General features: G+C 41.2%; 51 protein-coding genes and 2 tRNA genes (1 of these 53 only partly in view). 39 read left to right on the top strand and 14 right to left on the bottom strand.

What is annotated here, in order from left to right; all coding sequences use genetic code 11:
• The first annotated feature begins 334 nt into the window (after window positions 1-334).
• A complete protein-coding gene (locus QLG00_RS08330; protein ID WP_004938414.1) occupies window positions 335-1,681 on the top strand; it encodes a dicarboxylate/amino acid:cation symporter in 1,347 nt (448 codons plus the stop codon).
• A gap of 166 nt (window positions 1,682-1,847) precedes the next feature.
• Window positions 1,848-2,993, top strand: a complete 1,146-nt coding sequence (locus QLG00_RS08325; RefSeq protein WP_151791321.1) for an acyl-CoA dehydrogenase family protein — start codon at window positions 1,848-1,850, stop codon at window positions 2,991-2,993.
• Window positions 2,994-3,037: 44 nt separating this feature from the next.
• On the opposite strand, the gene QLG00_RS08320 is transcribed toward QLG00_RS08325, so the two are convergent.
• Window positions 3,038-3,556: a DJ-1/PfpI family protein gene (locus tag QLG00_RS08320; protein ID WP_151815604.1), complete on the bottom strand. Its 519-nt coding sequence runs from the start codon at window positions 3,554-3,556 to the stop codon at window positions 3,038-3,040.
• A gap of 149 nt (window positions 3,557-3,705) precedes the next feature.
• On the bottom strand, window positions 3,706-4,557 hold the full coding sequence (locus QLG00_RS08315; RefSeq protein ID WP_282470790.1) for an alpha/beta hydrolase-fold protein: 852 nt from the start codon (window positions 4,555-4,557) through the stop codon (window positions 3,706-3,708).
• A gap of 290 nt (window positions 4,558-4,847) precedes the next feature.
• On the opposite strand from QLG00_RS08315, the gene pheA reads away from it, so the two are divergent.
• From pheA to pepD, 4 genes are all read left to right on the top strand, one after another.
• Window positions 4,848-5,957 (top strand): prephenate dehydratase, encoded by a 1,110-nt coding sequence (gene pheA, locus QLG00_RS08310; protein ID WP_025094753.1) that lies wholly within the window; start codon window positions 4,848-4,850, stop codon window positions 5,955-5,957.
• 96 nt (window positions 5,958-6,053) lie between these two features.
• A complete protein-coding gene (locus QLG00_RS08305; protein ID WP_282470789.1) occupies window positions 6,054-8,300 on the top strand; it encodes a bifunctional prephenate dehydrogenase/3-phosphoshikimate 1-carboxyvinyltransferase in 2,247 nt (748 codons plus the stop codon).
• Window positions 8,301-8,439: 139 nt separating this feature from the next.
• Entirely contained in the window at window positions 8,440-8,817 is a 378-nt protein-coding gene (locus tag QLG00_RS08300) for a hypothetical protein (protein ID WP_004947848.1), read from the top strand.
• Between the two features lie 79 nt (window positions 8,818-8,896).
• Entirely contained in the window at window positions 8,897-10,372 is a 1,476-nt protein-coding gene (gene pepD, locus QLG00_RS08295) for a beta-Ala-His dipeptidase (RefSeq protein WP_282470788.1), read from the top strand.
• A 73-nt stretch (window positions 10,373-10,445) separates the two neighbouring features.
• Here the strand turns inward: pepD and QLG00_RS08290 are convergent, their stop codons facing one another.
• Complete coding sequence (locus QLG00_RS08290) at window positions 10,446-11,078, bottom strand: alpha/beta hydrolase (protein WP_004938386.1); 633 nt, start codon at window positions 11,076-11,078, stop codon at window positions 10,446-10,448.
• Between the two features lie 134 nt (window positions 11,079-11,212).
• Here QLG00_RS08290 and yaaA point away from each other — a divergent pair, with 134 nt between their 5' ends.
• Complete coding sequence (gene yaaA / locus QLG00_RS08285; protein ID WP_151796840.1) at window positions 11,213-11,992, top strand: peroxide stress protein YaaA; 780 nt, start codon at window positions 11,213-11,215, stop codon at window positions 11,990-11,992.
• Window positions 11,993-12,063: 71 nt separating this feature from the next.
• On the opposite strand, the gene QLG00_RS08280 is transcribed toward yaaA, so the two are convergent.
• Window positions 12,064-14,712 (bottom strand): ATP-binding protein, encoded by a 2,649-nt coding sequence (locus QLG00_RS08280; protein ID WP_048763937.1) that lies wholly within the window; start codon window positions 14,710-14,712, stop codon window positions 12,064-12,066.
• 156 nt (window positions 14,713-14,868) lie between these two features.
• Between QLG00_RS08280 and QLG00_RS08275 the strand changes: the two genes are divergently transcribed.
• The 4 genes from QLG00_RS08275 to rpmE all read left to right on the top strand — a co-directional run bounded on the left by QLG00_RS08275 (window position 14,869) and on the right by rpmE (window position 19,034).
• Entirely contained in the window at window positions 14,869-17,067 is a 2,199-nt protein-coding gene (locus tag QLG00_RS08275) for an MFS transporter (protein WP_151808982.1), read from the top strand.
• A 2-nt stretch (window positions 17,068-17,069) separates the two neighbouring features.
• Complete coding sequence (gene gloA, locus QLG00_RS08270; RefSeq protein WP_004947839.1) at window positions 17,070-17,471, top strand: lactoylglutathione lyase; 402 nt, start codon at window positions 17,070-17,072, stop codon at window positions 17,469-17,471.
• A gap of 142 nt (window positions 17,472-17,613) precedes the next feature.
• Window positions 17,614-18,606, top strand: coding sequence for a bile acid:sodium symporter family protein (locus QLG00_RS08265; RefSeq protein ID WP_004947837.1), 993 nt, complete (start codon window positions 17,614-17,616; stop codon window positions 18,604-18,606).
• Window positions 18,607-18,809: 203 nt separating this feature from the next.
• On the top strand, window positions 18,810-19,034 hold the full coding sequence (gene rpmE / locus QLG00_RS08260) for a 50S ribosomal protein L31 (protein WP_004938371.1): 225 nt from the start codon (window positions 18,810-18,812) through the stop codon (window positions 19,032-19,034).
• 56 nt (window positions 19,035-19,090) lie between these two features.
• Here rpmE and QLG00_RS08255 read toward each other — a convergent pair whose 3' ends face one another.
• From QLG00_RS08255 to epmB, 3 genes are read right to left on the bottom strand one after another with little or no spacing between them, the layout of a single operon-like run.
• Entirely contained in the window at window positions 19,091-21,223 is a 2,133-nt protein-coding gene (locus QLG00_RS08255; protein ID WP_282470787.1) for an EAL domain-containing protein, read from the bottom strand.
• A gap of 24 nt (window positions 21,224-21,247) precedes the next feature.
• On the bottom strand, window positions 21,248-22,951 hold the full coding sequence (locus QLG00_RS08250; protein ID WP_151753073.1) for a GTPase: 1,704 nt from the start codon (window positions 22,949-22,951) through the stop codon (window positions 21,248-21,250).
• A 21-nt stretch (window positions 22,952-22,972) separates the two neighbouring features.
• Window positions 22,973-23,989: an EF-P beta-lysylation protein EpmB gene (epmB, locus tag QLG00_RS08245; RefSeq protein WP_282470786.1), complete on the bottom strand. Its 1,017-nt coding sequence runs from the start codon at window positions 23,987-23,989 to the stop codon at window positions 22,973-22,975.
• 70 nt (window positions 23,990-24,059) lie between these two features.
• On the opposite strand from epmB, the gene efp reads away from it, so the two are divergent.
• The 8 genes from efp (at window position 24,060) to QLG00_RS08205 (ending at window position 31,916) form a co-directional block, all read left to right on the top strand.
• A complete protein-coding gene (gene efp / locus QLG00_RS08240) occupies window positions 24,060-24,629 on the top strand; it encodes an elongation factor P (RefSeq protein WP_004938364.1) in 570 nt (189 codons plus the stop codon).
• Between the two features lie 162 nt (window positions 24,630-24,791).
• Entirely contained in the window at window positions 24,792-26,891 is a 2,100-nt protein-coding gene (locus tag QLG00_RS08235) for a carbon starvation CstA family protein (RefSeq protein WP_004938363.1), read from the top strand.
• A gap of 2 nt (window positions 26,892-26,893) precedes the next feature.
• On the top strand, window positions 26,894-27,196 hold the full coding sequence (locus QLG00_RS08230; RefSeq protein WP_004938361.1) for a YbdD/YjiX family protein: 303 nt from the start codon (window positions 26,894-26,896) through the stop codon (window positions 27,194-27,196).
• Between the two features lie 77 nt (window positions 27,197-27,273).
• Window positions 27,274-28,236, top strand: a complete 963-nt coding sequence (locus tag QLG00_RS08225) for an AAA family ATPase (protein WP_282470785.1) — start codon at window positions 27,274-27,276, stop codon at window positions 28,234-28,236.
• An 11-nt stretch (window positions 28,237-28,247) separates the two neighbouring features.
• Window positions 28,248-29,153, top strand: a complete 906-nt coding sequence (locus QLG00_RS08220; protein WP_151965096.1) for a DUF58 domain-containing protein — start codon at window positions 28,248-28,250, stop codon at window positions 29,151-29,153.
• Between the two features lies 1 nt (window position 29,154).
• On the top strand, window positions 29,155-31,155 hold the full coding sequence (locus QLG00_RS08215; protein ID WP_282470784.1) for a DUF3488 and transglutaminase-like domain-containing protein: 2,001 nt from the start codon (window positions 29,155-29,157) through the stop codon (window positions 31,153-31,155).
• Between the two features lie 18 nt (window positions 31,156-31,173).
• Window positions 31,174-31,250: transfer RNA gene (locus QLG00_RS08210), tRNA-Val, on the top strand.
• 222 nt (window positions 31,251-31,472) lie between these two features.
• Window positions 31,473-31,916, top strand: coding sequence for a hypothetical protein (locus QLG00_RS08205; protein WP_151791329.1), 444 nt, complete (start codon window positions 31,473-31,475; stop codon window positions 31,914-31,916).
• A gap of 79 nt (window positions 31,917-31,995) precedes the next feature.
• On the opposite strand, the gene QLG00_RS08200 is transcribed toward QLG00_RS08205, so the two are convergent.
• On the bottom strand, window positions 31,996-32,358 hold the full coding sequence (locus QLG00_RS08200) for a cupin domain-containing protein (protein WP_151753765.1): 363 nt from the start codon (window positions 32,356-32,358) through the stop codon (window positions 31,996-31,998).
• A 356-nt stretch (window positions 32,359-32,714) separates the two neighbouring features.
• On the opposite strand from QLG00_RS08200, the gene QLG00_RS08195 reads away from it, so the two are divergent.
• From QLG00_RS08195 to QLG00_RS08180, 4 genes are read left to right on the top strand one after another with little or no spacing between them, the layout of a single operon-like run.
• On the top strand, window positions 32,715-33,386 hold the full coding sequence (locus QLG00_RS08195; protein WP_282470783.1) for a thermostable hemolysin: 672 nt from the start codon (window positions 32,715-32,717) through the stop codon (window positions 33,384-33,386).
• Window positions 33,376-34,827, top strand: coding sequence for an AMP-binding protein (locus QLG00_RS08190; RefSeq protein WP_282470782.1), 1,452 nt, complete (start codon window positions 33,376-33,378; stop codon window positions 34,825-34,827). Before QLG00_RS08195 ends, QLG00_RS08190 begins: the two co-directional genes overlap by 11 nt.
• 11 nt (window positions 34,828-34,838) lie before the next feature.
• Window positions 34,839-35,507 (top strand): iron-containing redox enzyme family protein, encoded by a 669-nt coding sequence (locus QLG00_RS08185; RefSeq protein ID WP_004938329.1) that lies wholly within the window; start codon window positions 34,839-34,841, stop codon window positions 35,505-35,507.
• Between the two features lie 16 nt (window positions 35,508-35,523).
• Window positions 35,524-36,306 (top strand): SDR family oxidoreductase, encoded by a 783-nt coding sequence (locus QLG00_RS08180; RefSeq protein WP_282470781.1) that lies wholly within the window; start codon window positions 35,524-35,526, stop codon window positions 36,304-36,306.
• 417 nt (window positions 36,307-36,723) lie between these two features.
• Here the strand turns inward: QLG00_RS08180 and ahpC are convergent, their stop codons facing one another.
• Window positions 36,724-37,287, bottom strand: coding sequence for an alkyl hydroperoxide reductase subunit C (gene ahpC / locus QLG00_RS08175; protein ID WP_004938324.1), 564 nt, complete (start codon window positions 37,285-37,287; stop codon window positions 36,724-36,726).
• 352 nt (window positions 37,288-37,639) lie between these two features.
• Between ahpC and hrpA the strand changes: the two genes are divergently transcribed.
• Window positions 37,640-41,494 carry an ATP-dependent RNA helicase HrpA gene (hrpA, locus tag QLG00_RS08170; protein ID WP_282470780.1) on the top strand — a complete coding sequence of 1,285 codons (3,855 nt, stop codon included), beginning with the start codon at window positions 37,640-37,642 and terminating at the stop codon, window positions 41,492-41,494.
• Window positions 41,495-41,521: 27 nt separating this feature from the next.
• Window positions 41,522-42,631, top strand: a complete 1,110-nt coding sequence (locus QLG00_RS08165; protein ID WP_004938320.1) for a beta-ketoacyl-ACP synthase III — start codon at window positions 41,522-41,524, stop codon at window positions 42,629-42,631.
• A gap of 52 nt (window positions 42,632-42,683) precedes the next feature.
• On the opposite strand, the gene QLG00_RS08160 is transcribed toward QLG00_RS08165, so the two are convergent.
• Window positions 42,684-44,354, bottom strand: a complete 1,671-nt coding sequence (locus QLG00_RS08160) for an OFA family MFS transporter (RefSeq protein ID WP_282470779.1) — start codon at window positions 44,352-44,354, stop codon at window positions 42,684-42,686.
• Window positions 44,355-44,894: 540 nt separating this feature from the next.
• Here QLG00_RS08160 and QLG00_RS08155 point away from each other — a divergent pair.
• Together QLG00_RS08155 and QLG00_RS08150 are read left to right on the top strand one after the other, a co-directional pair.
• Complete coding sequence (locus tag QLG00_RS08155) at window positions 44,895-45,395, top strand: hypothetical protein (protein ID WP_151764908.1); 501 nt, start codon at window positions 44,895-44,897, stop codon at window positions 45,393-45,395.
• A gap of 130 nt (window positions 45,396-45,525) precedes the next feature.
• On the top strand, window positions 45,526-45,960 hold the full coding sequence (locus QLG00_RS08150; protein WP_004947790.1) for a hypothetical protein: 435 nt from the start codon (window positions 45,526-45,528) through the stop codon (window positions 45,958-45,960).
• A 61-nt stretch (window positions 45,961-46,021) separates the two neighbouring features.
• On the opposite strand, the gene QLG00_RS08145 is transcribed toward QLG00_RS08150, so the two are convergent.
• Complete coding sequence (locus QLG00_RS08145) at window positions 46,022-46,954, bottom strand: LysR family transcriptional regulator (RefSeq protein ID WP_151764907.1); 933 nt, start codon at window positions 46,952-46,954, stop codon at window positions 46,022-46,024.
• A 100-nt stretch (window positions 46,955-47,054) separates the two neighbouring features.
• On the opposite strand from QLG00_RS08145, the gene QLG00_RS08140 reads away from it, so the two are divergent.
• From QLG00_RS08140 to QLG00_RS08120, 5 genes are all read left to right on the top strand, one after another.
• Window positions 47,055-47,489 (top strand): DMT family transporter, encoded by a 435-nt coding sequence (locus QLG00_RS08140; protein WP_025094718.1) that lies wholly within the window; start codon window positions 47,055-47,057, stop codon window positions 47,487-47,489.
• A gap of 8 nt (window positions 47,490-47,497) precedes the next feature.
• The gene (locus tag QLG00_RS08135; RefSeq protein WP_151764915.1) at window positions 47,498-47,986 is read left to right on the top strand and encodes a DMT family transporter; all 489 of its coding nucleotides are present in this window, start codon (window positions 47,498-47,500) and stop codon (window positions 47,984-47,986) included.
• Window positions 47,987-48,365: 379 nt separating this feature from the next.
• Window positions 48,366-48,611, top strand: a complete 246-nt coding sequence (locus QLG00_RS08130; protein WP_004947783.1) for a hypothetical protein — start codon at window positions 48,366-48,368, stop codon at window positions 48,609-48,611.
• A gap of 526 nt (window positions 48,612-49,137) precedes the next feature.
• Window positions 49,138-49,371: a transposase gene (locus QLG00_RS08125; protein WP_228198379.1), complete on the top strand. Its 234-nt coding sequence runs from the start codon at window positions 49,138-49,140 to the stop codon at window positions 49,369-49,371.
• A gap of 23 nt (window positions 49,372-49,394) precedes the next feature.
• On the top strand, window positions 49,395-49,589 hold the full coding sequence (locus QLG00_RS08120) for a hypothetical protein (protein WP_004947782.1): 195 nt from the start codon (window positions 49,395-49,397) through the stop codon (window positions 49,587-49,589).
• A gap of 52 nt (window positions 49,590-49,641) precedes the next feature.
• On the opposite strand, the gene QLG00_RS08115 is transcribed toward QLG00_RS08120, so the two are convergent.
• A complete protein-coding gene (locus tag QLG00_RS08115; RefSeq protein ID WP_004938290.1) occupies window positions 49,642-49,917 on the bottom strand; it encodes a hypothetical protein in 276 nt (91 codons plus the stop codon).
• Between the two features lie 510 nt (window positions 49,918-50,427).
• On the opposite strand from QLG00_RS08115, the gene QLG00_RS08110 reads away from it, so the two are divergent.
• Window positions 50,428-50,637 (top strand): cold-shock protein, encoded by a 210-nt coding sequence (locus QLG00_RS08110; RefSeq protein ID WP_004938289.1) that lies wholly within the window; start codon window positions 50,428-50,430, stop codon window positions 50,635-50,637.
• A 368-nt stretch (window positions 50,638-51,005) separates the two neighbouring features.
• Here QLG00_RS08110 and QLG00_RS08105 read toward each other — a convergent pair.
• Both QLG00_RS08105 and cysS read right to left on the bottom strand, forming a co-directional pair.
• Window positions 51,006-51,081, bottom strand: a tRNA-Gly gene (locus QLG00_RS08105).
• A gap of 64 nt (window positions 51,082-51,145) precedes the next feature.
• Entirely contained in the window at window positions 51,146-52,567 is a 1,422-nt protein-coding gene (gene cysS, locus QLG00_RS08100; RefSeq protein ID WP_004938120.1) for a cysteine--tRNA ligase, read from the bottom strand.
• Window positions 52,568-52,777: 210 nt separating this feature from the next.
• On the opposite strand from cysS, the gene QLG00_RS08095 reads away from it, so the two are divergent.
• The 6 genes from QLG00_RS08095 to QLG00_RS08070 form a co-directional block, all read left to right on the top strand.
• Complete coding sequence (locus QLG00_RS08095; RefSeq protein ID WP_151815904.1) at window positions 52,778-53,755, top strand: KpsF/GutQ family sugar-phosphate isomerase; 978 nt, start codon at window positions 52,778-52,780, stop codon at window positions 53,753-53,755.
• Window positions 53,756-53,757: 2 nt separating this feature from the next.
• Window positions 53,758-54,297, top strand: a complete 540-nt coding sequence (locus QLG00_RS08090; RefSeq protein WP_004938117.1) for an HAD hydrolase family protein — start codon at window positions 53,758-53,760, stop codon at window positions 54,295-54,297.
• 37 nt (window positions 54,298-54,334) lie between these two features.
• Window positions 54,335-54,883 carry an LPS export ABC transporter periplasmic protein LptC gene (gene lptC / locus QLG00_RS08085; RefSeq protein WP_055415015.1) on the top strand — a complete coding sequence of 183 codons (549 nt, stop codon included), beginning with the start codon at window positions 54,335-54,337 and terminating at the stop codon, window positions 54,881-54,883.
• On the top strand, window positions 54,867-55,415 hold the full coding sequence (lptA, locus tag QLG00_RS08080) for a lipopolysaccharide transport periplasmic protein LptA (protein WP_004938107.1): 549 nt from the start codon (window positions 54,867-54,869) through the stop codon (window positions 55,413-55,415). Before lptC ends, lptA begins: the two co-directional genes overlap by 17 nt.
• Complete coding sequence (gene lptB, locus QLG00_RS08075) at window positions 55,415-56,161, top strand: LPS export ABC transporter ATP-binding protein (protein WP_004938103.1); 747 nt, start codon at window positions 55,415-55,417, stop codon at window positions 56,159-56,161. The genes lptA and lptB overlap by 1 nt, the downstream gene beginning before the upstream one ends.
• Window positions 56,162-56,452: 291 nt before the next feature.
• Window positions 56,453-57,671 carry the 5' portion of a TolC family outer membrane protein gene (locus QLG00_RS08070; RefSeq protein WP_282470799.1) on the top strand. 245 nt of this gene lie beyond the right edge of the window, so the window shows 1,219 of its 1,464 coding nt (coding positions 1-1,219); it begins with the start codon at window positions 56,453-56,455; the stop codon falls past the right edge of the window.

Here is a 57,671-nt window from a genome sequence, read left to right as displayed (position 1 = left end):
CATTAAATTGATTGTTTCATCGACTATTTGACTAATTGCAGTAAACTTTTCACGCTTAAAAAATTATTTATTTTTTTTTAATGATCTCCTTGTTTATGTTTCGTAAATCTTGATAATAGGTTGAGATTTTGATACTGAACATTTTTTGAAAACATATTGTTTTCACATCGAGGAAAAGTATTTTTTGTCTGACAAAATTTACTTTGCTTTTGCAGCATGACATCAGGAACCGTTGTTTGTGCTGTAAGGGACTAAAGGGCTGTCTATATCGACGATATAGATTTTTTCATTTGCATATTTCTAAGGATTTAGAAATACAGATTGAAGTAAAGTTATGGCTAAAAAACCAATTTATAAGTCTCTATATTTCCAAGTGATTGTTGCTATTATCGCAGGTATCTTGGTTGGACACTTTTACCCTAGTTCAAATGTAGTCGTTGATGGAGTCAAGGAACATATTCCAGGTTTAGGTGAGCAACTTAAACCACTTGGTGACGCATTCATTAAGCTGATCAAAATGATCATCGCACCTGTCATCTTCTGTACTGTGGTCAGTGGTATCGCGGGTATGGAAAGCATGAAATCTGTAGGTAAAACAGGTGGTGTGGCTTTACTGTACTTTGAAGTGGTATCGACCATTGCATTGTTGATCGGTTTGCTGGTGATTAACGTCGTCAAACCTGGTGTTGGCATGAACGTTGATCCAGCATCTCTGGATACATCTGGTATTGCAAAATATGTATCTTCAGGTGAGTCGCAGTCGACCATCGAATTTTTGATGCATATTATTCCAGATACTGTCGTCGGTGCATTTGCAAATGGCGAGATTCTTCAAGTTTTGATGTTTGCCATTTTATTTGGTTTTGCGCTACATAAACTTGGTGATGCTGGACGTCCTGTACTTAAATTCATCGACCAAGTGTCGCATGTATTCTTCAACATCGTAAATATGATAATGAAGCTTGCGCCAATCGGTGCATTTGGTGCGATGGCATTTACCATTGGTAAGTACGGTGTGGGTACACTGGTACAGCTTGGCCAGTTGATTATCTGCTTCTATATCACTTGTTTACTGTTTATCTTCATTATTTTGGGAACGATTAGCCGTATCTGTGGTTTTAGTATCTTGAAAATGATTCGCTTAATCCGCGAAGAGTTGCTGATTGTACTGGGTACATCTTCTTCTGAATCTGTACTGCCACGTATGTTGCGTAAACTGGAAATCGCAGGCTGTGAAAAATCAGTCGTGGGTCTGGTGATTCCAACAGGTTATTCGTTTAACCTTGATGGTACATCGATTTACCTGACCATGGCGGCAATCTTTATTGCTCAGGCGACCAATACACCACTCGATGTTCAACATCAGATTACCTTGCTTCTTGTGCTTTTGATTTCATCAAAAGGCGCAGCAGGTGTAACAGGTTCTGGCTTTATTGTGATGGCAGCAACTTTGTCGGCAGTCGGACATATTCCGGTTGCGGGCTTGGCACTTATTTTGGGTATCGACCGCTTCATGTCAGAGGCTCGTGCATTGACTAACCTTACGGGTAACACGCTTGCGACCATTGCGGTAGCGAAGTGGGTGGGTGCATTAGACAAAGACAAACTCAATGAAGCATTGAATAACCCAGCAGAAGTTGATCGTAAAATGCTTGAAACAGACAATCCTGCGCACGCATGATAGATGTATAAAGTTAAAAAAGGAGGCATGAGCCTCCTTTTTTTTATTCGATTTTTATCCGACTGAAGCGTTCAGTGCTTTTGTGGGCACAAGGCATGACAGTGTCAGCAAAACTGTTTAGCATGCAATAGATGGATATTTGAAAACAAAAAATTGAGGATAAGTGATGTTGCCATATGATGCCGAATTAGAATTATTCCGTGACAATTTCAAACGCTATATGAAAGAACATATCGCGCCACATTATGATCAATGGGAGCGTGAAGGAATCATGCCTAGATCGGTTTGGAATAGTCTGGGCGAAAATGGTTTTTTATGTGTAGATTTGCCTGAAGAATATGGTGGCTATGGTGTTCCCACGCATTACTCACTGATGTTGGTTGAAGAATCTGCCAGAGCGGGCTATGGTGCACTGTCTACAGCAATCTCGTGTCACTCTGAAATTGCTGCACCGTATATTTTAAATATTGGTAGCGAAGCACAAAAACAGTACTGGTTACCCAAAATGGCAACTGGCGAAGTGGTAGGTGCAATCGGTATGACCGAACCGGGAGCAGGTTCGGATGTACAAGCCATGCGCACGACAGCAATTTTAGATGGCGAACATTATGTATTAAATGGATCCAAAACATTTATTTCAAATGGTCAACATGCCGATCTTGTGGTTTTAGCAGTAAAAACTGATCCTCAGGCGCGTGCTAAAGGTGTATCGCTGCTGTTGGCAGATACGCATCTCGAAGGCTTCAAAAAAGGGACGAATCTGGAAAAAATCGGTTTGCATTCACAAGATACTTCGGAGTTGTTTTTCGATAACGTCCAAATACCCAAAGATCAATTGCTAGGACAAGCCGGTCAAGGATTTAACTACTTGATGCAAGAGCTACCACGTGAGCGAACCTCTATTGCGGCTACCGCACTCGGAGCAATCCGCGGTGCAATTGATATTACAACGGCATATATCAAGGAGCGTCAGGCATTTGGTCAACCCATTGCAAATTTTCAAAATACTCGTTTCGTGATGGCGCAAGCCAAAATTGACGAGTTAGCGACCGCAGCATTTTATGAGCGTAATGTCAGTTTGTATCAACAGGGGCAGCTCGATGTAGAGACAGCAGCCGCATTAAAAAGCTTTAGTACAGATATGCAAATGAAAGTTGCCGATAATTTGCTCCAGCTCTTTGGCGGATATGGCTATATGGCCGAGTATCCAATTTCACGTTTCTTTGTGGATGCGCGTATCCAACGTATTTATGGTGGAACCAATGAAATTATGAAAGAAATTGTAGCACGCGGAATTTTAGGAAAAGTATAAGACCAACATTGACTGGAATCTTGCTACCAAGATTCCAGTCGGTTTTACAAGCGTAATACTTTTAATGTTTCATTTAAAAATAAAGGAAGTACTTCAGGCGAGTGTGAACTGACGTATAGATTGTTGTCATTCACCACATCTTGATCTAGATAAACTGCACCTGCCTCTACCAGTTGAGAGCTAACTTGATCAATTGCGGTGAGGCGTCTACCGCGTACGATGTTCGCATGTATCAGCAGTGAAGGGTCATCACAACTACTAAAAATTGGTTTTTGTGCATTGGCAAACTTTTGGACAAATTCAATAAATTGTGTGTCTAAACTGAGTTGTGTGGGTGATATACCGCCTGCAATAAACAAGGCATCGAAGTCGTGTACGCAGCTTTGCTGAATACTACAATCGATCGTGACCGACGTTTTACGCTTTAAACCGTAGACGATATTTCCCTCACAATTTTCAATATTCAAAATACTGTGTCCGGCAGCGCGGTAAGCATGAATCGACTCGACGTATTCTGTATCTGAAAAGTCATGCGTCAATAAAACAGCCACTTTTTTTGACATAAAATGCTCCATGTGACTCATCATTTAACCCGCTTTTTAGAGTAGTCATAACACATGAAGATTGAATGACGTGTTTTGTTGATAAAACGTCAAATCGTGTAAAAAATAGCCAATAAAGTTGCTAAAGGTAAGCAAGTTTTTGATGCAAATTATTGCTCGTCGAAAAGTTTTTGGCAGTTATTTAAATTATTGCAACTGGCCAATAAAATTGCTTTTGGCAAACTGGCATACAAATTCCCAATATGCTGTTCGCTCGGGTGGTAAAAGTGCCACGAATGCAACTTGTTGGTATTGACCCGGCTAAAACCTGAAAAGAAGTCGCGGGCTGCATTTTTACTGATCGAGCGCTGCATATCGCTACTACTTTCTGAGGTGCCGACCGTGGTCATCAGATAGATTGGTTTTTTTATTTGATTGCTCTGTTTTCGCCACAGATCTTGCTCTTGTAGCAATATATGATTGTTGTACCAAAGTGACGGACTGGCAGCAAAGTAACGTTGAAAGGAATCAGGACGTTTAAAGAAGGTATTTAAAGTAAATAATCCACCAAATGAGTGACCAAATAAGGTTTGCTGATCGCGATTGATGCGAACACGATTAAAAATCTGTGGCTTGAGCTCATTGTCGATAAACTTTAAAAACTGAGTATCTCCACCATAACTGTATTGCTTATTGGGTTTATCATTTGTCGCAACCGTTGACGTGTAATCAAGTGCGCGATTTTGACCGGAAAACAAAGCATCGCCTGCATATCCAATTGCAACAATGACCAGTGGATCTGTTCCAAACTTGTTGCTGCCGCCTGCCATCGCTTGAGCAATTGCGCGAGCACTTTCAAATGTAGCATTGCCATCAAGTAAGTACAGCACCGGATAACCCGCTTTGGGGGCGGGTGCTTGAGGGATGTACAGATTGATTAAATAGTGATGCGGCGTATATTGCGAGGTTAAAATAAACTGTTGTGATGAGCCTTTAAGCTGTTGCTCACTGATGGTATCCATTGTGTTTTTGTTCTGATTATTTGTGGCTGACCATGTTACTGATGTTGCACCGAGCATAAGCCCCATAAGGAGCGTTAAATGTTGTGTTTTAAATAATCGAGGCAGCTTTAAAATGTTCATGTTATAAATGAAATTGTTTGTAATTTATGCCGTTCTCATTAAATCATAAAAACACTGTAATTTGGCTCAAAAAACTAAACTTTTATTCATGCTCAAATGCTTAGAGATAGAACAATTCCAATCAACTCTTGCTATACTGTCGCAAAACAATTTGCAGGAGCTGCATTGCAATGGTCCATGATGATCAGAATCCTTCATCTTCTCTCGACTTACAAGAAATTCGCCAGCAGATCGACAGTGTCGATCAGCAGATTCAGTCGCTGATTAACCGTCGTGCCAAACTCGCTGAGGCGGTTGCCAAAGCCAAGTTTGCCTCTGAAGAAAATCCCTTGTTTTATCGACCAGAACGAGAAGCACAGGTTTTGCGTAAAGTCATGGAGCGCAACGAAGGCCCACTTTCCGATGTCACGATGGCACGTCTATTTCGCGAAATCATGTCGGCGTGTTTGGCATTAGAAGCACCCCAAAGTATTGCGTTTTTAGGGCCAGAAGGTACCTTTACACAAGCGGCAGCCCTGAAGCATTTTGGTAACGATGCGGTAGTGCGTCCATTGCCTACCATTGATGAAGTGTTTCGTGAAGTTGAAGCAGGCAGTGCGCATTATGGTGTCGTCCCTGTTGAAAACTCCTCTGAAGGCGTGGTTAACCATACTCTAGACTGCTTTAAAACGTCTCAACTCAATGTAATTGGTGAAGTGGAACTTCGAATCCATCATCAATTTCTAGTATCGAAAAACACCCGCAAAGACAGCATTAAACAGATCTATGCACATCAACAAACCCTAGCGCAGTGCCGCCAATGGCTCGATGCGCATTATCCGGGTGTGGAGCGTGTGGCACTGAACTCTAATGCTGAAGCTGCGCGTCGTATTCGTAATGAATGGCATTCGGCTGCAATTGCATCGGATATTGCAGCGTCGATGTATGATCTTGAAATTTTTCATCGTAACATTGAAGACAACCCAGAAAATACCACGCGCTTTTTGGTGATTGGTCGGGAAAAAATTCCACAAAGTGGAAACGATAAAACTTCATTACTTATTTCGGCACATGACCGGGCAGGTGCCTTACTTGAAATCTTGGCACCGTTTGCAAAACATCAGATTAGCCTGACCAGTATTGAAACCCGACCGGCATTGCCTGAAAAGTGGGCGTATGTATTTTTTATCGATTTAGAAGGTCATATCGATCAAGAAAACGTCGCCAAAGCACTGGATGAAATTCGTCCCTTGGTAAAAGAGCTTCGTATATTAGGTTCATATCCTGCGGCTGTGTTATAAACGTAAGTGAAGCAGATAGATGAGGATGGTCTGCTTCATATTGAACACTTTATAGATCAGTGTTGATCTGTTTTTACGAGATGAAAGTTAAGCGGTATGGCCCAACCATTATTTAAAAAAGTCGCCTTTATTGGTCTTGGACTGATAGGGTCTAGTCTGGCACGTGTGATTCAGTCAGAGCAACTTGCAACGTGTGTGGTTGCATCAACCCGTTCAGCAAAAACTTTGGCCGATGCTCAAGCCTTGGGTTTGATTCAACAAGGGTATAGCAATCCAGTCGAAGCTGTCCAAGATGCCGATCTGGTTGTTTTGGCGCTTCCTGTGCGAGCAACACATGCCGTGCTGGCACAAATTCAGCCTTACTTGCATCCCGATGTAATTTTAACCGATGTTGGCAGCACCAAAGGTAATGTCGTCGAGGCGGCCAAAGCGGTTTTTGGTGAGGCACTTCCTGCCGGATTTGTACCCGGCCATCCAATTGCTGGAAGCGAACATACCGGTGTGCATGCAGGCAAGGTGGATTTGTTTGCCAACCATAAAGTGATTTTAACCCCTGTAGAAACCAGTGCTGCTTGGGCAGTGGATAAACTGATTCAACTGTGGTCTGCCGCCAAAGCTGAAGTGATTTGCATGGATGTGCAAAAGCATGATGAAGTCTTGGCGCATACCAGTCATTTGCCACATTTAATGGCATTTAATCTGGTTGAGCAACTGGCCAATCGTGAAGATAATCTTGATATTTTTCGTTATGCTGCCGGCGGGTTTCGTGATTTTTCCAGAATTGCGGCCAGCGATCCTCAAATGTGGCACGACATCTTCTTTGCCAATAAAACCGCAATTTTAAATGCTGTGGAAGGTTTTGAACAACAGCTCAGTAAAATTAAAGTACTGATCGAAACTGAAGATTCACATGCATTGATGGGACTGCTTGGACATGCTCAAGCTGCCAGACAACACTTTAATCATATGTTAGCAAAAAAACCGTTGATGGAGAAAAACAAGGTGACACAGCAATTTACCATTTCGCCAGGACCTAAATCATTTACGGGTACTTTTACCATTCCTGGTGACAAATCCGTGTCACATCGCTCCATTATGTTTGGTGCGATTGCAGAGGGCACAACCCATGTGACTGGCTTTTTAGAAGGCGAAGATGCCTTGGCTACGTTACAGGCCTTTCGTGATATGGGCGTAAGTATTGAAGGGCCAAAAAATGGTGAAGTGACCATTCATGGTGTGGGAATGCAGGGCCTTAAAGCACCTGCAGGTGCATTGTATATGGGCAATTCAGGCACCAGCATGCGTTTACTTTCTGGCATGCTTTCTGCACAAAAATTTGATTCGGTCATGACTGGAGATGCGTCGTTATCGAAGCGTCCTATGGAACGTATTGCCAAGCCGTTACGTGCAATGGGTGCGCACATTCAGACTACTGGAGAAAAAGGCACACCACCTGTAAGCATTACAGGTAACCAAGCACTTCAAGGGATTGCCTATGATCTGCCAATGGCTTCTGCACAAGTAAAATCAGGTATTTTACTGGCGGGTCTTTGGGCACAAGGTGAAACATCTGTAACCGAGCCAGAACCAACACGCGACCACACCGAGCGTATGTTGCGTGCTTTTGGTTATGATGTAAAAACCGAAGGAAACAAAATCAGTCTGCAAGGCGGTGGTAAGCTGGTCGGTACCAACATTCAAGTGCCTTCTGATATTTCATCAGCCGCTTTCTTTATGGTGGGTGCTGCAATTTGTGAAAATTCCGACGTCGTGCTTGAAGCTGTAGGTATCAACCCAACGCGTACAGGCGTAATTGAAATTCTCAAACAAATGGGTGCCGATATTGCCGTTCTAAATGAACGCATTGCAGGTGGTGAGCCGATTGCCGATATTCATATTAAAGGCTCGCGTACTCTAAAAGGAATCCATATTCCAGAAGACCAAGTGCCACTGGCGATTGATGAGTTTCCAGCTTTGTTTATTGCTGCGGCCTGTGCTGAAGGTCAGACCGTATTGACTGGAGCGGCTGAATTACGTGTGAAAGAATCCGATCGTATTCAGGTCATGGCAGATGGTTTGAAAATTATGGGAATTGACTGCACACCAACAGCAGATGGCATCATTATTGAAGGTAAGGGGAAATCAGGCGATTGGTCAGCTATTTTTAACGGTGGTCAAGTAGAATCACATCACGACCATCGTATTGCAATGAGTTTTAGTATTGCCGGCCTGCGAACTGGGGGTCCAATTGAAATTATTGGAACTGAAACTGTAGCAACCAGCTTCCCGACATTTACAGAACTGGCCAATCGTGCTGGCTTGAGTATTACTGTCAGTCAATAATATTGGCTAAGTAATCCGATATAATCGGTAACATAAAATGAAAACAGCAGTCAGGCGATGCTTGGCTGCTGTTTATTTTTTGGCTATTCTAAAGCAGGACACAAGATATTTCGCCTTAAAATAACGCATAGGATATGTGATGAAAAAACTACAATTTATGTCTCATCATCCCCATAACCAATCGATGGCAGATCGAGAGGCATTGATGACGCAAGAGTATGTGGCAGCCTTGTTATTTAAACAGTTAGGTGACTATGGATTTGATGCTCAGCAAATCGATCATGCAGATCATAATGTTGCTGTGCGAATTATCAATCAGCGTCTACCATTGTCAGTCATTTGCCAATCCAGCGATGCCACAGGACAAATGATGTGTGAAATCTCGGCTGATCGAAATGAACAGCAGGACTGGTTTGAAAAAATTGAAATGCAAAGTGTAGTGCGCCAGTTGGCACATGCGATTGAAAACAGCCTTAAAAGTGACCACTATTTTAGCTGTTTTGAGTGGAAAAACTAAACTACAAAAAAGCCAGTTTATTTTGCTAAGGTTGTGTATAGTCTAGGAATGTTCTTGCAATTTTTTCGAGTACACACCCATGCAGCACGTCGACCTTTCACAGCTTTCACCTCAAATTGTCTGGAAGCATTTTCAGACGTTATGCCAAATTCCCCGACCATCAAAACAAGAACATGTATTACGTGAGCACCTTGCAAATTGGGCCAAGCAGCAGGGTTTGACGGTTTATATCGACCGTATCGGGAATTTAATTATTCGAAAACCTGCCGCACCTGGCAATGAAGATAACGTTGGCGTTATTTTGCAGGGCCATCTGGATATGGTGACGCAAGCCAACCGAGGCAGTAATCATAACTTTATGCGCGATCCGCTTCGTCCGGTACTTGAGCAGGACTGGCTTGTGACACCCGAGACCACACTTGGCGCAGACAACGGTATTGGTGTTGCACTGGCATTAGCAGTTTTAGAGTCTACCGATATTTCACACGGCCCCATAGAAGTGCTGTTGACGGTGGATGAAGAAGCTGGCATGAGTGGTGCACGGTTATTAGAAGAAGGTGTCCTGACAGGTCAATGGCTATTTAATATCGATACCGAAGAGTGGGGAGAGTTGTATTTGGGCTGTGCAGGTAGTCAGGATGTTGAGGTATCACAAGCACTTGAATACGTCGCGGCACCTCAGATGGATTTGGAATCGGTAGAGATCTGTGTGACTGGTTTGAGAGGAGGTCACTCAGGCATTGACATTCACTTGGGCCGTGGCAACGCGAACGTGATTTTATCGCGGTTTTTGCACCAGCATTTGGCTGAACTTGAAGGTTATTTAATTGAATTTCATGGAGGTACTGCCCGAAATGCCTTACCGCGTGAGGCCAGTACCAAAATTATTGTACCTAAAAAAAATATTGATTTGCTTGAGCAACGTCTAGATGAATACGAGGCACAGTGGTTGCAAGCACTCAAGGGGATAGACGATCAATTCAATATAGATTTACGTTTAATTCAAGATACACATCATGATGTACTGGAGACTCAGCAACAAAATCACGTGCTGGCCGCATTGTCGGGTTGTCCTTATGGCGTGGTCACTTGGAGCGAAGTGCTCAGTGATGTGGTTGAAACATCAAATAATATCGGTGTGGTGCATATCGACCAAGCACAGGGTTTTCAAGCGGTGATAATGGTTCGATCCATGCGAAATGAATCGGCAGAGCATTTTTCTCACCAGATCGTAGAGCACTTTGCAAAGTATGATTTAGCAGCCACACGCGCTGAATTGGTGTCTGGTTGGGCGCCTAATCCGGATTCGGCAGCTTTGAAATGTTTACAAGATGCTTATCAAACTGCCTTTAATATCGAGCCTGAACTAAAGGTGATTCATGCTGGACTTGAGTGCGGCATTATTGCTCAGCATTATCCGCACTTGCAAATGGTGTCATTTGGTCCAGATATTAAAGGGGCGCATGCACCCGGCGAGCGAGTGAAAGTAGATACTGTAGAGAAATGCTGGAAATTATTGGTCACCGCGTTAGAGCAGGTTCCAAAAGCACATTAAAATAAAAAAGATGCTCATTACAAAATGAGCATCTTTAGATACTTACAATTTAGATCAAACTGTAAAATAATTTTTATTGAACAAATAAGAAGCGCGAAATAGCGATTCGTAATTGTTTTAGATAACCCGTAAAGAAGTGGTTGGCGCCTGGTAACACTGTGATTAAGTGGCGCTGCGGTTTGGCCCATTCAATCATATCAGAAAGCAAAGTGACTTCATCTTGCTCGCCATGAATAAAGAGAATGTCACCTTTGAGAGGTGGAGTCACATAATGACGTACGCCTGCCACAGTTGCAGTTGGCAATCCACATAAAATGGTTTGTTTTGGTTTTAACTCATCCGGTAGGGCGGCATAACTTTTGGCCATTACATGTGCGCCAAAGCTAAATCCACCTGCATAAAACGGAAGTGTGATATGGGCTTTTCGTGCATGATCAATGACAGTCAGAATATCATCTGTTTCGCCATGACCTTCATCATGCTCACCATGACTTTCACCTGAACCACGAAAACTTGGTCGGTAAACAATACAACCTTGCTCGACAAGAAGTTGAGCCAAGAGTGCTGGAACTTTGTGTTGAGGGGTTCCGCCTTGCAACGGATGGGGGTGACAAACGACAGCAAATCCTTTCGCTTCACCCTGTGGACGGTCTACAAAAACTTCAATTTGACCCACAGGACCCTGAATGAACATCTGTTCGGACATAGGACGATCGATTAGTAGCAGGAGAATGCGGTATTTTACCGATTAACGCCAACAAAAACACAGATTGGCGTTAAAATTTATCTACTGATATAGTCTGATTAACTATTATTTAACCAATTTACCTAAGGATGTATATGCTCGCACTCATTTCTCCTGCTAAGACTTTAGATTACGAATCTACACTTCCTACCGATGAACATACATTACCAAGACTATTAGACCATTCACAAGAGCTTATCGACTTTTGTCGTAGTTTATCTGCGACTGAAATCGCCAGTTTGATGAGTGTGAGTGAAAAAATAGCCAATTTGAATGTAGAACGCTTTCGTGATTGGTCTCCTGAGTTTAATTTAGCCAATGCCAGACAGGCGATTTTTGCTTTCAAAGGTGATGTTTATACAGGGCTCGATGCGTATCATCTTAAAGAAAAAGATATTGCATTTGCCCAAACGCACTTACGTATGCTTTCAGGTTTATACGGACTACTTCGACCGCTTGACTTGATGATGCCGTATCGCCTTGAAATGGGAACCAAACTGCACAATTCGCGCGGACACAATCTTTACGAATTCTGGGGAAGTCAAATTACCGACCTCATTAATACAGATTTAAAAGAAGCAGAAAGTGAAATTTTGCTGAATCTGGCTTCAGATGAATATTACAAATCGGTAAAAGAATCTAAGATTCAGGCCAAAATCATTAAGCCGGTATTTTTAGATGAAAAGAATGGCAAATTTAAAGTCATCAGTTTTTATGCAAAAAAAGCCAGAGGCTTAATGGCACGATTTATGATTGAACATCAAATCAATGAGGTGAAAGCGCTTCAAGAATTTGATTCGGAAGGCTATTTCTTCGATAAAGAAAACTCTACAGCGCAAGAGTTGGTGTTTAAGCGTCATGAGCAAACTACTTAATTGAATGATGCCTCAATCATAAAAAAGGCGGATCATATGATCCGCCTTTTTTAATTGATCTAAAGTCTTACTTAAGTGTTTTTACGACGCGCTTTACGTTTGGCAAACGGGAAGACCGCAACACTTTCTTCAACTTGAGCGGTATTACGTTCATCTTCAGATGCTTTTTTATCTTCAGATTTGGTTTTTTTCTTTTTTTTACGTTTCTTTTTCGGTTCGTCCTCGACCTCATCACCATCTTCAATGGCTTGCCAGTATTCTAATTGCTCCATGACGGCTGCATAGATTGAACCTTTGCTATAGCGTCCTTTTTTATCTAAAACACCAACAGGGCGGGCCATCAGAATTTCGAGTGCCTGATCTATAGTTTCAATCGCATGTACATGGAACTGCCCGTTGTTTACAGCCTCAATCACATCCTGACGAAGCATCAAATGCTGCATGTTTTGACGTGGAATGATCACACCTTGCTTACCAGTCAAACCTTGTAATTTACAGGCATCGTAGAAGCCTTCAATTTTGGCATTAACGCCGCCAATTGGTTGTACCTGACCGAGCTGATTCATTGAACCCGTAATCGCCCAAGACTGATCAATTGGCAACTGACTAATTGCAGAAATGAGTGCTGAAAGCTCTGCAACAGTTGCACTATCTCCATCGACCTGACCATAGCTTTGTTCAAATGCCAAGGCCGCAGAGAAGTGTAAAATCTGAGAGCGACCAAAATGAGCTTTAAGAAAGCTCGACATCAGTAACACGCCTTTAGCATGCAGCGAGCCGCCGAGTTCGACACTGCGTTCAATATCTAGAATATCGCCGCCACCTTGATAGACCGAAGCTGTCAGGCGTGAAGGTAAGCCAAATTCGACATCGGCATAATGAATGACCGATAAGGCATTGATCTGACCAAGACGATGCCCACGCGTTTCAATCAGCTGTGTTCCGCGCGAGAGGTCTTGCCAATATAGTTCACGCAAATAGCCTAAGCGATATTGACGATGTTGTAATGCAAGATTGATATGCTTGTCCGATACAATTTTGTCACCCGCTTTGAAGGCATGATGATGCGCCTCACGGATCAGATCACCCAAGGTTGAGGCATGTAAAGAAAGCGAACTCTGATCTTCGGCTTGACGGCTTGAATCGGTGAGTAGGGCTGCCAGCGCAGAGCGATCAAATGGCAAGAGTTTGTCGGCCTGAACGTAATCTGCAATGAGCTGCATATACGCTTGTTCATTCACTTCGTTACGCTGTAAGGTATCGGTGAAGTCTGCACGTATTTTAAATACACTGCCAAGCTCTGGCTCTACCTCTAAAATTTCATAATAAATTTCAGGTTCGGCCATCAAAATCACTTTTACATCAAGTGGTACGGCGGCAGGTTCAATCGAGATACTGCCTGTAAGGGTCAGCATATGTTCAAGTGATGAAAGTTTAAGCTGTCCAGATTTAAGCGCACGCTTTAAACCCTGCCAAGCATACGGCTGCTCAAGTAATTGCTCGGCTTCAAGCATTAAAAAGCCGCCATTCGCCTGATGCAGACATCCCGGACGGATCAAGGTAAAGTCTGTGGTGATGGTGCCATTTTGTGTGAGCTGCTCAACGTGACCAAGCAGATTATAATGTGTTGGGAAATCATCAAAAATAACCGGTGCACCACTGTTTGGCTTATTGGTCACAATGGTGTTGGCTTGATAACGAGATGGAACGCGATTAAATAACGCAGGCGAGAAATCATCTTCCTCCTGTTCCAAAATCATTTCGACATTTTGAATAATATCGTCGGCGTAATGCTTTAAAAACTCATCCAAGCCTTGAACTGTTTTGTGCTTGTTCAGGATTTGTTCCATACGCGGTATCACCACTTGTTTGGCGATATCACGATTCAGCACCGACACACGATCACGTGCATCATCTTCAAGTGAGCCGAGGTGTAACCCTAAACGCTCAAGCTTTTTGTCCATATAACGAATATTGGAGGCAATTTCAGCACGTTCTTTACTCGACAATGCCTCGATATCGTTTTGTGTCATTTCATGTACTTGATCGTCTTTATACTGAACAGGCACAAAGCAATGCTCTTCATTGCGCGAGATCAGTTTTAGATCAAGTTCCTCACCTTCTTTGGTGAGTTCGACAAGTGCATCTTGCTGCTCTTTACCAGTTTCCTGACGAATTTGTTCAATTCGATTGTGGTAGGTTTCTGCGGTAAAACGACGCTCTAGCTGTTTTAAAATAGTTTGCCAAGCGTGATGCAATGCGCTTTGGAATTTTGGGCCCGTACCGGCAGGAAAGCGCAGCGCAAGTGGTTGTCTGGCGTTTTTAAAGTTATTGACATACACCCAGTCGTCTGGCGTAGGCATACTTTTTGCGTGCTGTTGCAGCAAACGCTTGATCATGGTGCGTTTGCCCAAACCCGCCGTACCAACAGCAAAGATATTGTAGCCTGAATAAGGCAGCGAAATGCCTGCCTCGACTGATGCTCTGGCGCGATCTTGCCCTAGAAAGTTATTGAGCGGCTTGATGCGTCGAGTCGAAGACGGAATATCTTCGAGCTTTGGAATATGAGTAAGCTGTGCTGCTTTAAGTGCCGTTTTCTCTAAAGTACTCTGAATCTCATTTTGCTCGAATGCAGACGGAACGTTATTGGTTTTTGAGGTATTCGCTGTTGTTGTGGTTGAAGAAAGAGTTGAAGCCATTTGATCGAGTCTTTGGGTCACAGGTGAAATCCAAAAAATAAACAGAGTTGAGATTTAAAGGTATACAGGTTTAGTCTAAAAGATCAAGCGTTGATGCTGATTTAATCGTCAAAAGTAGGGCGCTTTGCATAAACAATATTGAAACCGTGCCAATAAAGCGATTGAATAGGCGCCTAGATGAAAATTTCGGAAAATAATAAGCGAATGACTACACAAACTACAGGATGGAAAGCTGCGTTTGCTGCATTTCTTGACCGCCGTGCTCTGATTATGCTGTTTCTCGGGTTTTCGGCGGGGATTCCCATTCTGCTGATTTTTTCAAGCTTATCGTTATGGTTAGGCGAGGCTGGAATTGATAAGAGCGCGGTCACTTTTTTTAGTTGGGCGGCTTTGGGATATTCATTTAAGTTTGTGTGGGCGCCACTAATCGATGAACTTCCAGTACCCGTCTTGACCAAGACACTCGGTCGACGCCGCGCATGGCTGTTAATTGCGCAAATTCTGATCATTGTTGCTATTTCGATTATGGCTTTTTCAGATCCGGCGCTCGGCCAGAGTTATCTCATCCAAATGGCGGTTGGTGCAGTGTTGCTTGGTTTTTCAGCTGCTACGCAAGATATCGTAATTGATGCTTACCGTATTGAACTGGCTGAAACCCAGATGCAAACGGTTCTTGCTGCAACCTATAACGCAGGTTATCGAATCGGGATGATTGTGGCGGGTGCGGGTGCTTTATTTTTAGCTGCCTATTTGGGAACTGCCAAAGGAAACTATATCTATGAAGCTTGGAAATATACATATTTAACTATGGCAGCTGTGATGCTGGTGGGGATTCTAACCACCTTAATCATTCGAGAACCAAAGGTTGATCGTGTCTATAAAAGCTATCAGCGCCGCGATTATTTCCGTTTGGTGCTGGTCTTTTTTGTTGCTGTAATTTGCTTTGTTTTGAGCTATTTGTTTACTGGTCATTTGGCTGAACAATTAGTGGGTTGGCTATCAATTAAAGACAACATTTTATTATTTTTAATTGAGGCACTACGCTTTATCACCGCGGCTGCCGTAGCACTGGCTGTAGGCACACTTCTGGTTCGTGCAGGTGTGGTCAACAAGCAGATGGCCAAAGAGACATGGATTAATCCAGTCCTCGATTTTTTTCAGCGTTATGGCACCAAGCTGGCTTTGGTCCTTCTGTTACTGATTGGTTTTTATCGTATTTCCGATATCATCGCGGGCGTAATTTCCAACGTTTTTTATCAAGATCTTAATTTCACTAAAGAACAGATTGCAGAAGCAGTTAAAATTTATGGTGTTATTTTTAGTTTGGTGGGTGGTTTCTTGGGAGGCTTACTGGCACAACGTATGAACATCATGAAATTGATGTTTGTAGGTGCAGTATTAGCAAGCTCAACCAACTTGATTTTTATTGGATTGGTCAAGTCGGGGCACCCGCTTGGGCAGGTTCAAGTGAATGTTGGTGGTCAGCAATATCTGGCGGATACCGATGAAGTGGGGTACTGGACAGTTGAAGTGCCAACCGAAGTACTAAAAAATACAACCCAGTTTCAGGTATCTACCGCTTATGCCGATGCCGTACAACAAAGTAAAGTTGCGGTGGTTCAACCCTATATTGTGGGTGATATCAATCAGGCGCATTTGATGTTATTGCCTGTCATGGGACAAAATATCATCTCACTAAACGAGCCACAAAACAGTATTGTGGTGAAAGGGCAGTATTTTGGGCCAGCACTAACAGACGCACAAAAAATTGTGCTACAGCTTGATGGCAAGCCATATCCAGCCAAGCTTGATAAAACGGGTGCTTTTAGTGCTGTTGTTCAGACTAAAATGTTAACTGGCTCCAGCACGAAACAGCTTCAGGCCATAGTGACAGATGGATCGCGTACATTAGTGAATACTTCGCTGGCTTATCATGTTGCACAGGGAGTAGGGGCTAAAAATGAACTCGATATCAGTGTTGAACCAGTTGCATTGGTCAATCCGAATGATCAAAGCAATATTGAGCTTAAAGGGAAAGTCATCAAGCCATATAGCTCGCTCTGGTTATACTTTGCCATTGTGGTCGATAACTTGGCTTCTGGTTTAGCTGGTGCTGCATTTATTGCATTTTTATCAAGCTTGACGAGTGTGTCCTTTACAGCGGTACAATATGCTATCTTTAGTTCACTGATGACGCTCACACCAAAACTTCTGGGTGGGTACTCAGGCACCATCGTAACGCACATTGGCTATCCTCAATTTTTCTTAATGACGACCTTAATTGGAATTCCAATTCTTGTTTTGGTGGTTTGGGTTGCCAAGTTGCTCAAGGCGCATGAACTCAAGCAAATTCAAACGAAAGGCACAGGTGATTAACAATGCGAATGCTTCATACAATGTTGCGAGTAGGCAATTTAGAGAACTCTCTCCAGTTTTATACCGAAGTTTTAGGCATGACCTTACTGCGCAAACGTGATTACGAAGAAGGCCGTTTCACTTTGGCATTTGTTGGCTACGGCAGTGAAGATGATCATACTGTTTTAGAGCTGACACATAACTGGGATACCTCTAGCTATGATTTAGGAAATGCGTATGGTCACATCGCCATTGGTGTTGAAGATGCCTATAAGGCATGTGAAGAAATCAAGCAACGTGGTGGCAAGGTGGTACGTGAAGCAGGTCCAATGAAGGGCGGCGTGACAGTAATTGCATTTGTTGAAGATCCAGATGGTTATAAAATCGAATTGATCCAGCAAGATAATAATGCGCGTAATAATTAACGCTTGAGTGAAATAGTTTAACTAAATAACGCGCATTTCTTCAAAAAACTGGATTTATACTGTCAGACCAGTAACATAGCGTTTACCTTTTAGTAAACACAGTGTTACTGGTCTTCTTACATATACATAAGGATATTGTTCCATGCTTAAGCTGTTGGCTTTAGATCGCTTCACTTTATTACTCTTTACGATGGTATTGTTGGCCTCTTTTGTACCAATTTACGGGCATGCTGCAGATATATTTAGCGTCGTAACCAATATTGCGATTGCTATTTTATTCTTTTTACATGGCGCCAAACTATCTCGTGAAGCGATTGTTCAAGGCATCATGCATTGGCGGCTACATGGTTTAGTGTTTATTTTTACCTTTGTATTTTTTCCTGCACTCGGCTTATTGGCCAAGCCTGTTTTGGTACCTATTTTAGGACAAGAGCTATATTGGGGCTTCTTGTTTATGTGCTTTTTGCCCTCTACCGTCCAATCATCAATTGCCTTCACTTCAGTAGCTAAAGGCAATGTTGCAGCCGCAGTATGCAGTGCATCGTTTTCAAATCTAATCGGAATGTTCATTACACCTGTAATGGTCAGTCTATTTATTTTTGGTCATTCAAAGCATGATTACGATCCAACATCTTCAATTATTCAAATTGCACTTTTGTTGTTGGTGCCATTTATTTTAGGGCAGCTTCTTCGACCTTATGTTTTCCCACTCATGGCAAAAGTGCCAAGTATTGTAAAAGCATTTGATCAGGGCACTATTTTAATGGTGGTTTACAGTGCATTTAGTAGTGCAGTGATTGCCGGTTTGTGGCATCAGGTTGGAATTGGAACACTGATTGCATTGATTATTTCATGCTCAGTGCTACTCACCATCATTATGCTGAGTGCATTTTATATTTCTCGATTGCTTGGCTTTAACCGCGAAGACCAAATTTCTATTTTTTTCTGTGGCTCCAAAAAAACTTTGGCCAGTGGTGTACCTATGGCGCAGATCTTATTCATTGGTCAGCCGCTAGGTATGATTGTATTGCCGATTATGATTTTCCATCAAATTCAGCTCATGACCTGTGGAATTATCGCGAATTATTTGGCCAAGCAGCAATCTGATGAAGAAACGCTGGTAAGATCAGAATAAAGATTCGCAATTTTGCTTTAAAAGGCGTATAATCTTACCCACTTGTTGTGCTTAGCTCTGGCTTATAAGCCTCGGTGGGCCAAAAGAATGGTCTGTTGTCGTGTTAACCTGCTAATGATTTAGCCTTTTTCCTCAGTTTTTATATTGAGAGTGGTTGATTGCGATGACAGCTTAAGCCTTTCTTCAATTAGGAGTCATCGACCATGCGCGCCGATATTCACCCAAAATACGAAAAATTAGTTGCTACTTGTTCATGCGGTAACGTTATTGAAACTCGTTCTGCACTTGCTAAAGACACTCTTTACCTTGACGTATGTTCAGCTTGCCACCCATTTTACACTGGTAAGCAAAAGAACGTAGATACAGGCGGTCGTATCGACAAGTTCAAACAACGTTTCTCTGGTATGTCACGTTCTATCAAACGTTAATACTGAAAAACAAAAAAACGGGCCTTATGCCCGTTTTTTTATGTCTGTTATACGGCTCAGTGTTGATCTTGAACATCGACCAGACGATCAAGTTTAACTTGAAAGTAGTTGCCTTGCAGATAACGCGCGCTAATATTCCACGCATTTGCAAATACATTGACATCATTAAGCTCGGGCATAATGAGTTCAATGGCCGCAGGAAGCTGGGCATGTTCGATTTGAGCCTGTAAATCCAGTGCTGATTGTTCAACTGATAAGTCCTGATTAAACTTCGCATTCAGACGCAAATAACGCACATTACTCTTTTGCAAAATGGAACTGAGTTGCGGATCTGGCATATAATTACGAATCGAAATGAATACACCGCACTGGTGCAGTATTGAAAGTTGCTGCTGTGCTTGAGGCGTAATTTTATTTAGTGCTGAAAAAGGTAGTTGAATCACAATTGGATGCTGTTCTTTACTTCCTAATATAGAGAGTAGCTGTTGCATGAGTGCAGAAATTTGCGGCAAAGCAAAGAAAAATTCACTTAAATTAATGATCAGTTTGGCAGATGGATACTGCTGAATAAATTGTTTGAGTTGCTTGACTGACTGTTCAAGTACATAACGATCCAGCTGGAGCATCAATTCAGGTGCATCTTGAAGATCTGCATGATCGAGCAGGCTATCCCATTGATTATTGTTTAAATGACCATAGCTGACTTCATAAATATATAATGTCTGGTCTTGTTTGTCGTAGAGCTGTTGATAGCGAAGCTCGAGTGTATTTTGCTCAAGTTGATTTTTGATCTGCTGTGCAAAACTTGTATGCAATTCAGCAGGTGCTGTGACAACATGCCGTTGTAGTTGAACGTGTGGTGTGCTTTTTGGAGAAGCTTGAGTGGTTTCCTTGTGAGGTAATGCCTGATGCAAGGCTTTGTTGATATAGTTTTCAAGACTCTCTGTATGTTCAACTTGGCTTGGTATAAGGCAGTATCCTGTTTTAAGTGAAGTTTCTAGATTCAAACTTTGGCTAACATAAGGGAACGTCTTGCTAATTTTAGTTTCTAGCTGCATGAGTTCTGTGCGTAAGGCTTCAATTGAAACCGCCTGAAAAATGGCGAGATATGCGCCGTGATCGAGTTTTTGAAATGCAACGGCTTCTAAAAAACGTTCAATGACTGTTTCAATCTCATTAAAGTAAGCTGGTATTGCACGCCATTCATGTGAATAAATCGCTTCAAAGTGATAGAGTGGTGCAAAAATGACAATACTGTTCAGTTTGGCTGGCGCGCGTTTAAGCTGTTGATTGAGCCACTCAACGATATCAAATGGACTGTTTTGCACAAGATCTGGCAGATCAACATCATCAATTTTTTGTGGTTCAAGTGCTTCAAATTCAAAATCAAATAATGGTGTATCGAACTGCTCACAATCGATGCTCAGTTGAACGGTATCATCGCCATGTGGCAAAAAATTCAAACGTAAAGGGTCGTTATTAATCAGTTCGGGATGCTGAGATTGAAGAACGATGCGGTTTCGTTCGGGATGTTGCACGCTAATCCGTTTAAAAAACTGTTTAAATGCAGCTACATTTTCAGGTTGCAGTATATCCAGTAAAGGCAAGCCAATTACATCATCTTGGTGTGCGATCTTAAAGAGTGCCAAATATTCGGCATTGGCTTGAATATGAATGCCTTCTTCAATCAATGCGATGGCTTTACGACTTTGACGGACCAATGACTGAGTTCGAAGGTGAGCTGCATTTAACTCATTGCTTAAACGATGTTCGTTTTGAAGCAAGCCACTGTAATTTAAAGCACGTGATAGTACCACATAAAACTGCTCAGGCTGAGAAAGATCGATCAAATCATACAGGCCTTGTTGTATCAAGTGCGTTTGCTCGATAGCAGTAAGGGTGCCGGTAGTCAGAAATAGAATCGGTAAGCTCGGCTCTGCCTGTTGCTGCACTATTGCAATCGTCTGCGCCAGATCAAGATCATAAGCATTTGCAAAAATGACCAGATCCCAGCGCTGCTTAAGATATTTTTCAAAACTGATCAGATCATCGAGCAAAATCGCTTGAGCGCTGTAATCCTTGGCTGCCAAAAGATCAATAAATTGATTATAGCGAAGCTGATTATCGTCTATGAAGAGAATGCGGAGGTCGGAGTGTTTTGAGTTTTTATTAAGCAACGCGTTTCTCACTTCAATTTTGTCCTTAACGTATCGTTAGTTCACTCTGCTGTGACGTATCATAACGTTTTTTAGCGTATTTTTTTGTGCTTCATCGGGTAAATCAAACTCAAACTGAATAAAACTTTGCGTTATTAATTGAGCTTTGAGTAAATAAAGTACAAATTCCTCGGTGCCTATTTGAAGTTTTAGAGTATTTTGTTGCTGAAAAACAGAATAGTTGGCGATGATTAAGGTGAGTTTTGCATGATCTAAATGCTGACTTTGAACCAGTAGAGCGGGCAGATAATGTGATTGATCTTGATTTTCTAGACGTACCGCACAGGGCAAAACGTCTTTGGTTAAAATTTCGAGTCCCATTTCAAGATTTTTTTCTGAGGCTTGTTTGATCCAGCGAATCACACCGCCACGCCATTTGCCATGGATGTTCTCTTTAACCAGAATCAACTCGCCAGTTTTTAAATGAGCAGGGATTTCCTCAGGCCATTTGATACGGTAACCACTTACACTCATATCGAGGATATCGGTCATATAGATTTTTTTTGCTTCACGCGATAAGCGTGATGGCAGTGAAAACAGTGTTTTATCAATATTTTCAATGGAGAAGTGATCTGTAGTTTCGTTTAGTACGATGTCGTGCTCAAGGGTGTCGATAAAGTTTTTGCTTTTTGACAAGTAAAAATGAGCAGTATGAAGACCAAAGCAAATATGTAATTGGCCTGATGATTCAAAACGCTCATGACGACGCTCGCCAATACTTCCTAAAATATTTTGTACATGAAACTTAAGCGCAGGCGTTAAAAACTGTTTTTCTATTGTAGAGAGATAATCATCACTCTTGTGTAGTGTTGCAGTGATATGTTCGAGCAAAGGTTGTGTTGAAATAAATAAATTAGGAAAAATTGCCGGATATTGCTTTCGATTATAGGCTGGCGGCAGATCTTTAGTTTTATCAATAACATACTTCGAGCTTTGAGATTCTTTATATTCGAGTTGAATCAGCTTTGCCCATTCAAAACTACATTCGTATAAAGACTGAATTTCAGACTGACGAATCTGATTGGTATTGAGAATATGTAGCAAAATGACTTGATGATAGGATCGTAAAATATTTTTAAGAGGTCGATTAAGACCTTGCAGCTGGTTGATGTTTTCGAGCTCTACTTTGCCTTTTTGTGCCAGATCAAATAACCAGTGAATGCATAACCATTGGCCTGTGGCAGGTTTGCTGTACATCATTTGCTGCTGATACACCAGTTGAGTTAACTCATGCATGGCATAGTAAATCGATAATGTTTTGGCTGCCTTCAGATTTTTCTTTTTATTCAGTGCAAAAAGTGAAAACTTTTGCTGTGCCAATTGTGCTGAACTTTGCTTGGCGATAATGATATAACCATTCGCCAGACAGGTTCTTAAGCGAAAAGCAAGTTCAATAATATGATCGTTTCGATCACTATGAATCAGACCCTGATTAAAAAAGTGGCTTTCTAGATGTTGTAGTACATGATTGAATTGCGGTGATAAAATCTGTAAAAAATCAAATCGAAGCGTCTCTGAGCATTCAAGTTCGTTGATTTCAATCAGTGCTTCAAATAATGCTTTGGCAGCATCACCGAGCGGTAAAAGTGAAAGCGAACTGACCCAACATGCCACGGCGTCTGGCTCTGCGGCAGCAAAGCTCAGTTCATTTCGATTGAAAATGATGGGGCGTTGAAGAATGTCGGTAAAAACTTTATTCATATTGGCTGTAATACGTTTTAATTAAAAAGTCAGCTTGCCAAATAACGGTGTTTTGTTTTTTTCGCCAGCAATCTCTCGAACCAGTTTTGGAACAAGATAACCGGGTAGGCCCGCCAAAATGTCATGATAAATCTCATCGATTTTTGATCCGCTCAGATCAAAATGCTGAGCACCTTTTACTTTATCAAGTACATGCAGATAATACGGCATCACGCGTGCATCGAACAAGCGCTGACTGAGTTCAATCAAAGTTTGTGCATCATCATTAACGCCTTTGAGTAATACTGCCTGATTCAATGCGGTAATCCCATGTTGGCTTAATTTCTCTAAATATGCACAGGTTTGGTCATCAAGTTCGGCGGCATGGTTGGCATGAATGACCATAATAATGCGTAAGCGCGTACTTTTTAAAATTTCAAGCAATTCAGTATCAAGACGCTGCGGGATCACCACTGGAACACGCGAGTGAATACGTAAAATTTTCACTTGCTGAAGCGATTCTAGGCGTTCGATCCAAAGTTTAAGTTTACGGTTACTGAGAGTGAGCGGATCTCCACCACTTAAAATTACTTCATTGATATGTGGATTTTGCTCGATATAGGCTTTAATTTGGGGCCATTCATCCTGTTTAGGTAAGTTTTCCTGATAAGGGAAATGCCGACGAAAGCAATAACGACAATGAACAGCACAGGCACCGGTCAGGGTGAGTAAAAAACGAGATTGATATTTATGTAAAACGCCGGGGAGCTGGTTGGCTGCTTCTTCACCCAGTGGATCAGTCACAAATTCAGGATGTTCTTCAAGTTCAAGATGATGCGGCAATACTTGCAGCAGCAAAGGATCGAGTGGATCATCTTTACGCATTTTACCTACAAAAGCACGAGGAACCCGTAATTTGAAGCTTTTGGATGCTAAAATTGCCCCAGATAATAATGCATCTGAACAGATCTCTAACTGATCAAGTAACTCAAAAGGATCGGTGATTAGATCACTGAGTTGCGATTGCCAGTTTTGCTCTTGATATAAATAGTTTATCATGCGACACGGAAAAAATAATGCTAGTCTAGCATTAATACATTTAAGTTAGTAAGTTTGGAGTGTGCCAGTCATGGCCAGTTATTCTACAAATGAATTCAAGCAAGGCCTTAAAGTCATGCTTGACGGTAACCCATGTTCAATCATGGAAAATGAATATGTAAAACCTGGTAAAGGTCAAGCGTTCAACCGTGTAAAACTTCGTAACCTTAAAACAGGTAAAGTTTTAGAAAAAACATTCAAGTCTGGTGATTCATTAGAAGCTGCTGATATTGTTGAAGTTGAGATGGACTATCTTTACAACGACGGCGAGCTATGGAATTTCATGGACCCTGTTACGTTTGAACAAATTGCAGCAGACAAAACTGCAATGGGCGATGCAGCGAAATGGTTAAAAGACGACTCGAACGAGAAGTGCACCATCATGCTGTTTAATGGTGTTCCATTAAACGTTAGTGCGCCAAACTTTGTGGTATTAAAAATTGTTGAAACCGATCCGGGTGTTCGTGGCGATACCTCTGGCGGTGGCGGTAAGCCTGCGAAACTTGAAACAGGTGCTGTAGTACGCGTACCTTTATTTGTTCAGCAAGAAGAAAGCGTTCGTGTAGACACCCGTACAGGTGAATATTTAGAGCGTGCATAATCTTGATTGAATAGATTATGATGAAAGGGTGATAGATTATCACCCTTTTTTTATGCCAAAGTAGTACATTAAAATAACAAAATAAGGAGTAAAGTCACGAGCTTAAGTTTCACAAAAATACGTTTTAAAGGGCATTTCGTGTTTCAAACAATGAGGTTATAAATGGATAATATACAAAGGAAATCTACCCTCAGCGCAAAACTTGGTTGGAGTTTGGTTGCCATTATTGGCGCAGTTTCATTTGGAATCCTTGCCATCAGTCGAGGTGAGCATGTCAACGCCGTTTGGCTCGTGCTCGCGGCCATCTGTGTTTACAGCATTGCGTATCGTTTTTACAGTTTATTCATCGCCACCAAAGTATTTGAATTAAATTCACGACGGTTAACCCCTGCACATCGTTTAACCGATGGCTTAGATTATGTTCCAACCAATAAATATGTATTGTTTGGGCATCACTTTGCTGCAATTGCAGGTGCAGGGCCTTTGGTTGGTCCTATTCTTGCCGCGCAGATGGGTTATTTGCCAGGCACTATCTGGCTTTTGGTCGGTGTTGTGGTGGCTGGTGCAGTACAAGACTTTATGGTCTTGTTTATCTCGACGCGCCGAGACGGACGCTCGCTGGGTGAAATGGCCAAACAAGAGCTTGGTTCTTTTGCGGGTGTGGTTGTGATGCTGGGTGCACTGGGCGTCATGATTATCATTCTAGCGGTTCTGGCACTGGTGGTGGTCAAAGCATTGGCACACAGTCCATGGGGCGTATTTAGTATTGCCGCAACCATTCCAATCGCACTCTTTATGGGTGTGTATATGCGCTATTTACGTCCGGGTAAAATCGCCGAAGTTTCTATCATTGGCTTTGTACTGATGATGCTGGCCATTGTGTATGGTGGACATATTGCAGCCGATCCATATTGGGGGCCATTTTTCACCCTGACAGGTACACAACTCACTTGGTGCCTAATAGTTTATGGCTTTATTGCTTCGGTATTACCGGTTTGGTTACTGCTTGCGCCACGTGATTATTTATCAACTTTCTTAAAAATTGGTGTGATTGCTGGTCTGGCAATCGGTATTATGGTGGCATTACCTGAGCTCAAAATGCCAGCGGTCACACATTTTATTGATGGGACGGGTCCAGTATTTTCTGGTAGTTTGTTCCCGTTTTTGTTTATTACCATTGCCTGTGGTGCGATTTCAGGTTTCCACGCCTTGGTTTCAAGTGGCACGACACCAAAACTGGTCGATAACGAAGTCAATATTCGTATGATCGGTTATGGCGGTATGTTAATGGAATCATTTGTGGCCATCATGGCCATGATCTGTGCAACAGTACTGGATCCGGGAGTGTACTTTGCCATTAATGCACCGGCAGCCGTTTTAGGGACCACAGTCGAAACCGCAGCAGAAGCGGTGCGTAACCTTGGTTTTGTGGTTACCCCAGAAGCATTAACCTTGCTGGCTCAAGAAGTAGGTGAGTCGACTATTTTATCGCGTACGGGTGGAGCACCAACCTTTGCCATTGGTATGGCGCACATCATCTCTGAAATTTTCAACAATCGCTCGATGATGGCTTTCTGGTATCACTTTGCAATCTTGTTTGAAGCTTTATTTATTTTAACCGCAGTTGATGCCGGTACCCGTGCATGCCGTTTTATGGTTCAGGACACTGTTGGTATTGTGATTCCCGCAATCAAAAAATCAGGCTCATTTGTGGGGAATATTATCGGTACTGCTGTTGCTGTGGGTGGATGGGGCTTCTTCGTTTATCAAGGCGTAGTTGATCCGCTTGGTGGGATTAACTCGTTGTGGCCGCTGTTTGGTGTAGGTAACCAAATGCTTGCTGCAATGGCACTGATTTTAGGTACAGTCATCTTGTTTAAGATGAAAAAAGAAAAGTATGTTTGGGTCACGATTGTTCCAACAATTTTCTTACTTATTACCTGTATGACGGCTGGCTGGCAAAAGATTTTCCACGAAAATCCAAAAATTGGCTTTTTGGCACAGGCCAACCGTTTTTCAGATGCAATTGCTCGTGGTGAGCTATTAAAACCAGCAAAAACAATGGCAGAAATGCAAGCTGTAGTGATTTCAAATCAAATCAATGCAGTGCTATGTGGTTTCTTTATGGTGGTTGCAATCGTCATGGTAATTGCGTCGATTGGTGTGATTCGTCGTGCGCTTGCAAGCAAAGTCCCTACGGTCAATGAAGCACCTGCTGTGTATGAGGATGCAGATGCGTCTACCGTCACACAAGGAAAATAGCGATGGAACTAAGAATTGGAAAAAATGGTAAAGCGATGATTGTGAAAATCATCAAAATGACCATTATGTCGCAAAAAGATCTGCTTCTCTCACCTAAAAATTGGTCGAGAATTGCAAATTTATTTAAGCGCTTACAGCAAAGTTTTCGCTTGATGGTAGGGGTGCCTGATTATCAGACTTATTTGGATCATATGAAGAAGCACCACGCGGATTTGACCCCGATGGATGAAAAAACTTTTCATCGCTATTGTGTCGACTCTCGCTATCCATCGAAAGGTGGAAATTTGAAGAAATGTCCGTGTTAATCGTTATGTAATTGCTTTAGAAAAAATAAAAAACGGTGTATGTTTGAGCATATGCCGTTTTTTTATGAGCCATTTCAATGTGGAAAAAACAACAATTAGAATCATCGACATATGTAAAAGAACATTCATCTCTTCAACATCATATTGAACATTACACGCCAAGCATTCAGCTTTTTTTAAATCAGATTAATCAGATCATTTTAGATAAACCGGTTCAAACCAAGTTGTCCTTGGTCTGTTTGCTGGCCAGTGGGCATGTGCTATTTGAAGATTTACCGGGATTAGGTAAAACAACTTTGGCCAGTGCTTTGGCTAAGCTTGCGGGGTTGCACTTTAATCGGATTCAATTTACCAACGATATGCTGGCCAGTGATGTGATTGGCATGAATATGTTTAATCAAAAAGAATCTAATTTTGAGTTTAAGCATGGCCCTATTTTTACCCAGATTTTACTGGCCGATGAAATCAATCGTTGTAGCCCCAAAACGCAAAGTGCGCTGTTGCAAGCGATGGAAGAGGGCGTAGTGACCTTAGATAGTGTGACATATAAACTCCCCGAGCCATTTTGGGTGATTGCTACACAAAATCCAATTTTTCAGAGCGGCACTTATGCACTTCCTGAATCGCAGCTCGATCGTTTCCTCATGCGACTGAGCTTGGGATATCCATCACGTGCGGCAGAAAAAAGCCTCTTGCTCGATGCCTCAAGACAGACACTTCTTGAGCAAATTACACCTGTATTGAGTCATGGCGATATTGTGGTGATGCAACAATGTGTGCAGCAGGTATATTTAAGTGATGTCGTATTAAATTATATATTAGACTTGGCTTCTTACAGTCGCTTGCAATCACATGGTCTTTCAACACGCGCTCTACTCGCAATTAAAATGGCTGCTCAGGCATTGGCATTTGTGGAAGGTCGTGAATATGTCATTACAGACGATATACAAACAGTGTTTCCAGCGGTGGCTGCACACCGTATGAAAATGACCGAGCAGGATGCTCACTTACTCATGGACCAGGTGGAGGTCAATGATTAGGAGTTTGGATAATGCGGACACTTTGGCAGCGATGGTTAAAAAAACGTTTTCGGATGGAACAAAGTACCATCTTGAAGCAACGTGATATTTTGATTTTTTTGCATCCACAAGGCATTTTGTTTCTGTTATTAATTGTCATTACATTTATTGCCGGGATTAATTATGCCAATAATCTGATTTTGGGATTTTGCTTTTTAATTACGTCATTGCTGTGCCTGAGTGTGTATCTTAGCTTTAAACAACTCCATCAACTCAAACTAGAAATTTTTTGTCCTGAAGTTGGACAGGTCAATCATGTATTGCAAATCCAGCTTCAGTTTAAACAGTCAAATCACGCGATCAGATACTTAATGATTCATTTGCCTGAATCTCAGCAACGTATATTACTCAACCAAATGAGCGACAGTATCATATTAGAATTTATACCAACGACACGAGGTGCGTTTGAATTGCCTCGGATAAAAATTATGTCGAGTTATCCGTTTGGAATTGTACAAGCTTGGACGTATTTACAGGTGACACAAAAAATATGGATTGCACCCGCAAGTATCAGTATCGAGATGGAAGACAAGTATGTGCAGCTTAAGCAGCAACATGATTTGGATGACTTTCGTGAACTGCAAGCTTATCGAGAAGGAGATACGCTACAGCATGTTTCATGGAAGCATCTTGCACGTGGGCAAGGATGGCTAACCAAACAATTTGAACCACACATTGAGCACAATCAGCTGGTGATTGATTACAGCGCGCTCTCTGGTCACGAACATGAACAAAAATTAAGCTGGATGATGCATTTGATTGAAATGAGCGAGCAAGCTGATCGCTCTTTTTCACTGATTTTACCGCAAACTCATTTAAAGCCATCCATGGGACCTAATCACTCGATTCAGGCCCGAAAATTACTGGCGCAGGCCTGATATGGATAAGCAACTTTATTTTGCTGTACTACCACTCACGATCATGGTGCTTGTGGCTCAATTTGCTTATATGCCGGCGTCGGTGTCTTTGATTTGGCTCATTATGTTGCTGGTAATCGTATGGCGATATTTTTATGCTGCGCAAAAGCCTATTTCTAAATTATTTTTGGTTGCACTGGTGTGTACGGCCCTTGGTCTGATTTATTTATCTTTTAAAACCTTTTTGGGTGTCGAGGCGGGCGTAGCATTACTCACGACTTGCTTATATGCCAAATGTATCGAAAGCAAAAGTACCCGAGATTTATTGGTTGTATTTAATTTTGGTCTCTTTGTCTGTGCCAGTTTATTTCTACATAGTCAGTCAGCCTTGATGCTTATTGGCGTTTTGGTTGGGCTGATATTTTGTTTAATTGGATTATATCGTATTCAAATTCATGGTTTTATAGAGACGAACTCTACGCGATCATCTATCAAGCATGATGTGATTTTAACAATACGAACTATTTTGATTGCAACTCCGTTTTTCCTGATTTTATTTATATTTTTTCCCCGCTTTCCACCACTTTGGCATGTTCCGCTTACCTCTCACCAGGGCATGACTGGAATGAGTGACCGGATGTCGCCGGGTGACATTGCAGAATTGTCTCAATCGACCGCCTTGGCTTTTCGTATTATGGGTGATCTTACGCAATTGCCCATACAGCAACAGCGCTATTGGCGTGCGATGGTGCTTGATCAGTATGATGGCGTTGTCTGGACGAGCCATACGGTGAATCAGCTTCCAATACGTAACGAAATATTCCCTCATCAGGCGGTTCGCTATCAATATTTATCGGCCTTGCCGAATCAGTCATGGATCATGGGATTAGATCAATCAGGCGTGCGCGATCCAAATTATCAGCAGTATGCTGATGGCAGTATTAAACAAATTCGAAGACCATCAGGCAATATACCTATCGAATTGTATTGGATGCAAACACAGACCAATACTACTGCACGAGCGATACAGTTAAGACAAGCACTAGATGCACCCCAACAGCTTGCACCGCAGACTTTTGCACTTGCACAACAGCTCTGGCAGCAGAGTAGTTCGAATCCAAGTCTTTATATCGAGCGCGTACTACACTGGTATCAAACACAAGGTTTTGTTTACACCTTATCGCCTGGCGTACTGAGCGGTAACAGAATGGATCAGTTTCTTTTTGAGCGCAAACAAGGATTTTGTGAGCATTATGCATCGAGTTTTGTACTGTTGATGCGCTATGCAGGTATTCCGGCAAGAATAGTGGTGGGGTATCAAGGCGGACAGCTCGCACCCGATGCAAAAAGTTGGGAAGTTCGCCAGCTTGACGCTCATGCATGGACCGAAGTTTATTTAAATGATACATGGCAACGCATCGACCCGACTGCCGTGATTGCACCAGCTCGAATCGATGAAGGTATGCAACGCTATCTTGAGGGCAACCAAAATGTCTGGGGTAATCAGGCGCAAAGTGGATGGGCAAGACATAATTTTAATTTTTTAAAAACACTCATCATCTGGCGCGATTATTTTGACTATCAATGGCAAAGTAAAGTAGTGGGCTATGATGTAAATCGTCAGCAGAATTTTTTGGCAGGTTTGGGGATTTTTTCCAGTACCAAAGCTATGTTGATGATGTTGAGTTTGATTGCTGTGGTCGTCATCATTTTTGTGTGGGGCCATGGTTATTTTTATCGACCTAAATGCTCAAGACTTAAGCGCTTGATTAATGGCTTTAGCCATAAGATTCATAGACCACTGCAAAAAAATAAAAGTGAAACCTTCAAATCATGGTTTCAGCGACTTTCGATGCATGTAAAACATACAAAACCTTTTGATGATGCGATTGCTGTACATGAAAAAATTCAGTTTTCGGGTGAATTTTCAGACAAAGATTATATAAAATTCAAAGAATTGCTTAAACTGTGTGCATCTGAATTAAAGTCGTTAGAAAAAGCTTGTGTTCGTAAGGGAAACTGAATATTATTGCAACCACTTAGGCGTATAGCTCAGTTGGTTAGAGCGCTACGTTGACATCGTAGAGGTCTCCAGTTCGAGTCTGGATATGCCTACCAAGATAAAACAAGGGTTTACAAGCAATTTCAATGACTTGTAAGCCCTTTTTTTATTGTCTGGCGTTTGTGATTTTGATTAAAGTGACAACAACATTGCAGAAATAAACAATAAATTGCACCAAGAAGAGGATGAATGAAGCTCTTAATTAAAAAAGTAAATGATCTGGAGTCTTTAAATTTGCTATCATTTCAATTTCACAGACGTTTTAAACCGTTTATACAATGACAACTAGAGTATATCTTAACCTAACCCATTCACCTGGTACCAAAAGCGCTGATAACCGTAATCAAAAAGAAAAGTTTATCGATTATTGTGAGAATAAATACTTATCTAATCAAGAATTCAATCTTGGAATAAAACAATCTGAGCTTACTCTTGAGGAAAAAATTGAAAAACAAAAATGTTTTGATGCTGTTAACTTAAAATTTCCTCCAGAATATTACTTTTCCTTAGGGCTTATCATATTACCTTTTTTATTTTTTTCATTTTTAATGATTAAAGGATCCTTAGCTATAAAAAGATCTCACAAAAGTACTTCTTTCCATTCTAAAAAACAATTTGGGATGATTTTTAAAACTTTCATTGCTGTAATATTAACCATTACATTTTGGGTTTTTTTAGTGATGTTATACAACATGTATTTAAATCAAAAATATTCATTCTAAATGAATGTTTGAGATGTAAAAGTTGTATTCATCTCCCCCATATAAGAGGGAGTTCATTATGAATACTCAATAAAAATCCTTAACTTACATCCACAATCACAAAATACTTTTTGACTTGCTCTACCACTTCAAAACGACCCTGAAAGTTTGGGGGAATAATGCCCGCTTCACCGGCAGCAACCTCGATAAATTGCTCTGATTGAGCATCATGAATGCGTACTTTTCCTTGAATGACGCTAAAAAATTCTTGTTTGTTCGGACTGAACTGAATATTCCATGACCCAACTTCACATTCCCAAATGCCGCAATTCATTGCGGGATGTTGATAAAGATCATAGGTTAGGCGCTTCGGATTGCCACTGACTAAACGGTCAGGTCGCGGATAGTCTACGCTTACATTAGCAACAGTTTGGCCAGAGCCTGCCAAGTAAATAGATGACATAACGTTCCCCAAAGAAATTTTTGAAATTATACGTCTAATTGATACGGTCTGATTATTATTTTTGAATATTCAATTAAAATTAGTTTAATATGATCATAACTAAAATATCACGATGATAATTTTAAATGGTATGCGTTCTCATTTTATAATGATTTTTAGTTAAAATATGATGAATCGTTAACAAGGGTTTAAAATCATATTTTATTTAAGTATTTAATTTTTATTAAATTTTATTTATCTTAAAATTAGCTTAATTACAAAAAAATATAATCACACTGAGTATTTTTTAAGTTTTCCTAAGAATCTCTTCATTTTTCATTTTGATACTGAGTTTATCGAATATTTGGAATATTCAAATGAGCCTAGTATTTAAAGAACACTTTCCAATTGAAGTGAAAGATAAAAAAACACAACTCAACATGTTTTGTGTGGACGAAGCTCATCCACTCAGATCACAGTGTGAACAGTTTGTACAAGATCGTTTTCGTGCCATTTATGCAGCTGAAATTTATCAGTTCATGCCAGTCTTTTTGGCAGTGTTTGATTGCAATATGCACTGTCAAGCTGTCGTAGGAATTCGATTAGCTGCGACTCACACACTCTTTCTGGAGCAATACTTAGATAAACCAATCGAGCAAATGATCAATGATAAAACTGGTCGTGTGTTTACGCGTGAGCAGGTAATTGAAGTTGGGAATTTGTCGGGGATCCATCATGGTAGTTCGCGTTTAATTATCGGCTTTCTCACATGGATACTGGCACAGAATCATTTTAAATGGGTGAGTTTTACAGGGCATCACCATCTCATTAACAGCTTCAAAAAGTTGGGTCTATCTTTGCTTGATTTAAGAGATGCCGACCCCGAGCGACTGGAAGATGGTTATGAGCATTGGGGAAGTTATTACAGCCATCATCCGCATGTATTTGCAGCAGATGTTATGCAATGTGCGTTTAATTTAAATCAGCTCAATATCTTTAATGCAATGGGTTTGGAAGCACTTCGTGAGGATATCGATCATGTTGCCTAAACTAACCGAGTTTAAATCCAGATTGCAGCAATTGAGCTTGAGTGCTCCAAATGTGGTTGCACTTCGTGATCAGGATCAAGAGATCACCTATAAAATGCTTTGGTCGGAAATTCAAGCCAGACAAACACAATTGACACAGCTGTCAACTCGTATGGTGGCTTTGTTTTTAGAAAACTCGGTCGATTTACTACTCTGGGATTTAGCTTTACTTTTTGCTGACATTCCCACCATATTATTGCCTCCATTTTTTACCCATTCACAACTGCAATATTGTCTTGAAATTTCTCAAGCCGATCTAATTATTACTCAGTCTGATTTTATTTTAGAGGGTCAGGCGAGCTATGAAAAACAGCATGGGTACTGGCGTTTAAAAGCACCTCTACACAGTGCGTTACCAGAAACGACTCAAAAATTAACCTTTACGTCGGGCACTACGGGTCAACCCAAAGCTGTGTGTTTAGGAAGTGAACAAATTCTAACAGTCGCGCAATCACTCTGCCATGCGATTGCTTCATCTCAGCCTGAAACACATTTAGCCCTAATGCCGCTAGCGGTGTTACTTGAAAATATCGGCTGCTATGCCATTTTAATGTGTGGCGGCAGCATCCAGTTGGCCAAAGCAGCCGAACTAGGATTGCGCGGCGCAAGTAGTGTTGATATACAAACTTTCGCAAAATTTATTCAAAGTTCACAGCCACAGAGTCTGATTTTAGTTCCTCAGTTTCTTGCTTTGCTGGTCGAGGCCGTTTCCACCAAACTCATTCGCGCTGAATGCTTTCGGTTTATTGCGGTTGGCGGTGGGCATGTCAATCCAGAATTGCTCAAGAAAGCCAATAAACTTCAATTACCTGTCTATCAAGGCTACGGACTTTCAGAGTGTGCTTCAGTCGTGGCATTGAATACACCAGAAGCGAATCGTGCAGGGAGCGTGGGTAAACCCTTGTCGCATGTACAGGTTAAAATTGCTGAAGACGGCGAAATTTTAGTGGCCAATAACCGCTGCCTTGGATACCTGAATCATCCACAAATGCCAGACCTATACTGGCCGACAGGTGATTTAGGACATCTTGACCAAGATGGCTTTTTATACATTCGTGGTCGTAAAAAGCATCAGTTCATTACCAGTTTTGGTCGTAATGTTAATCCTGAATGGGTCGAAGCGCTTTTAAGTCAGACGGGCGTCGTGGGGCAAGCTTTTGTTTATGGTGAAGCTTTACCAGAAAACTACGCGCTGCTATGGCCGGTGAATACAGCCATTACCAACGAACAGATCGATCAGATTATTCAACATGCCAATCATCAGTTGCCTGATTACGCTCAGGTCAAACACTGGGTTCGGCTTACAGAACCCTTTAGCCCCAACAATCAACTTGCCACTGCAAATGGCCGATTGCGTCGCGATGAAATCGCACGTCGTTTTCAACATGTTTTTTCTGCTTAAAGGAATCTACTATGCAATTTTTTCAACAACTTCAAAATGCAACCGCTCAGGAAAGACAGAAACTTTTTTCAACCTCCCTGATTGAAGATGCGTTAAATAGCCGTTTGTCACTTGAACAGTACTGTGCATTTTTAAGCCAGGCCTATCATCATGTGCGCTTTACAGTACCCCTCATGATGGCCGCAGGCGCACAACTTCCAGAGCGTCTGTCTTGGTTGCAACCTGCCATTTGCGAATATATTGAAGAAGAAGCAGGGCACGAGCAGTGGATTTTAAATGACCTCAAAGCTTGCGGTGTAGATCCAGAGATTGTCAAAAATAGCCGCCCGTGCCAGCCAATCGAATTGATGGTGGCATTTTTATTTGATCAGGTTAGACGCGTCAACCCTATTGCGTTGTTTGGTATGGTTAATGTGCTTGAAGGCACTAGTGTGTCAGTGGCCACCGAAGCAGCAGAGAAAATTCAGCAACATCTAAACTTACCGAATAAAGCATTTAGCTACTTAAAGTCGCACGGTAGTTTAGATATTTCGCACATGCAAAATTTTGAAAAACTCATGAACAGTGTGACCGACGAAAAAGATCAACAAGACATTATTCATTGTTCAAAAGTCGTGTTCTCGTTATATACCCAGATGTACGAGCAAGTTCCAGCGCTCGGTCTGCGATTCGCTGCATAAAAGAGGAGTGACAGGGATGCAATTATCGAATGCACATGTGGTACTAACCGGTGCAAGTGGGGGAATCGGAGTTGCCCTCTGTGATGCACTTTGTAAAGAAGGCGCTAAAGTTTTGGCGATTGCGCGAAATACACAGGCTTTATCGTCTTTGCAGCAAAAATATACGGGGCAAATCAAAGTTCTGCGTGCAGATTTACTCAATTTTGAAGATCTAAACAAGGTCATTCAGACTGCTCAGCAAATTGATGGCTTAAATCTGCTGATCAATGCCGCGGGAGTAAATTGCTTTGCTACTTTAGATCATCAAACACCTGAGCAAATTCAGAAATTGGTGCATTTAAATGTCACTGCGCCCATGAGCTTAACAGCAGGTTTGATTTCAAAATTAAATGCGGGTGGTCAGGCCAAGATTGTCAATGTTGGTTCCATCTATGGCTCATTGGGTTTTGCAGGATACACCACTTATTGTGCCACTAAATTTGCCTTAAGAGGCTTCTCGGAAGCACTTAGACGAGAGCTTGCAGATAGCAATATTCAGGTACTTTATGTGGCGCCACGCGCGACCCAGACCACCATGAACAGTCAGGCAGCTATCGATTTGATGAAGGCGATGGGAAGCAAGGCAGACAGTCCAGAACTGGTGGCTAAAGTGATCGTGCAATCCATTTTGCAAGACAAACAAACCATCTACATTGGTTGGCCTGAACGTGGTTTTGTCATGATGAATTCGATCATGCCGCATGTGATTGATCAGGGCGTGCGTAAGCATCTCACGTTGATTCATCAATTAGGACACTAAGTTAAATATAGGCACTCAAGGTTTTGTGATCAAACAAAACCTTTTTTGTTTTACTCAATTGTTAAAAATTGCGATGGAATGTTATTTTCAAAACGATTAAATACTAAGTAATTGAAATTTAATATGATTGATTGGTACTAAAAAAGGACATTAAATTGATTAAATATTGACCGTTTTGTATTTCAGTGTTAATGTTAGTTCAAGGCCAACATATTCTTCCTGATTTCAAGGATAACTTAGTCAGGTGAACACAGATATGCAAGCCTGAATACGACTGCGTTAAACATCAGAATATTAGTGCCGTAACGCTGATATTACATGTTGCTGAAAAGCCCGTTAAGCGGGCTTTTTTAATGGTTTTTTTAAAATATTTTCAATAAAAAACCGCCCAAATGGGCGGCCTTTTCTGTGGGTAAATTAGATTTTACCAACAAGGTCGATAGAAGGAGCAAGTGTTGCTTCGCCTTCTTTCCATTTAGCTGGGCATACTTCACCTGGGTGAGCGTGAACGTATTGCGCTGCTTTTACTTTACGAAGAAGTTCTTGAGCGTCACGACCGATACCACCTGCGTTGATTTCAACGATTTGGATTTTACCTTCAGGGTCGATCACGAATGTACCGCGGTCAGCAAGACCAGCAGATTCGATTAACACGTCAAAGTTTTTAGAAAGCGTCCAAGTTGGATCGCCTACTAATGGGTATTGGATTTTTTTGATTGCTTCTGAAGTGTCGTGCCAAGCTTTGTGTGTGAAATGCGTGTCAGTAGAAACACCATAAATTTCAACACCAAGGTTTTTGAATGCTTCGTAGTTGTCAGCCAAATCTTCTAATTCTGTTGGGCAAACAAAAGTAAAGTCTGCAGGATAGAAGAATACAACAGACCATTTGCCTTTAAGATCGGCTTCAGTGACTTCAACAAATTGACCTTGATGGTAAGCTGTTGCTTTAAATGGTTTAACTTCAGTATTAATTAAGCTCATCAATTTCTCCATATATCATGAATGAGATGTTATCGTTAACTTTAAAACTTAAAATAGAATAAAGAACTTTGATTTATTGGGGAAATAGTATTTTTGCATAAACAATATCGGAAAAATGAATTGAATATACAATTGCCTAACATTTCTCCATCCGATCGCTATTACAACTCTAGGCAAATTGTATGATCGTTCTATGACAGCCTTCAGCACGCCGCATTCTTGTTTGTATTGAGGCGTATGTGATTAATTTCAAGCGCATTCACAAAAAAAGAAATAGACTGAATGACTTTCGTTCATGCATATTCCCGCGTAAAATGGACGATCTATTGAAAATGATTAGGAATACTTATCTGTGCATAGTGGTTTAGATGTAGATCAAATGGTTATGGTGCGTGACCGACATCGCTTAAATCGACTAGGCAAGGATAAAGATAAAAATCCAGAGCAATATCAGTCTTTATTTGAGAAATCCAATGCTCAAGTCAAAGCACGCCTAGCACGTTTACCCAACATTAAACTGAATCAGGATCTGCCAGTTACCCAATATGCAGACCAATTGATTGCAGCAATTCAAAAACATCAGGTGATTATTGTAGCCGGTGAAACCGGTTCAGGAAAAACCACACAGTTACCTCAAATTGCTATGCTGGCTGGTCGTGGTCTTACTGGCATGATTGGTCATACGCAGCCGCGTCGTTTGGCAGCACGCAGCGTATCTCAGCGTATTGCAGAAGAAGTGGGCGAAAAGCTAGGCGAATCAATCGGTTTTAAAGTGCGGTTCAATGAGCAAGGTTCGAATGATTCCATCGTGCGCCTCATGACAGACGGTATCTTACTGGCTGAGTTAGGACATGACCGCTTTTTAAATAAATACGACACCATCATCATCGATGAAGCGCATGAGCGTTCATTGAATATCGACTTTATTATGGGTTATCTCAAACAAATTTTGAGCAAACGCCCTGATCTAAAAGTCATCATTACTTCGGCAACGCTAGATGTAAACCGTTTTAGTGCTTATTTTAATCATGCACCCATTTTTGAAGTGGAAGGTCGAAGCTTTCCGGTTGAAGTCCGTTATCGCCCAATTTCTGAGCTAAGTATTGGCAGTAGTGATGACGATGAGTTTGATGATTTTGAAGAGAATTTACCGCGCGCAGTGGTACAGGCAGTTGAAGAATGCTTTGCCGATGCCGAAGAAAAAGGCCATCCGCAGCATGCAGATATCCTGATTTTTTCAAGTACTGAACAGGAAATTCGAGAGTTACAAGAAACATTAGAAAAATATGGCCCGAAGCATACCGAAATTTTGCCGCTATACGCTCGTTTGGGTTTAAGCGAACAACAAAAGATTTTTACGCCGGGAAATAAAGGCCGTCGAATTATCATTTCGACCAACGTTGCCGAAACCGCGCTGACCGTACCCAATATTCGCTATGTCATCGATAGCGGCTTTGCGCGAATTTCGCGCTATAACTATCGCTCTCGTGTACAGCGCTTACCCATAGAAGCCATTTCACAAGCCGCAGCAAATCAGCGTAAAGGACGCTGTGGTCGTATTGCGCCGGGTGTATGTATTCGTCTATACAGCGAAGAAGATTTTACTAGCCGTCCGGCCTTTACTGAGCCTGAAATTAAACGAACCAATTTGGCTTCGGTTATTTTACAGATGCAAAGCTTGGGCTTGGGGCGCGTTGAAGAATTTGACTTTATTGAACCGCCAGACCATCGTTTAGTCAATGACGGACGCAAGCTGTTGGTCGAGCTGGGCGCGTTTAATGAACAAAAAGCCACACTGACTCAAGTTGGGCAAATCATGGCACGCATGCCGATCGATCCGCGTTTGGCGCGTATGATTGTCGGCGGTTCTCACTTTGGCGTGTTGAACGAAATTTTGGTGGTGGTGAGTGCCCTCGCGGTACAAGATCCGCGTGAGCGTCCTGCCGACAAACAAGTGCAAGCCGATCAGAAACATGCGTTGTTTCGTGAAGCTGACTCTGACTTTTTGTTTTATCTTAAACTCTGGGATACCTTAAAAAATAGCCCGGAAACATCGAGTGAAAATAAACGTCGTCATTTTGCTCGTCAGCATTTTCTGAGCTGGTTACGTTTGCGCGAGTGGAAGCAAACCCATGCACAGTTGGTCGATCTGGCAAAAGGCTTAAATTTATCTTTTAATGAAAAAACTGCCACCTATGAAAATTTGCATCGCGCACTGCTAACAGGCTTGCTGTCGTTTATTGCCAATAAAACCGATGAACGAAACATTTATATGGCTGTACGCCAGCAAAAAGCCAAAGTGTTTCCAGCGAGTACGCTGCACAAATCGAATACGGCATGGGTCATGGCCTTCGAAATGGTCGAAACCTCACAGGTGTATTTAAGAACTTTGGCCAAAATCGATCCGGAATGGATATTGCTTGCGGCACGAGATTTACTGAAATATCACTACTACGAGCCACACTGGTCGAAAAAAACAGGCTTGGTACAAGCTTATGCACAAATTTCGCTGTTTGGCCTGATTGTAGAGCCAAAGCGGCTGGTCAATTTTGAAAAAGTTGACCATCCTGCTGCGCGTGAAATTTTTCTACGTGATGCGCTCACGACTGGCAATTTAGGCATCACGCCACCATTTTTAAAGCATAATTTACTTAAGCTCGAAGAAGTTGAGCGAGTTGAAGACAAGTTGCGTCGCCGTGATTTAGTGGTTGATGAAGAAACAGTCTATCAATTTTATGCCGAACGTGTTCCTGCCGAAATAGCAAGTCGACGTAGTTTTGAAGATTGGCGTGCAACGGTTGAACCCAAACAGCCCCGTTATTTATTTATTGATGACGATGCGCTCTGGCAAAATGATCGACCAACCACGCAACAATTTCCGGATTATTTGCAAAATGGTGAACTCCGTCTGGCCACCAGTTATCGTTTCGATCCGAGTCATGATGAAGACGGTGCAACGGTTAAAATTCCAGTGCAGGCACTGCCACAAGTGGATGGAAATCGTTGGTCTTGGGGGATACCGGGTTGGCGTCTGGATTTAATCGAAGCTTTGCTTAAATCTTTGCCTAAAGACAAGCGTCGTCATTTGGTTCCCATTCCCGATACAGCCAAAAAACTGATGCAATCAGTTGATGCTGTCCATTTAAATCAGCATATTTTTAAATTTTTGGCTTTTGCACTTCGTGGCGAAGAGATCACCGAAAAAGATTTCTCTTTTGAGCGAATTGAGCAGTATCTGGTGCCGTTTATTGTGGTGACCGATGAAAAAGGGCGTATTCTTGAAAAAGGACGCGACCTTGCTGAACTCAAAGCGCGTTGTCGTACCGAAACTCATCGTCCGGTGAAACAGTTGAAAGGCGAGTTTCAACAATTTCCTGACAACTTCGTATTTGAAGCATCGCAGAAAGTGACGGGTGTGGTGGTAAAGCAGTATCAAGCCTTGGTACCTGCTAAAGCTTTTACTGCACTCGAGCAAAAAGATGAATCTGGCGTGGTCATTCAAACCTTTAACGATCAGCATGAAGCGATTAAGCAGCATCGTGAAGGTGTGATTCGCCTGATTCATATGCAGTTGGGGGATTTAACTCGCCAGTTGAAAAAGCAGATTTCCAAACCGCTTTTCTTGGCCTATTCACCTTTGGGTGAAAAAGCCAAACTCGAGCAAATGCTGGTGTATGCGACACTTCAGCTCAGCATCGATACCTTACCAGTCAATAAGGCTGAGTTTGAAGCACTGCTTAAACAGGTCAAACAGCAGTTCTTAACGCATGGACAGCAGGCTTTAGAAGTGATTTCCGATATCTTTGTTCAGTGGCAAGACATTCGTCGTCAACTGATGATGCTGGATGGCGATATTTTTGGTCGTAGCATTGACGATATTGAAGATCAGCTGGATTTAATGCAGCTTAGCGACTTTGTGTATACGCAAGGGTCAGAGGTTTGGCTTGAATATCCACGTTATTTAAAAGCATTATTAATGCGTTTAGATCGTTTACCCAATAATTTAAAGCGTGATGAGTCGGCCATTGCCAATGTTGACCCTTGGATGGATAAGCTCTTTAAGTTTAAGCATAAACCTGAACTTAAAGAGATTTATTTTATGGTTGAAGAACTGAGAATCTCACTGTTTTCACAACCCATGAAAACCAAGATGCCAGTGTCATCATCACGTCTGCAAAAAGCTTGGCAGCGTTTAGGAATTCAATAATCCCCGCATTCTCATAAGGAGTTTTACATGGGCGTACGTATTACCGGTACAGGTTTGTACCATCCAGCCGAATCGATTAGTAACCAAGAACTGGTCGAAAGTCTTAATGCCTATGTAGAACAGTACAATCAGGACAATGCTGAGAAAATCGCTGCGGGTGAGTTGCCAGAGCGTTTAGGCTCAAGTGCTGAGTTTATTGAGAAAGCATCAGGGATTCAGCGCCGTTACGTGATTGAAAAATCAGGTGTACTTGATCCGTCACGCTTGCGCCCACGCCTTGAAGAACGTACCGATGACGAGCTTTCGATTCAAGCCGAATGGGGCGTGTGGGCAGCAAAGGATGCCATGACCAATGCGGGAGTAGCTCCGGAAGATATCGATGTCGTGATTTTGGCATGCTCTAATTTGCAGCGTGCCTATCCGGCAGTTGCTGTAGAAATACAGACGGCACTCGGGATCGAAGGATATGCCTATGATATGAATGTGGCATGTTCGGCGGCAACGTTTGGCTTAAAGCAGGCATATGATGCCATTAAGTCTGGCGCGCGCCGTGTGTTACTGGTCAATGTTGAAATTACTTCAGGCCATACCGACTATCGTTCACGCGATTGTCACTTCATTTTTGGTGATGTTGCTACGGCATCGATTATTGAGGACACCGAAACTAAAAATGGGTTTGAGATTTTAGATATCCATTTGTTTACCCAGTTTTCCAATAATATTCGTAATAACTTCGGCTTTTTAAATCGAAGCGAAGATGCGGTACGTGATGACAAGCAGTTCCGACAAGATGGCCGTAAAGTATTTAAGGAAGTGTGTCCTTTGGTGGCAAAAATCATCAGTACACAACTTGAAAAAAACCAAATTGAGGCAGAGTCGATCAAGCGTTTCTGGTTGCATCAGGCCAATCTGAACATGAATCAGCTGATTGCCAAACTGGTATTGGGTAAAGATGCTGAACCTGAGCGCACACCTATTATCTTAGATGAATTTGCCAACACGTCATCTGCGGGAGTAATGATTGCGCTGCATCGTACGGGTCATGAGGTCGAATCAGATGAATATGGCGTAATCTGTTCATTTGGTGCGGGTTATTCCGTTGGATCGATCTTGGTTCAAAAGCGACTAGCAAGCTAATTATTAGCGCATAAAAAATCCCGCATCGGCGGGATTTTTTATGCGCTAAGCGTTACTGAATAAAAGCTTTAACGCTGATGAGTGTACGATAAATGCCCCAGAGTAATGGAATACCCACCGCTAACCATGCCAACACCACCAGTAACAGGTGGTTGTTACTTGCAGTACTCGATTCAGTCGGAATCGCACTGGATACTTGTTGATTTTCATGATGTTTTTCGGCACTTTTTTGCTCGGCTTCAAGTTCGGCTGGCGTCATGAAATACTTGGGATTGACCGGACGAATACATAGGTTACAAATTAAACCCACAATTAATAAGCCTGCCAAAATAAACATGGTCTGGTTATAGACTTGGCTCGCTGCAAGGCCTAAACCAAGTTGATAGTCACGCATATTATTCACAATCACAGGCCCTAAAATACCGGCGGTAGCCCATGCGGTGAGTAATCGACCATGAATTGCGCCAACCATTTGGGTGCCGAATAAATCGGCCAGATAAGCCGGAACTGTAGCAAATCCACCTCCGTACATACTGATGATGATACAGATCGCCCCAACAAATAACAGCTTACTTTCCATTTGCGCTGCAAACGGTACAAAAGCGTATAAAGCCGCACCTAAAATAAAAAATACGCTATAAGTGACTTTACGCCCGATACGATCGGATAAACTGGCCCACGCAATTCGACCCCCAATATTAAATAGACTCAGCAATGCAGTGAAGCCGGCAGCGATTGCTGCAATAGTTTTGAGCTGATCTTGACTAAGTTCTGAAAATTTTAAAGGTAGCCCAATTAACTGACCCGCAAAAACCTCCTGAAGCATGGGTGAAGCCATGCCAATCACGCCAATCCCCGCGGAAACATTCATGCAGAGTACCGCCCAGACCAGCCAGAACTGAGGGATGCCCCAGATCTTTTTAACATGCACATGTTGTTTGGTAATAAATGCATTTTGCTGCATTTTGGCGCTCGGTTCCCAGCCTGCAGGTTTCCAGTTTTGTGCCGGAATTCGGTAAGTTAGGGCACCCGCAACCATAAATACAAAATAGACCAGCGCCATGCAAACAAAAGTCGCTGCCACGCCCACATTGGTTGGTGTTGAAAAGTGTGCCATTAATTCGACTGCAAGAGGTGAACCAATCATGGCACCGCCACCAAAGCCCATAATCGCCAAGCCTGTTGCCAAACCGCGGCGGTCGGGGAACCATTTAATTAGTGTACTGACGGGAGAGATATAACCCAAACCCAAGCCAATTCCGCCAATCACGCCTGATCCTAAAAGCATCAACCAGAATTGATGTAAATGAATGCCGAGCGCAGAAATCAGCATGCCGCCACACCAGCACAGCGCACTAATCAGTCCAGCCTTTCGTGGGCCAACGCGCTCTAACCATCCCCCCCAAATTGCAGCGGAGCTCCCCAGCAAAACAAAAAACAGCGTATACATCCAGCCGAGCGTCGAGATTTTCCAGTCACAAGTGGTAATAAACAATTGCTGAAAAAAGCCGACATCGGCAGCACAAGCGACAGGATCTTCAATTCCAATTGCTTTGGAGAGCGGTAGCCAGAACACCGAAAATCCATAGGCCATACCAATACACAGATGAATGGCAAGAGCGGCAGGAGGGACGAGCCAGCGATTAAAATCTGGCTTTGCAATGATTCTTTGCTTAGAAAGAAAGGGGGGCTGAGCGCCAGAGGTTGAATCTGTTGTTGCCATAACGTGATTTCCCTATTTTATTTGCTTCGATATACGTCATAGTTTGGCCTTTGTCGATGATTATTTATTGAGATCTGATTGAAAATCTGGTTGTTAGTATCGACAAATCTTAAAATTTTTTGGCGCAGACATGGAGTAGACGATTTTTCCATCATACAGGGAGTTTAAAAATAAGGAATCTTAAAAATATTGAGAATGTGGTTCTATTTAGAGTCGTAAGAATTCATCAAAATTATTATAAATTAATGTTTTAAACTATTTTTTTTATCAAGATATAAAAATTAGATCAAGAATAATCAAAAAAACAATGATGAATATCGCGGCGTAGTGAAATGAGTGCCGCTAAACCCAAATGATGTCGATTTTCCTTACTTAACTCATCATCCCACAATTAAGGCATCATTCTAAATGAATAAAGTATCTAATTTGCCTAAAAAAGCAACTAACTCAATGAAATTATAAAGAAAAAATTGACAATATAACAACTAAGTGTAAAGTTTTGTTTCTAAATTTTTACAACATGTAATCATTGAGTTTGAAATGAAAAAAACATTAATTGCGTCTTTATTGGCAGTCACTGCAACGTTCACAGGATGTGCAACCATTATTACGGGTTCAACCCAAACGATGTCATTTAAAAGCGTACCAGAAATTGCAACGATCACGATCACCAATAAAAAAGGTGAAAAAGTGCATATGGGACAAACTCCTGCGACTGTAACTCTGAAAAAAAGCGCCGGTTTTTTCCAGCCTGAAAACTATCAAGTCTCATTTTCTAAAGATGGATATCAAACTCAAACCATGCAAGTCAAGTCACGCTTAAATGGCTGGTATTTCGGTAATATTATTTTTGGTGGTCTGATTGGAATATTGATTGTAGATCCAATGACTGGCGCCATGTTTACTTTAAGCCCTAAAGATGTGAATGCAGTATTGGCAAGTAATGGCATTGATACTGCAAAAAATGAAAAAACACTTGCAGTGATTTTAAAACAAAATGTGCCTGAACAGGTGATGGCACGTTCTACCAAACTAAATTGATACAAAATACCCGCCTTCGAGCGGGTATTTTTTTATGAATCAATTGAGAGTTGTTTAAACAAGTTGCTATAAATCGAGTAGTGTTAGATGAAAAGTCATCTTATACTCAAGCTTTTAAGCCACTCACATCATGATGAAACGTCATAGTCTCGCGCTTTTGCTCCTTAGTTTATCGCTTACTGCATGTGATCGTTCACCAGAACAACCTGAGCCAAAGACATCGGCAGATCATGTATCGAGCGCAGTGCATTCGGCCTCTGCACCGATGCGCAGCTCCGAAGCTGTTCAAGCACAAAAGGCGCCAAAAGCAATTAACTATCAGGCCCAGTTTGAACAATCAGACAAACAAATTAGTCATTTCATGGACTTGCTCGACAATCCCAATACTTCGCAAACCCAGCGCGTCCAGATTTTGTGCGTCGATTGGCCCAATGTTTATAAATCTGAATACATACCGGCGCTGGTTCATTTAAAGCCAAATCAGTTTAATGAAACCAAATTGTTGGCAGAGCTCAAAACCGCGACGGATTACTATAAAGAAGGTTCTGGAATTGTATGTAAGTAACTTGGCACGGCACTGGTAGCTCGTTAAATGAGTTGAGTTCAATTTTAATTTTACTGAGTGATTAATACTGCCAGTAAAGTGGGGTGCCATAAATCTCGCTAAAGTAATCGATGACTGCACGAACATTCAGGGGTGGATGGCGTGCATTTGGATAAATTGCAGCAATGTATTGAGGTAGGGATTTAATCGAGACTTCATGCGGTTGAAGTAATTGAACTAAATCACCTGACTTTAACGCTTCTCCAATGAGCCAATCTGGGAACATGACAATACCCAGACCATCAAGTGCTGCACGCATAAGGCTCTCAGCATTATTCGATGTCATGAGTGCATGGACTGGTAATTGAGTCCATGCGCCGTCTGCTTCTTTAATTAACCAGCGATTTGGTCCTTCAAATCCTTTATAAACAAGCGCTTTATGCTCTAATAACTGCGCAGGTTGTTGAGGTTGTCCGTATCTGCATAAATATTCAGGTGATGCCGCAAGATAATATTTTTGTGCACCAAATACACGCGCGTGCAAAGATGAATCGTTGAGTACGCCTATACGAAAAACCAGATCGGTGCTGTCTCTAAATGGATCGATATATTCGTCGGTTTGAATCAGCTCAATCGAAAGTTTTGGATAGCGCTTACAGAGCCCTGTTAACCACGGTGCAATATGTCGTTGACCAAAAAAAACAGGCGCATTAATTCGAATGAGACCAGATGGCTCAACAGTCTTATCTTGTAAAGCTTCTTGAGCTTCGTCAAACTGATCGAGAATACGCTTGGCATATTCATAAAACAAATGACCCGATTCCGTGGGGGTAATTGCCCGTGTATTACGATAAAAAAGTTGCTGCTCCAGTGCATTTTCAAGCTGTTGAATGGTTCTTGAAATTAATGACGCTGAAACCACTTCTTTTCTGGCAACAGTAGAAAAATTTTGCGCATCATATACCTGAACAAATAAACGAAGCGCACGTATATCAATAGAATGTGAAAGATTCATTTGTGCAATATCTGCAAAAGTGATTTATAAATTATGCGGTTTTTAAAATGAATTGGCTAGATTAATATGCGTTGCTTTCAATACAACGATCGGGTTAATCATGCAATTGGTCTTTGTTCTGTTAACCATTTTAGGTGGAATGGGACTGTCTGTCGAAGCTGGGTTATTAGGCCCACTGGGTGCACAAGTCGGGGAGCTATGGGCAACATTCAGTATTTTTGGAGTTGGCGCAGCGCTCACATTTTTACTGATGCTGTTTTTTAGTCCGCGAAATACGCCTTCATTTTTCTCGATACCTTCTTGGCAGTTGCTTGGCGGTGTATTGGGTCCGATTTATGTGATTATTCTGACCATTACTACACCTGTGATTGGCATAGCCATGACCATGATTGGTATTTTAGCCGGACAGATTTTTAAAAGTCTGATGATTGATCACTTTGGTCTATTGGGTGTATCACATCGAAAAATCGATTCTAAACGTCTTATTGCTCTAGTTTTTATTGTGATTGCACTTATTTTGGTTGCACGAGGATAGCGAATATGATCACAACATTTATGATTCTATTGGCAGTGTTTGGTGGTGCCATGTTGAGTGTTCAAGCTGCAATTAATGGCCAACTTGGAAGTCAAGTTGGTGTGTTTAAAAGTGCGTTTTTAACCTTTTCGGTTGGCGCATTAATTACTGCCTTATTAATTTTTTATTTCGAACCCAGACATTCACTGACTTTGCTTGATGTACCTAAATGGCAATTATTAGGTGCTTTTTGTGGTGTGCCATATATTGTTGTTATGGTGCTGGCTGTACAGCGTATCGGGACCGCTGTTGCAACAGTTGCTGTGATTTTCGGTCAGTTGCTCATGAGTATGTTGATCGATAATTTTGGCTGGTTAAATAATGAAGCCTTGCCTTTTTCTATTGAACGATTCGCGGCATTAATTTGTTTGGGTATAGCGCTTTACTTTATCTACTCAAGCAGTAAGACGATGCAATCTAAGGCCGAAAAAGTATCAGACCTAAAGTCTCCTAAATAGCAAAAAGATATCAGATACTGATTGACGAATTTCATGTTTATTATATGTTTCGTCTCTTATTTGAATCATCTATAAATAGACATAAGTTAGAAGATGCAAAAACCCCGAAAGGGGTTTTTTAAAGTTAATTAAAATATAAAAATTTATGAAAATTGAATGAAAAATTTTATAAAAATGAGTATTAAAAATTGGGGTGAGACCTAAGATTTACACTTGTAATTTGCTGATAATTTAGTCAGTTATATGAAACAGTAGCTTAATAATTCAAAAGCATCAAAATCTTGATTTTATTGAAATATTGTAACAAAAGAATTATTTTGCCAATAGCATCCTTTAAATGTGTATGCTTGAAAGAGTTGTTTCGTTTGTGAGGTTCAAAATGACAGTAAAAGTAAGTATCAGAAGAATACTTTCTGAGAATTTCTTTCAAAAGAATACGACTTTTGAAAATTTAGACGATTTATTTTCAAAAGCTGGTATCACTATTTTTTCGTTAGAAGATGATAAAGCGTTGTCTGAAAATAAATACTTCAACTTATTTATTAAAAACAATACGTTGTATAGAGATTTTAATGACATGAAAGGTAAAGCTATTACGTTTTCAATGTTTCAAAACTTGCGATAAATAACGCCATGTGAAATTTATTATTTATTCTTATTTTTCAATTGTCTTCAAAATTTCCGGATATGACTTATATGCTTCAATTTTGCTTAATTTGCTAAATATTAAGCCGAATTATAAAGCAATTAAAACGAATGAGAGTTGTATCTGAAAGCGACTTAAATTAGGTATTACTGAGAAATGGTGTTACTATAACTTTAGCCGAAATTGTTCCGATTCAGAACAAGTAGATTTGAGTTGTTAATGGACTTGCGCTCCCAAATTTTATAAAAGTAATTAATATTTTATACGAATTCAAATCTTTAACGCATTGTGTACCTAAAAAGTACACCGGTGAATAGCAGTTTGAGCAAATCAGGCTGCTATGTTGAATCAAACTAAATATGATCAATCGACACCTATGTGTCATTAAAGCTGATGTAACTGTTATAGATCTTAGGCGAGATGCCTTTAACTTATCACTATCCAAGTTGGATACATGTAAATTAATCTTTTCTGATTACAAAAGCTCATAAATATGGGTTTTATAATGAATATTATGAACGGCTGGACAACAGCCAAAGCAGTAAATGGCGACATTATTCGCGTGAATATTGTGCCATTGAAAAAAGTCCAAAGTAACTTGCATGGTCAGACCTTGGTTGAGGTGACGAAGCAAGTTGAATTAGAATCTGGTACGGTTCTGGCATTAAATTTAGATGGAAAGTCTTTCTACACCGAATTTAATAAACTCTATAAATTACAATCTAATTTTTTTATATGAAAAAATAGTGAAAGTTGAATGTGATGATCAATAAACAAGCCATTGAAATAAAATCAGTATTTAATCTCGTTTACTATGCAAATGACGTTTTGCAAAATTTTGAGGTAGATATTGCAAGTGTCATGACTAAAGGGCATGTAGATAACAGTAAAGTGCTCTGGCTCGCATTAAACAATCATGAGCCTGGTACTGCTGTAAAAATATTAAAAACCAAATGATAGCTTTATGGTTAAAAAATAGATAAAAAAGCTCATAATATGAGCTTTTTTATTATATATATCTTATTTTATTCATTTTAGTGACCTCAATGACTTTATATATTTTATGATTAAAAATGAGTCCATCATGTACTTTTACGCGATCCATAAAACTCCAGAGCTCAAATGGACAAAACTCATTATTGTCTTCAAAAATCCATAACCATTCATTTGTTTCGTAAAGAAGTTCTTTATTAAATTGAATATCTTTTACTTTGATGATTTTTCTGATGAAATTATTTGCATCTTGAATCGTGATTTTATAATTAATCATGGTAGACCTAGACATAAGGTATCCTTTTGGCCTAAATTGAGATTAATTAATTTATTTAAATAGTTAAATTTATTTCAATTAAAATATTTATAACTTAATTAGTTAATTAAAAAATAGGAAGGTGATAAGAAAATTATTTTACATTGAAATTCCGATGATGGATCATCCGAAAATAAATATAAAATTGATGCATTTTAAAATTCGACTATAACATATAATTGTTAATGTGATAGAAAATATTTTTTAATGATATTTTTAAGGTTCTAATTTTTATCGATTTTTGCGTAATCATTTTTTATTTTTGTAAGTATATATATATCAAATAAGCATATACTTGATGCGGTTTTTAGGATAGTATAGAGTCTAGCTAGAGAAATGACACAATTAGTTAAACCTTTTAAAGTATCGAAGTTTTATTCATAATCCTCCGTTTTTTAGATTCTTGAGCTTAATTTGTTAAATTTTCAAAGTTATATCGGTCAAATTTTATTTGGCAATTTACTATTAAAAATATAGGGTAAGATTATGTCTAACACAGTTACTGGAACCGTTAAATGGTTTAACGAAACTAAAGGTTTTGGCTTTATTCAACCAGATTCAGGTCCTGACGTTTTTGCACATTTCAAAGAAATTGCAAGCTCAGGTTTCAAAACGCTTCATGAAGGTCAGCGTGTATCATTTAGCATCGTTGAAGGCCAGAAAGGTCCAAGCGCTGTCAATATTGTTGCTCAATAAGTAACAATTAAAAAAAAGCACTTTCGGGTGCTTTTTTTATTGCTGAATTTTAGACTTTTTCTCGATCAGATGATGCTAACTCAGCCCTTTGTGTATTCTGAATCCATATCATTTCATCATTGAACAAAGCTATTCATTGAAATACTGATGATTTGGTTGCTTAGAATTTTAAAAGACAGTCTATTAAGAAATACTGTTTATGAGGGAAGTGTTGTCAAGTTTATACTCTATATCATAGAAATTAACTAAACTCTTTAAGCCAACTTGGCAGCAATTTTATTATCAGTGCGTATATAAAATTCTTAGACAAAAAAAAGTCATACAACATTGAATGTTATATGACCTGTAAATCCAAATTTAAAAAATTTTGGAGCGGGAAACGAGACTCGAACTCGCGACCCCAACCTTGGCAAGGTTGTGCTCTACCAACTGAGCTATTCCCGCAATGTTTGGTGCATTATATACAGTTTGTCTTGACTGTCAATACATCACAAGAGGAATTGCTGAATTAATCAGCACGTCGCCATACAGTTCCTTGGCGTGTATCTTCTAAAACGATTCCACTATCAAGTAGAGACTTACGAATTGCATCTGCACCAGCAAAATCTTTGGCTTTTTTTGCATCCGCTCGTTGTTGAATCAGTGTTTCAATTTCGCTATCGGAGAGTCCAGAATCTTCGTGTCCAATGGTAGATTTTAAGAAATCATCTACATGATGCTGTACCAATCCTAAAATATCGGTCAAAGCACGTAGCGTTGAGTAAAGTGTTGTTGCCAGATCAGATTGCTCTTCCTTGACCGCACGATTTAGCTCACGAATTAATTCAAACAATACGGCCATAGCTTCAGGCGTGTTGAAATCATCGCGCATAGCCGTATTGAAGCGCTCTACATATGTTTGCTCTAAATGAGAGGTCTTGGTTTGACCAAACACTTGTTCATAAGCTTTAAATGCATGATAAAAACGACTTAATGCAGTTTTCGCCTCTTTGAGTGCGGTATCTGAAAAATTGACTGGGCTACGATAGTGCGATGACACAATAAAGTAGCGAATCACTTCAGGGTGAAACTTATCCATGACATCGCGAATGGTAAAGAAGTTACCCAAAGACTTAGACATCTTTTCGCCGTCAACATTGATAAAGCCAACATGCATCCAGTAATTGACATACTGCTCGCCGGTTGAAGCCTCACTTTGCGCAATCTCATTTTCATGGTGCGGAAATGTTAAGTCCGAGCCGCCGCCGTGAATATCAAAGTGATTGCCTAGGCAGCATGTCGACATTGCGGAACACTCGATATGCCAGCCTGGACGACCGTTGCCCCATGGTGAAGCCCAAGAAGGCTCATTTTCTTTGGCATGTTTCCAAAGTACAAAGTCAAAGGGATGTTTTTTCTCGACTTCCACATCGACGCGTTCACTTGCACCCGCTTGCATGTCTTCAAGCTTACGACCAGACAAGCGTCCGTATTTTTCAAACTTATTCACTTCAAAATATACGTCACCATTTGTTGCTGGATATGCCGTACCTTTATCGACCAAAGTACTGATCATGGCCTGCATTTGATCGATATATTCGGTCGCTTTTGGTGACTCATCCGGTTCGGCACAGCCCAGTTGCGCTGCATCTTGATTCATTGCGTCGATGAAACGGGCAGTTAATTCTTGAATTGATTCATTATTTTCATTCGCACGTTTGATGATTTTGTCATCAATATCGGTAATGTTGCGGATATAACGAACGTTCCAGCCCTGACTACGTAAAAAACGGATAATGTAGTCAAATGCAACCATTACTCGAGCATGCCCAATATGACAATAATCATAGACCGTCATACCACAGACATACATGTCAATCTGACCGGGTCTGCGCGGAACAAATTCAACTTTCTTACGTTGCTCTGAGTTGTATAAAACAAATGGTTGCATAAAGGTCTTCAAAACTCACCAAAAACAGTGTTACATCATAACGTAAGCAAGATTTTTAACAAAGTTTTATCACTCAAATTTCTAAGCTTGTGAAAACTTGTACATTTAAAAACGTGTCTTGATCAGAGCTATGTTAGAATAACGCAAATTTTTTGCGTCAAAGACTAAGCTGCAATTTGCACTTAAGTTGAAGTTATTCGAGCTATTTTTATGACCATGACCACCGATTTTAAAAAAATCGCATTCGAAACGATCGCTATTGAACAGCATGCACTTGATGTGTTGGCCAAACAAATCGATGCGCGATTCAATCAGGCCTGTGAAATTATCTTGCAGTGTAAAGGCCGTGTTGTGATTACGGGGATGGGTAAGTCGGGACATATTGGTCGTAAAATGGCAGCAACATTTGCCTCAACAGGAACGCCATCATTTTTTATGCATCCAGGTGAAGCGGGGCATGGTGATTTAGGAATGCTGGTACGTGGCGATGTGCTGATTGCGATTTCGAATTCAGGTAAAAGTGACGAAATCATGATGCTGATGCCACTGATTAAGCATCTTGAAGTGCCGTTGATTACCATGAGTCGTGATGATAAAGGACCAATGCCGCAAAATGCCGATGTTGCTTTGACTTTAGGCGAATCGGATGAGGCATGTCCGCTAGGTTTAGCGCCGACCTCAAGCACTACGGCAACACTGGTACTTGGCGATGCGCTCGCTGTTGCGTTACTTGAAGCGCGCGGTTTTACCGCAGATGATTTTGCACGTTCGCATCCGGCTGGTGCATTAGGCAAGCGTTTGCTGTTGCATGTAAAGCACTTAATGCACACCGCAGATGAGCTTCCAAAAGTGTCACCCAACACGCCAATGAATCAGGTGCTTTACGAAATTTCCAATAAGCGCTTGGGGCTCACAACCGTTGTAGATGAGCAGGATCGCTTAATGGGCATCTTTACTGACGGCGATTTGCGCCGTTTAATTGATAAACAACAAGGCTTTGATGTGAATTTGCCTGTTCAAGATGTGATGATTACACATCCGGCCACAATTTCACAAGAAGCAAGAGCAGTTGAAGCATTACAGCAGTTAAATGAACGAAAAATCAGTCAATTTGTGGTGGTCGATGATCAAAATAAAGTCATTGGGGTTATCAGCATGCATGACCTGATTCAAGCAGGGGTAAATTAAACATGGCGTCTTTTGCATTACTTGAGCAAGCACGACATATTCAAGCATTGGTGCTTGATGTAGATGGTATTTTAAGCGATGGTTTTGTTACGCTCACCAATACAGGCGATGAAATTAAATCCTTTGATATCCGTGATGGTCTGGGCATGAAATTAGTCCAGCAAGCAGGCTTAAAGGTGATCATTATTACTGGCCGTAAAAGTCATATTGTTGAAAAACGCATGTCTGATCTTGGTGTTGATCTGGTTTTTCAAGGACGTGAAGATAAGGGTGTTGCACTCAAAGAAGCATGTGCGCAGTTTGAATTGTTACCGGAAGATTGTTTATACATGGGTGACGACTGGCCTGATTTGTCGGCTTTTTCCATTGCAGGGATGTGTGTGACCGTGCCCAATGGTCACGTCGAGGTAAGACGTCGTGCGCATTTGGTTACTCAGGCGATGGGCGGGCGTGGTGCAGTACGTGAAGTTTGTGATATGTTACTGAATGCAAAAGGAGTTTACGAAGAACTTCTTGCAAAATATCTCAGTGTACCCCATTAATATTCTTATAGAGTGATACAGGTCAGACACACCGTTCATGGATACTAAAGCGCTTTATATTGCTGCTGTTGTCATCGCGTCTGTAAGTGGTGGCTATTACTATTACAGTGGCAAAGCAAAAAAACTGGATGTCGATTCGGCAAGAAATATGACTTATTCTGCGGAAGGTGTTTATCTCACTCAAACCGACGACCAGGGTCATCTGTACATTCGTGCCAAAGTGGATCGGTTAGAGCAGAACATGCAAAACCAGACCTCAAAACTTGAAAATCTGAATGCTTCGACTTACAAAAACGGTAGCGTCGACTCCACCTTTTTTTCAAAATATGCACACGGCTACAATGACAATGCAAAAGTGGTGCTGTCAGATCAGGTTGTCGCCACAAAGTTATCTGAGCAAGGTAAAATTGAATTTAAAACCGATGAGTTAACCACTTATCCAGATACAAAACTGATTGAGACCTCACATCAAGTGAATGTTGACTCACCGCAATCGTCTTTTATCAGCAATGGATTAAAAGCAAATTTAAACACGGGTCAGTACGAGTTTTTTAATATTCGAGGAAAGTATGCGCCAAATTCTTAACTTTTTTTGCTCTTCAGCTTTCCTTAAAAAAGGTGTGTCTGTTGCCGTATTGGGGATCTCTTGTAGTAGCGTATTTGCTTTACCATCAGATCGTAATCAGCCTATTTCATTGGTTGCAGATCGAGCTACCTATAACGAAAAAACAGGTGTCACTACCTATACGGGCAATGTGATGATTGAACAGGGCACTATGAAGCTACAGGCAGATTCGATTGTGGGTCAGCTAAATTCACAGCGTCAGCTACAAACTGTAAATGCAACAGGTCGCCCAGCAAAATTTCAACAGCAGATCAGTGCTCAAAAAGGAATTGCGCGTGGCGAAGCACAAAAGATTGTCTATAACGCTGAAACCGGCATTATTACTTTAACGGGTAACGCCTATCTGAATCAGGATGGTGCCAGTGTCCGTGGTAATACGCTTCGCTACAGCATGAATAAAGGTGATATCGAGGCCCAAGGTTCAGGCTCGAATCGTGTGCAGTTAGTGATTCCACCATCTGCCTCTAAAAGTTTCCCGGGGGCACGTGACTAATGGAGCAAGCTTTGGATAAACCACAAACTTTGTGTATCAAGCACCTTGCAAAGAATTACAGTAAACGCTGGGTGGTCAAGGATGTGTCCTTTACGATGGAAAGCGGGCAAATTGTCGGTTTGCTGGGGCCAAACGGTGCCGGTAAAACTACAAGTTTCTATATGGTGGTGGGCTTGGTTCGCATGGATAAAGGTGAAATCCATCTCGATGATCTTGACCTGTCAGATCTTGCAATGCATGAGCGTGCGCGTAAAGGGATTGGGTATTTGCCACAAGAGGCTTCGATTTTTAGAAAGCTGACCATTTCTGAAAATATTATGGCAATTTTGGAAACACGCAAAGATTTGAATAAACAACAGCGTCAGCAACGACTTCAAGAGCTGTTAAATGATTTCAAGATTACCCATATCAAAGATTCTTTGGGCATGAGTGTTTCGGGTGGTGAGCGCCGTCGTGCCGAGATCGCGCGTGCCTTAGCAGCCGATCCAAAATTTATGCTCCTCGATGAACCGTTTGCAGGTGTCGATCCTATTTCTGTTGGAGACATTAAAGATATTATTCGTAATTTAAAAGATCGTGGTATTGGCGTCTTGATTACAGACCATAACGTACGTGAAACACTGGCTATTTGTGAGCATGCATATATCGTTAGTGAGGGCGCAGTCATTGCCGAGGGTACACCACAAGAAATTCTAGAAAATGAACAGGTGCGCAAAGTTTATTTGGGTGATGATTTTACGGTCTAATTTTTGCGTATGAACTAGATTAATCGGTTTCATTCAATCCGGTAGAATTAAGTAACGATACAATTGTTACCTAGTGCTACCGGATTTTTTCATAATAAGAAAAAATGTATCTAAAACATGTGATTTGTTTAGCATAATGCAATTTTTTGTGATAAAAATATGTGAAAATTTTACTGCCGTTTAATCATAAAAATATTTACTATGCATCGACCAATATCAATTTCTCATATGAGTGAAACGGGGAAAAAGGTCACAACATTAAAAATCTTGCTGCTATGCAGTTCGATTTCGATGGTGACCTCTTCGGTATTCGCAGCGCCTTCTGATACATCTGGTTTTCATTTAAAAGACAAGATCAGCGGATTATTTAAATCTAAACCAAACGATGATTACAAGACAGTTCAAATACAAAAGTTTCAAACTGTAAAGTTAGATCCGATTATTGTGCAGGGATTGCCGCAAGTGACCTATGGCGCGGTCGCACCCGATGCAAACACTGGTCCGGTCGAGTCGAGGCTCAGTGAAATTAATCTGGTCGATGCAGTTCAAATCGCAGTGAAGCGAAACCCTTCAATTGGTCAGGCCATTTCAACGATGGCGGCGCAAAACTCAAATATTGATGTAGCAAAATCGCAGTATTATCCACAAATCAGTGGTGGTATTTCGACTGGTGGTAATCTGGCATCGTCTGAACAGCGCGGTCGTCAAATGTTTACGATTAGTGCTTCACAATTGCTTTATGACTTTGGTCAGGTTAAATCCAATGTGACCTCGCAAGAAGCACGTTTGCAGCTACAACAAGCCAATGTGTTAGTCAGTATTGATTCAATTGCAACCGAAACAGCTGCTACTATTGTGAATATTGAACGCTATAAAAAACTGGTAGCAATTGCAGAGCAGCAAGTAAAAGGTTTACAGCGCATCTTGGGAATTACCGAATTAAGAGCGCAAGCGGGGATCAGTAGTCAGGCAGATCCGGTTCAGGCACGCTCTTATGTTGAATCGGCTCAATCGGCGCTGATCGCGCAGCGTTCGTTATTGCGTCAAAATCAGCAACGACTGACTGTTTTACTTGGTTTTGACTCGATGGGAAAATCATGGACGATTCCAGAAAATCTGGTTGAAGTCTCTGATTTATATAAAGAACCTGATTTTAATGTGATTCCAAATATGTTGGCCGCGCAGGCCGAAGTGGAAGTGGCCAAGGCAGATAAAAAAAGAACAGATTTAAGCCGTTATCCTACGCTTTCTTTGGTCGGTTCGGTGAGTCAGGCAGTTAATGGCACCAATCCAAATAACAACAAAGATGACGGATTTTACAGTTCGGTCGCTTTAGAGGCCAACACTAAACTGTATCAGGGTGGCGCAATTTCAGCTCAAATTCGCTCTGCGGGCTTTGCCGAAGAAGCCACAAAATCAAAAGTCAATTCAGTTTATTTAGATGTCATGGATAATGTCAAAATTACACGTGAAAATATCGAAAATAAGCAAGAGCAAATTAAAGTGTTAC

The organism is Acinetobacter sp. V89_7 (assembly GCF_029967895.1).
In the GTDB taxonomy this organism is placed as follows: Bacteria; Pseudomonadota; Gammaproteobacteria; order Pseudomonadales; family Moraxellaceae; genus Acinetobacter; species Acinetobacter soli.
Note: the sequence above shows the minus strand (reverse complement) of the source record. Positions and strands in the feature narration are given on the sequence as shown.

Bases quoted from the DNA above. Each gene is read 5' to 3' on its own strand.
- cysS (WP_004938120.1), bottom strand. From the start codon at position 52,567: ATGCAACCATTTGTTTTATACAACTCAGAGCAACGTAAGAAAGTTGAA.
- pheA (WP_025094753.1), top strand. From the start codon at position 4,848: ATGGTCCATGATGATCAGAATCCTTCATCTTCTCTCGACTTACAAGAA.
- ahpC (WP_004938324.1), bottom strand. From the start codon at position 37,287: ATGAGCTTAATTAATACTGAAGTTAAACCATTTAAAGCAACAGCTTAC.
- QLG00_RS08180 (WP_282470781.1), top strand. From the start codon at position 35,524: ATGCAATTATCGAATGCACATGTGGTACTAACCGGTGCAAGTGGGGGA.
- QLG00_RS08190 (WP_282470782.1), top strand. From the start codon at position 33,376: ATGTTGCCTAAACTAACCGAGTTTAAATCCAGATTGCAGCAATTGAGC.
- epmB (WP_282470786.1), bottom strand. From the start codon at position 23,989: ATGATAAACTATTTATATCAAGAGCAAAACTGGCAATCGCAACTCAGT.
- QLG00_RS08115 (WP_004938290.1), bottom strand. From the start codon at position 49,917: ATGTCTAGGTCTACCATGATTAATTATAAAATCACGATTCAAGATGCA.
- QLG00_RS08225 (WP_282470785.1), top strand. From the start codon at position 27,274: ATGTGGAAAAAACAACAATTAGAATCATCGACATATGTAAAAGAACAT.
- QLG00_RS08230 (WP_004938361.1), top strand. From the start codon at position 26,894: ATGGAACTAAGAATTGGAAAAAATGGTAAAGCGATGATTGTGAAAATC.
- QLG00_RS08265 (WP_004947837.1), top strand. From the start codon at position 17,614: ATGCTTAAGCTGTTGGCTTTAGATCGCTTCACTTTATTACTCTTTACG.
- QLG00_RS08120 (WP_004947782.1), top strand. From the start codon at position 49,395: ATGATCAATAAACAAGCCATTGAAATAAAATCAGTATTTAATCTCGTT.
- QLG00_RS08200 (WP_151753765.1), bottom strand. From the start codon at position 32,358: ATGTCATCTATTTACTTGGCAGGCTCTGGCCAAACTGTTGCTAATGTA.
- QLG00_RS08330 (WP_004938414.1), top strand. From the start codon at position 335: ATGGCTAAAAAACCAATTTATAAGTCTCTATATTTCCAAGTGATTGTT.
- QLG00_RS08300 (WP_004947848.1), top strand. From the start codon at position 8,440: ATGAAAAAACTACAATTTATGTCTCATCATCCCCATAACCAATCGATG.
- QLG00_RS08250 (WP_151753073.1), bottom strand. From the start codon at position 22,951: ATGAATAAAGTTTTTACCGACATTCTTCAACGCCCCATCATTTTCAAT.
- QLG00_RS08315 (WP_282470790.1), bottom strand. From the start codon at position 4,557: ATGGATACCATCAGTGAGCAACAGCTTAAAGGCTCATCACAACAGTTT.
- QLG00_RS08185 (WP_004938329.1), top strand. From the start codon at position 34,839: ATGCAATTTTTTCAACAACTTCAAAATGCAACCGCTCAGGAAAGACAG.
- QLG00_RS08235 (WP_004938363.1), top strand. From the start codon at position 24,792: ATGGATAATATACAAAGGAAATCTACCCTCAGCGCAAAACTTGGTTGG.
- QLG00_RS08220 (WP_151965096.1), top strand. From the start codon at position 28,248: ATGCGGACACTTTGGCAGCGATGGTTAAAAAAACGTTTTCGGATGGAA.
- efp (WP_004938364.1), top strand. From the start codon at position 24,060: ATGGCCAGTTATTCTACAAATGAATTCAAGCAAGGCCTTAAAGTCATG.
- QLG00_RS08160 (WP_282470779.1), bottom strand. From the start codon at position 44,354: ATGGCAACAACAGATTCAACCTCTGGCGCTCAGCCCCCCTTTCTTTCT.
- QLG00_RS08090 (WP_004938117.1), top strand. From the start codon at position 53,758: ATGGCGTCTTTTGCATTACTTGAGCAAGCACGACATATTCAAGCATTG.
- yaaA (WP_151796840.1), top strand. From the start codon at position 11,213: ATGCTCGCACTCATTTCTCCTGCTAAGACTTTAGATTACGAATCTACA.
- lptC (WP_055415015.1), top strand. From the start codon at position 54,335: ATGGATACTAAAGCGCTTTATATTGCTGCTGTTGTCATCGCGTCTGTA.
- QLG00_RS08150 (WP_004947790.1), top strand. From the start codon at position 45,526: ATGATGAAACGTCATAGTCTCGCGCTTTTGCTCCTTAGTTTATCGCTT.
- QLG00_RS08110 (WP_004938289.1), top strand. From the start codon at position 50,428: ATGTCTAACACAGTTACTGGAACCGTTAAATGGTTTAACGAAACTAAA.
- QLG00_RS08145 (WP_151764907.1), bottom strand. From the start codon at position 46,954: ATGAATCTTTCACATTCTATTGATATACGTGCGCTTCGTTTATTTGTT.
- gloA (WP_004947839.1), top strand. From the start codon at position 17,070: ATGCGAATGCTTCATACAATGTTGCGAGTAGGCAATTTAGAGAACTCT.
- QLG00_RS08130 (WP_004947783.1), top strand. From the start codon at position 48,366: ATGACAGTAAAAGTAAGTATCAGAAGAATACTTTCTGAGAATTTCTTT.
- QLG00_RS08095 (WP_151815904.1), top strand. From the start codon at position 52,778: ATGACCATGACCACCGATTTTAAAAAAATCGCATTCGAAACGATCGCT.
- pepD (WP_282470788.1), top strand. From the start codon at position 8,897: ATGCAGCACGTCGACCTTTCACAGCTTTCACCTCAAATTGTCTGGAAG.
- QLG00_RS08325 (WP_151791321.1), top strand. From the start codon at position 1,848: ATGTTGCCATATGATGCCGAATTAGAATTATTCCGTGACAATTTCAAA.
- QLG00_RS08195 (WP_282470783.1), top strand. From the start codon at position 32,715: ATGAGCCTAGTATTTAAAGAACACTTTCCAATTGAAGTGAAAGATAAA.
- QLG00_RS08165 (WP_004938320.1), top strand. From the start codon at position 41,522: ATGGGCGTACGTATTACCGGTACAGGTTTGTACCATCCAGCCGAATCG.
- QLG00_RS08155 (WP_151764908.1), top strand. From the start codon at position 44,895: ATGAAAAAAACATTAATTGCGTCTTTATTGGCAGTCACTGCAACGTTC.
- QLG00_RS08140 (WP_025094718.1), top strand. From the start codon at position 47,055: ATGCAATTGGTCTTTGTTCTGTTAACCATTTTAGGTGGAATGGGACTG.
- lptA (WP_004938107.1), top strand. From the start codon at position 54,867: ATGCGCCAAATTCTTAACTTTTTTTGCTCTTCAGCTTTCCTTAAAAAA.
- QLG00_RS08320 (WP_151815604.1), bottom strand. From the start codon at position 3,556: ATGTCAAAAAAAGTGGCTGTTTTATTGACGCATGACTTTTCAGATACA.
- QLG00_RS08215 (WP_282470784.1), top strand. From the start codon at position 29,155: ATGGATAAGCAACTTTATTTTGCTGTACTACCACTCACGATCATGGTG.
- QLG00_RS08275 (WP_151808982.1), top strand. From the start codon at position 14,869: ATGAAAATTTCGGAAAATAATAAGCGAATGACTACACAAACTACAGGA.
- QLG00_RS08205 (WP_151791329.1), top strand. From the start codon at position 31,473: ATGACAACTAGAGTATATCTTAACCTAACCCATTCACCTGGTACCAAA.
- QLG00_RS08305 (WP_282470789.1), top strand. From the start codon at position 6,054: ATGGCCCAACCATTATTTAAAAAAGTCGCCTTTATTGGTCTTGGACTG.
- QLG00_RS08290 (WP_004938386.1), bottom strand. From the start codon at position 11,078: ATGTCCGAACAGATGTTCATTCAGGGTCCTGTGGGTCAAATTGAAGTT.
- lptB (WP_004938103.1), top strand. From the start codon at position 55,415: ATGGAGCAAGCTTTGGATAAACCACAAACTTTGTGTATCAAGCACCTT.
- rpmE (WP_004938371.1), top strand. From the start codon at position 18,810: ATGCGCGCCGATATTCACCCAAAATACGAAAAATTAGTTGCTACTTGT.
- QLG00_RS08125 (WP_228198379.1), top strand. From the start codon at position 49,138: ATGAATATTATGAACGGCTGGACAACAGCCAAAGCAGTAAATGGCGAC.